Annotated in this window: 48 protein-coding genes, 3 tRNA genes, 2 pseudogenes and 1 riboswitch (1 of these 54 running past the window's edge); of the genes and pseudogenes, 18 read left to right on the top strand and 35 right to left on the bottom strand. The window is 70.3% G+C overall.

What is annotated here, in order from left to right; genetic code table 11:
* The 3 genes and pseudogenes from ACFQS1_RS34295 to fdxA form a co-directional block, all read right to left on the bottom strand.
* Nucleotides 1-642, bottom strand: a pseudogene (locus ACFQS1_RS34295) (pyruvate dehydrogenase (acetyl-transferring), homodimeric type); the annotation flags it as partial.
* A gap of 22 nt (nucleotides 643-664) precedes the next feature.
* Nucleotides 665-1189: a universal stress protein gene (locus tag ACFQS1_RS34300; protein WP_378976175.1), complete on the bottom strand. Its 525-nt coding sequence runs from the start codon at nucleotides 1187-1189 to the stop codon at nucleotides 665-667.
* Nucleotides 1190-1241: 52 nt separating this feature from the next.
* Nucleotides 1242-1586, bottom strand: a complete 345-nt coding sequence (fdxA, locus tag ACFQS1_RS34305) for a ferredoxin (RefSeq protein ID WP_378976176.1) — start codon at nucleotides 1584-1586, stop codon at nucleotides 1242-1244.
* A gap of 48 nt (nucleotides 1587-1634) precedes the next feature.
* On the opposite strand from fdxA, the gene ACFQS1_RS34310 reads away from it, so the two are divergent.
* Together ACFQS1_RS34310 and ctaD are read left to right on the top strand one after the other, a co-directional pair.
* Nucleotides 1635-2294, top strand: coding sequence for a helix-turn-helix transcriptional regulator (locus ACFQS1_RS34310; protein WP_378976177.1), 660 nt, complete (start codon nucleotides 1635-1637; stop codon nucleotides 2292-2294).
* 121 nt (nucleotides 2295-2415) lie between these two features.
* Nucleotides 2416-4149 carry an aa3-type cytochrome oxidase subunit I gene (gene ctaD / locus ACFQS1_RS34315; protein WP_378976178.1) on the top strand — a complete coding sequence of 578 codons (1734 nt, stop codon included), beginning with the start codon at nucleotides 2416-2418 and terminating at the stop codon, nucleotides 4147-4149.
* A 29-nt stretch (nucleotides 4150-4178) separates the two neighbouring features.
* Here ctaD and ACFQS1_RS34320 read toward each other — a convergent pair whose 3' ends face one another.
* On the bottom strand, nucleotides 4179-4631 hold the full coding sequence (locus ACFQS1_RS34320) for a MarR family winged helix-turn-helix transcriptional regulator (RefSeq protein WP_378976179.1): 453 nt from the start codon (nucleotides 4629-4631) through the stop codon (nucleotides 4179-4181).
* A 69-nt stretch (nucleotides 4632-4700) separates the two neighbouring features.
* On the opposite strand from ACFQS1_RS34320, the gene ACFQS1_RS34325 reads away from it, so the two are divergent.
* The 3 genes from ACFQS1_RS34325 (at nucleotide 4701) to ACFQS1_RS34335 (ending at nucleotide 7043) form a co-directional block, all read left to right on the top strand.
* Nucleotides 4701-5162, top strand: a complete 462-nt coding sequence (locus ACFQS1_RS34325; protein WP_378976180.1) for an SgcJ/EcaC family oxidoreductase — start codon at nucleotides 4701-4703, stop codon at nucleotides 5160-5162.
* A gap of 253 nt (nucleotides 5163-5415) precedes the next feature.
* Nucleotides 5416-6459 carry a baeRF3 domain-containing protein gene (locus ACFQS1_RS34330; protein WP_378976181.1) on the top strand — a complete coding sequence of 348 codons (1044 nt, stop codon included), beginning with the start codon at nucleotides 5416-5418 and terminating at the stop codon, nucleotides 6457-6459.
* Between the two features lie 254 nt (nucleotides 6460-6713).
* On the top strand, nucleotides 6714-7043 hold the full coding sequence (locus ACFQS1_RS34335; RefSeq protein WP_378976182.1) for a TraR/DksA family transcriptional regulator: 330 nt from the start codon (nucleotides 6714-6716) through the stop codon (nucleotides 7041-7043).
* Between the two features lie 62 nt (nucleotides 7044-7105).
* Here the strand turns inward: ACFQS1_RS34335 and ACFQS1_RS34340 are convergent, their stop codons facing one another.
* The 13 genes from ACFQS1_RS34340 to ACFQS1_RS34400 all read right to left on the bottom strand — a co-directional run bounded on the left by ACFQS1_RS34340 (nucleotide 7106) and on the right by ACFQS1_RS34400 (nucleotide 19454).
* Nucleotides 7106-8707 (bottom strand): ABC transporter permease, encoded by a 1602-nt coding sequence (locus ACFQS1_RS34340; protein WP_378976183.1) that lies wholly within the window; start codon nucleotides 8705-8707, stop codon nucleotides 7106-7108.
* Nucleotides 8704-9651 carry an ABC transporter ATP-binding protein gene (locus ACFQS1_RS34345; RefSeq protein WP_378976184.1) on the bottom strand — a complete coding sequence of 316 codons (948 nt, stop codon included), beginning with the start codon at nucleotides 9649-9651 and terminating at the stop codon, nucleotides 8704-8706. Before ACFQS1_RS34345 ends, ACFQS1_RS34340 begins: the two co-directional genes overlap by 4 nt.
* Nucleotides 9648-10286: a TetR/AcrR family transcriptional regulator gene (locus tag ACFQS1_RS34350; protein ID WP_378976185.1), complete on the bottom strand. Its 639-nt coding sequence runs from the start codon at nucleotides 10284-10286 to the stop codon at nucleotides 9648-9650. The genes ACFQS1_RS34345 and ACFQS1_RS34350 overlap by 4 nt, the downstream gene beginning before the upstream one ends.
* Nucleotides 10287-10318: 32 nt before the next feature.
* Nucleotides 10319-11719: a V-type ATP synthase subunit B gene (locus ACFQS1_RS34355; RefSeq protein ID WP_378976186.1), complete on the bottom strand. Its 1401-nt coding sequence runs from the start codon at nucleotides 11717-11719 to the stop codon at nucleotides 10319-10321.
* Nucleotides 11716-13500 (bottom strand): V-type ATP synthase subunit A, encoded by a 1785-nt coding sequence (locus tag ACFQS1_RS34360; RefSeq protein ID WP_378976187.1) that lies wholly within the window; start codon nucleotides 13498-13500, stop codon nucleotides 11716-11718. Before ACFQS1_RS34360 ends, ACFQS1_RS34355 begins: the two co-directional genes overlap by 4 nt.
* Nucleotides 13497-13838 (bottom strand): V-type ATP synthase subunit F, encoded by a 342-nt coding sequence (locus ACFQS1_RS34365; protein WP_378976188.1) that lies wholly within the window; start codon nucleotides 13836-13838, stop codon nucleotides 13497-13499. Before ACFQS1_RS34365 ends, ACFQS1_RS34360 begins: the two co-directional genes overlap by 4 nt.
* Nucleotides 13835-14905 (bottom strand): V-type ATPase subunit, encoded by a 1071-nt coding sequence (locus ACFQS1_RS34370; RefSeq protein ID WP_378976189.1) that lies wholly within the window; start codon nucleotides 14903-14905, stop codon nucleotides 13835-13837. Before ACFQS1_RS34370 ends, ACFQS1_RS34365 begins: the two co-directional genes overlap by 4 nt.
* Nucleotides 14902-15495: a hypothetical protein gene (locus tag ACFQS1_RS34375; protein ID WP_378976190.1), complete on the bottom strand. Its 594-nt coding sequence runs from the start codon at nucleotides 15493-15495 to the stop codon at nucleotides 14902-14904. Before ACFQS1_RS34375 ends, ACFQS1_RS34370 begins: the two co-directional genes overlap by 4 nt.
* A 7-nt stretch (nucleotides 15496-15502) precedes the next feature.
* On the bottom strand, nucleotides 15503-15718 hold the full coding sequence (locus ACFQS1_RS34380) for a hypothetical protein (protein WP_378976191.1): 216 nt from the start codon (nucleotides 15716-15718) through the stop codon (nucleotides 15503-15505).
* A 9-nt stretch (nucleotides 15719-15727) separates the two neighbouring features.
* Nucleotides 15728-17662 carry a V-type ATP synthase subunit I gene (locus ACFQS1_RS34385; protein ID WP_378976192.1) on the bottom strand — a complete coding sequence of 645 codons (1935 nt, stop codon included), beginning with the start codon at nucleotides 17660-17662 and terminating at the stop codon, nucleotides 15728-15730.
* Nucleotides 17663-17678: 16 nt separating this feature from the next.
* Nucleotides 17679-18017, bottom strand: a complete 339-nt coding sequence (locus tag ACFQS1_RS34390; protein WP_378976193.1) for a hypothetical protein — start codon at nucleotides 18015-18017, stop codon at nucleotides 17679-17681.
* Nucleotides 18014-18652 (bottom strand): V-type ATP synthase subunit D, encoded by a 639-nt coding sequence (locus ACFQS1_RS34395; RefSeq protein ID WP_378976194.1) that lies wholly within the window; start codon nucleotides 18650-18652, stop codon nucleotides 18014-18016. Before ACFQS1_RS34395 ends, ACFQS1_RS34390 begins: the two co-directional genes overlap by 4 nt.
* Nucleotides 18653-18854: 202 nt before the next feature.
* A complete protein-coding gene (locus ACFQS1_RS34400) occupies nucleotides 18855-19454 on the bottom strand; it encodes a DUF2249 domain-containing protein (protein ID WP_378976195.1) in 600 nt (199 codons plus the stop codon).
* 123 nt (nucleotides 19455-19577) lie between these two features.
* Here ACFQS1_RS34400 and ACFQS1_RS34405 point away from each other — a divergent pair, with 123 nt between their 5' ends.
* The 5 genes from ACFQS1_RS34405 (at nucleotide 19578) to ACFQS1_RS34425 (ending at nucleotide 23187) form a co-directional block, all read left to right on the top strand.
* A complete protein-coding gene (locus tag ACFQS1_RS34405; RefSeq protein WP_378976196.1) occupies nucleotides 19578-20249 on the top strand; it encodes a helix-turn-helix transcriptional regulator in 672 nt (223 codons plus the stop codon).
* Nucleotides 20250-20257: 8 nt separating this feature from the next.
* Nucleotides 20258-20710, top strand: coding sequence for a hypothetical protein (locus tag ACFQS1_RS34410; RefSeq protein WP_378976197.1), 453 nt, complete (start codon nucleotides 20258-20260; stop codon nucleotides 20708-20710).
* 179 nt (nucleotides 20711-20889) lie between these two features.
* Complete coding sequence (locus tag ACFQS1_RS34415; RefSeq protein WP_378976198.1) at nucleotides 20890-21714, top strand: universal stress protein; 825 nt, start codon at nucleotides 20890-20892, stop codon at nucleotides 21712-21714.
* A 51-nt stretch (nucleotides 21715-21765) separates the two neighbouring features.
* On the top strand, nucleotides 21766-22101 hold the full coding sequence (locus ACFQS1_RS34420; RefSeq protein ID WP_378976199.1) for a TraR/DksA family transcriptional regulator: 336 nt from the start codon (nucleotides 21766-21768) through the stop codon (nucleotides 22099-22101).
* Between the two features lie 246 nt (nucleotides 22102-22347).
* The gene (locus tag ACFQS1_RS34425) at nucleotides 22348-23187 is read left to right on the top strand and encodes a universal stress protein (RefSeq protein WP_378976200.1); all 840 of its coding nucleotides are present in this window, start codon (nucleotides 22348-22350) and stop codon (nucleotides 23185-23187) included.
* Between the two features lie 13 nt (nucleotides 23188-23200).
* Here the strand turns inward: ACFQS1_RS34425 and ACFQS1_RS34430 are convergent, their stop codons facing one another.
* Nucleotides 23201-26041: an MGH1-like glycoside hydrolase domain-containing protein gene (locus ACFQS1_RS34430; RefSeq protein ID WP_378976222.1), complete on the bottom strand. Its 2841-nt coding sequence runs from the start codon at nucleotides 26039-26041 to the stop codon at nucleotides 23201-23203.
* A gap of 120 nt (nucleotides 26042-26161) precedes the next feature.
* On the opposite strand from ACFQS1_RS34430, the pseudogene ACFQS1_RS34435 reads away from it, so the two are divergent.
* Together ACFQS1_RS34435 and ACFQS1_RS34440 are read left to right on the top strand one after the other, a co-directional pair.
* A pseudogene (locus ACFQS1_RS34435) lies at nucleotides 26162-27544 on the top strand (APC family permease).
* On the top strand, nucleotides 27541-28524 hold the full coding sequence (locus ACFQS1_RS34440) for an acetamidase/formamidase family protein (protein WP_378976201.1): 984 nt from the start codon (nucleotides 27541-27543) through the stop codon (nucleotides 28522-28524). Before ACFQS1_RS34435 ends, ACFQS1_RS34440 begins: the two are co-directional and overlap by 4 nt.
* Here the strand turns inward: ACFQS1_RS34440 and ACFQS1_RS34445 are convergent.
* Nucleotides 28514-29647, bottom strand: a complete 1134-nt coding sequence (locus ACFQS1_RS34445) for a 5-methylcytosine restriction system specificity protein McrC (protein WP_378976202.1) — start codon at nucleotides 29645-29647, stop codon at nucleotides 28514-28516. The two genes, ACFQS1_RS34440 and ACFQS1_RS34445, sit on opposite strands and share 11 nt — an antisense overlap.
* 2 nt (nucleotides 29648-29649) lie before the next feature.
* Nucleotides 29650-31134 carry an McrB family protein gene (locus ACFQS1_RS34450; RefSeq protein WP_378976203.1) on the bottom strand — a complete coding sequence of 495 codons (1485 nt, stop codon included), beginning with the start codon at nucleotides 31132-31134 and terminating at the stop codon, nucleotides 29650-29652.
* Nucleotides 31135-31248: 114 nt separating this feature from the next.
* Nucleotides 31249-31452: riboswitch (cobalamin riboswitch) on the top strand.
* Between the two features lie 107 nt (nucleotides 31453-31559).
* Between ACFQS1_RS34450 and ACFQS1_RS34455 the strand changes: the two genes are divergently transcribed.
* Entirely contained in the window at nucleotides 31560-33905 is a 2346-nt protein-coding gene (locus ACFQS1_RS34455; RefSeq protein ID WP_378976204.1) for a ribonucleoside-diphosphate reductase subunit alpha, read from the top strand.
* Nucleotides 33905-34900: a ribonucleotide-diphosphate reductase subunit beta gene (locus ACFQS1_RS34460; protein ID WP_378976205.1), complete on the top strand. Its 996-nt coding sequence runs from the start codon at nucleotides 33905-33907 to the stop codon at nucleotides 34898-34900. The genes ACFQS1_RS34455 and ACFQS1_RS34460 overlap by 1 nt, the downstream gene beginning before the upstream one ends.
* Here the strand turns inward: ACFQS1_RS34460 and ACFQS1_RS34465 are convergent.
* On the bottom strand, nucleotides 34878-35615 hold the full coding sequence (locus tag ACFQS1_RS34465) for a (2Fe-2S)-binding protein (protein ID WP_378976206.1): 738 nt from the start codon (nucleotides 35613-35615) through the stop codon (nucleotides 34878-34880). The genes ACFQS1_RS34460 and ACFQS1_RS34465 overlap by 23 nt on opposite strands.
* 73 nt (nucleotides 35616-35688) lie before the next feature.
* Nucleotides 35689-36021, bottom strand: coding sequence for a cupin domain-containing protein (locus tag ACFQS1_RS34470; protein WP_378976207.1), 333 nt, complete (start codon nucleotides 36019-36021; stop codon nucleotides 35689-35691).
* Nucleotides 36022-36136: 115 nt separating this feature from the next.
* Between ACFQS1_RS34470 and ACFQS1_RS34475 the strand changes: the two genes are divergently transcribed.
* Nucleotides 36137-36547 carry a TIGR03618 family F420-dependent PPOX class oxidoreductase gene (locus ACFQS1_RS34475; protein WP_378976208.1) on the top strand — a complete coding sequence of 137 codons (411 nt, stop codon included), beginning with the start codon at nucleotides 36137-36139 and terminating at the stop codon, nucleotides 36545-36547.
* Between the two features lie 44 nt (nucleotides 36548-36591).
* Here ACFQS1_RS34475 and ACFQS1_RS34480 read toward each other — a convergent pair.
* From ACFQS1_RS34480 to ACFQS1_RS34510, 7 genes are all read right to left on the bottom strand, one after another.
* Nucleotides 36592-36664, bottom strand: a tRNA-Lys gene (locus ACFQS1_RS34480).
* A gap of 105 nt (nucleotides 36665-36769) precedes the next feature.
* Nucleotides 36770-36843 (bottom strand) — tRNA-Ile (locus ACFQS1_RS34485).
* 399 nt (nucleotides 36844-37242) lie between these two features.
* Complete coding sequence (locus ACFQS1_RS34490) at nucleotides 37243-39606, bottom strand: transglutaminase TgpA family protein (RefSeq protein ID WP_378976209.1); 2364 nt, start codon at nucleotides 39604-39606, stop codon at nucleotides 37243-37245.
* Nucleotides 39600-40745 (bottom strand): DUF58 domain-containing protein, encoded by a 1146-nt coding sequence (locus ACFQS1_RS34495; protein ID WP_378976210.1) that lies wholly within the window; start codon nucleotides 40743-40745, stop codon nucleotides 39600-39602. The genes ACFQS1_RS34490 and ACFQS1_RS34495 overlap by 7 nt, the downstream gene beginning before the upstream one ends.
* Before the next feature lie 215 nt (nucleotides 40746-40960).
* On the bottom strand, nucleotides 40961-41953 hold the full coding sequence (locus tag ACFQS1_RS34500) for an AAA family ATPase (protein WP_378976211.1): 993 nt from the start codon (nucleotides 41951-41953) through the stop codon (nucleotides 40961-40963).
* A gap of 12 nt (nucleotides 41954-41965) precedes the next feature.
* Nucleotides 41966-44512 (bottom strand): fibronectin type III domain-containing protein, encoded by a 2547-nt coding sequence (locus ACFQS1_RS34505; RefSeq protein WP_378976223.1) that lies wholly within the window; start codon nucleotides 44510-44512, stop codon nucleotides 41966-41968.
* 213 nt (nucleotides 44513-44725) lie between these two features.
* Nucleotides 44726-46198 carry a fibronectin type III domain-containing protein gene (locus tag ACFQS1_RS34510; RefSeq protein WP_378976212.1) on the bottom strand — a complete coding sequence of 491 codons (1473 nt, stop codon included), beginning with the start codon at nucleotides 46196-46198 and terminating at the stop codon, nucleotides 44726-44728.
* Nucleotides 46199-46399: 201 nt separating this feature from the next.
* On the opposite strand from ACFQS1_RS34510, the gene ACFQS1_RS34515 reads away from it, so the two are divergent.
* Nucleotides 46400-46484, top strand: a tRNA-Leu gene (locus ACFQS1_RS34515).
* Here the strand turns inward: ACFQS1_RS34515 and ACFQS1_RS34520 are convergent.
* The 3 genes from ACFQS1_RS34520 to ACFQS1_RS34530 form a co-directional block, all read right to left on the bottom strand.
* On the bottom strand, nucleotides 46466-48205 hold the full coding sequence (locus ACFQS1_RS34520; RefSeq protein ID WP_378976213.1) for a recombinase family protein: 1740 nt from the start codon (nucleotides 48203-48205) through the stop codon (nucleotides 46466-46468). The two genes, ACFQS1_RS34515 and ACFQS1_RS34520, sit on opposite strands and share 19 nt — an antisense overlap.
* A gap of 1198 nt (nucleotides 48206-49403) precedes the next feature.
* Nucleotides 49404-49631 (bottom strand): hypothetical protein, encoded by a 228-nt coding sequence (locus ACFQS1_RS34525; RefSeq protein WP_378976214.1) that lies wholly within the window; start codon nucleotides 49629-49631, stop codon nucleotides 49404-49406.
* Between the two features lie 211 nt (nucleotides 49632-49842).
* Nucleotides 49843-51726, bottom strand: coding sequence for an Hsp70 family protein (locus ACFQS1_RS34530; RefSeq protein ID WP_378976215.1), 1884 nt, complete (start codon nucleotides 51724-51726; stop codon nucleotides 49843-49845).
* 1115 nt (nucleotides 51727-52841) lie between these two features.
* Here ACFQS1_RS34530 and ACFQS1_RS34535 point away from each other — a divergent pair.
* Nucleotides 52842-54599 (top strand): hypothetical protein, encoded by a 1758-nt coding sequence (locus ACFQS1_RS34535; RefSeq protein WP_378976216.1) that lies wholly within the window; start codon nucleotides 52842-52844, stop codon nucleotides 54597-54599.
* A 100-nt stretch (nucleotides 54600-54699) separates the two neighbouring features.
* On the opposite strand, the gene ACFQS1_RS34540 is transcribed toward ACFQS1_RS34535, so the two are convergent.
* Complete coding sequence (locus ACFQS1_RS34540; protein ID WP_378976217.1) at nucleotides 54700-55035, bottom strand: hypothetical protein; 336 nt, start codon at nucleotides 55033-55035, stop codon at nucleotides 54700-54702.
* A gap of 268 nt (nucleotides 55036-55303) precedes the next feature.
* Here ACFQS1_RS34540 and ACFQS1_RS34545 point away from each other — a divergent pair, with 268 nt between their 5' ends.
* Nucleotides 55304-55486 (top strand): hypothetical protein, encoded by a 183-nt coding sequence (locus ACFQS1_RS34545; protein WP_378976218.1) that lies wholly within the window; start codon nucleotides 55304-55306, stop codon nucleotides 55484-55486.
* A 130-nt stretch (nucleotides 55487-55616) separates the two neighbouring features.
* Here ACFQS1_RS34545 and ACFQS1_RS34550 read toward each other — a convergent pair whose 3' ends face one another.
* Nucleotides 55617-56093, bottom strand: coding sequence for a hypothetical protein (locus ACFQS1_RS34550; protein WP_378976219.1), 477 nt, complete (start codon nucleotides 56091-56093; stop codon nucleotides 55617-55619).
* Nucleotides 56094-56457: 364 nt separating this feature from the next.
* Nucleotides 56458-56858 carry the end of a coiled-coil domain-containing protein gene (locus ACFQS1_RS34555; protein ID WP_378976220.1) on the bottom strand. The gene runs 1963 nt beyond the window's last position, so the window shows 401 of its 2364 coding nt (coding positions 1964-2364); its start codon lies off the right edge, out of view — the gene reads right to left on this strand; the stop codon is at nucleotides 56458-56460.

The following is a 56858-nucleotide window of genomic DNA, read 5'->3' on the forward strand; positions in this document are numbered from 1 at the left end:
GTTCAACGGGCCCAGACCCATACTGACCGTCGGGAACTCCCAGAAATTCGGCATCAACCGCGGATGCGGATACGACGGCAACCCGCCACCCGGATGCGACAACTCCTGCCGGAACCCGTCCAGGTCATGCTCACCGAGCCGGCCCTCCAGAAACGCCCGCGCATACATCCCCGGCGACGCGTGCCCCTGGAAGAAAATATGATCCCCGCCGCCCGGATGATCCTTACCGCGGAAGAAATGATTCATGCCGACCTCGTACAGGCTGGCACTCGACGCGTACGTCGAGATGTGCCCGCCGACGCCGATCTCCGGCCGCTGCGCGCGGTGCACCAGCATCGCCGCGTTCCACCGGATGTACGCCCGGATGCGGCGCTCGACGAACTCGTCGCCGGGGAACCAGGGCTCCTGCTCCGGCGGGATCGTGTTGATGTAATCGGTGGAGGTCAGTGGCGGCACGCCGACCTGTCGCTCCCGGGCCCGCTCGAGCAGGCGCAACATGATGTAACGGGCTCTCTTCGCGCCGCGTTCGTCGATGACTCCGTCGAGCGACTCGACCCACTCGTTGGTTTCCTCGGGGTCGATGTCGGGAAGCTGGCTCGGCAGTCCATCGCTGATCACCGGGCGCCGCGTACTGGGCTTCATCGAGACTCCTTTCCGGGCCCGCTCAGCTCCGGGGCGGGATGACCTGCCGGTCCACGTCGACCCAGCGCGGCAACCGCGGTTCCGGCCGGTACGGCACGGCCGGAGCGATCACGACCGGGCAGGAGGAACGCTGGACGCATTGATGACTCACCGAACCCGACAGCAGCCCGGCCAGGGCGCCGTGCCGGGGTGCGCCGAGGACCAGCAACTGGGCCGCGCGGGCCGCGCGAAGCAGTTCCTCGGCGGGAAAGCCGCGCACCACGCGCGGCCGGATCGGCACCGACCGGCCGTAGTCGCGGGTCACCTCGACCATCGTGTCCAGCAGCACCGTCTCGGCGACGGCGGCGAGGTCGTCCACCGCGAACCCGACCGGCATGCAGGCGTAATAGGCCGGTTGTGCCGACCACACGTTGACCGCCTCGACGTCGGCCCCGGTTCGCTCCGCCTGCTCCAGCGCCCACCGCAGGGCGACCTTCGATCCGGATGAGCCGTTGACGCCGGCGACGATCGTCCGCCGCGGCGTCCAGCCGCCCGCACCTCGCATCATCGTGCCGCCTCCTCACCTCGAACCCGTTGTGTCCCGGCCCGGCGCCGGATGTTCACGGCGGTGGCTGGCCGTGCCCGGTGACCAGCGCGGTGTCCCGGCCCAGCGCGCCGAGACGCGAGGCGCCACCGGGCGATCCGATCGGCGTGTCCGTGCCCGGCAGCGGCTCGGCGAAGAACCGCGCGTTGTCGGCGGCGAAGATCGACCACTGCGCCGGCAGGTCGTCCTCGTAATAGATCGCCTCGACCGGGCAGACGGGCTCACAGGCGCCGCAGTCGACGCACTCGTCGGGCTGGATGTACAGGGAGCGAAGGCCCTCGTAGATGCAGTCGACCGGGCATTCCTCCACACAGGCCCGATCGACGACGTCGATGCACGGCTCCGCGATCACGTAGGTCATGACTCCTCCCCTCTCTTTTTTACCATACACATCGTGTATATTCGTGGGGTGTCTGACGACGTGACCTTCGGCGCACTCGCCGTTCCGAGCAGACGACAGTTGCTGCAGGCGCTGCGCGCGGCCGCCGAGCCGGTCGACGCGCCGACCCTGGCGACGGCGACCGGCCTGCATCCCAACACCGTCCGATTCCATCTCGACCTGCTGATCAAGGCCGGCTTCGTGCGCGAGAGCTCGGCCCGGCAGGGCCGGCGCGGCCGCCCGCGGACCGTGTACGAGCCGGTCACGGCCGGCCCGCAGGACACGGGATACGCGCTTCTCGCGGCCGTTCTGGTCGACCACATGGACACCACCGGCGGCGGCAGCGAGGTGGCCCGGAACGCCGGCCGGGCCTGGGCGCGGCGGCTTCGCCCGCACGCCGGCGACCGGCCCGGCGACGCGCGGGCCACGGCGAACACGGTCGCGGCGCTCTTCACCGAGCTGGGCTTCCAGCCCACCGTCGCCGAGGACGGTGGTGACACGCGGATAACGCTGCACGCCTGCCCTTTCTGGTCGTTGGCGGAAGACCATCCGGGCATCGTGTGCGCGGTGCACCTCGGGCTCTTGCAGGGCCTCGTCGAGCAGGGCGGCCCGGCCGCGATCGAAGCGCGCCTGACCCCGTTCGTGCGGCCACGCCAGTGTCAGGCCGACCTCATCGCGGCCGGGGCGTAGGCGGGACGGCGACCCGGGCGCCTGCCGACCGCCAGCAGGCTGTGCCGTCCGTTGTGTCCATCGGCGGGCATACTGCCCGCTCGCCCGGCGGACGACGATCTCAGCAGAGGAGGGCGCAGCGATGACGGTGTCACGCCCCAAGCCGATCGTGGCCTACCCGGGACCGGTACGCCAAGCGCCTCGAGGCTCGGCGCTCGCCCGGCTGCTGCGAACCACCGACGCGAAGCAGATCGGGCTGATGTACCTGGTCACCTCGTTCGGGTTCTTCTTCGCCGGCGGGCTGATGGCCCTGCTGATGCGGGCCGAGCTGGCCCGGCCGGGGATGCAGTTCCTGTCGCCGGAGCAGTACAACCAGCTGTTCACCATGCACGGCACGATCATGCTGCTGCTGTTCGCGACGCCGATCGTGTTCGCCTTCGCCAACTACGTCGTGCCGCTGCAGATCGGCGCGCCCGACGTGGCGTTCCCCCGGCTGAACGCGTTCGCCTACTGGCTCTACCTGTTCGGCGGCCTGATGGTCGTCGGCGGTTTCGCCACGCCCGGCGGCGCGGCCGACTTCGGCTGGTTCGCCTATCAACCGCTGGCCGGCACGCAACACAGCCCCGGCGTCGGCGGCGACCTGTGGTACGTCGGCCTGGTCCTGTCCGGCCTCGGCACCATCCTCGGCGCGGTCAACATGATCACCACCGTCCTCACCCTGCGGGCGCCGGGGATGACCATGTTCCGGATGCCGATCTTCACCTGGAACATCCTGGTCACCGCGCTCATGGTGATCATCGTGTTCCCGCTGCTGGCCGCCACGCTGCTCGCCGCGATGGCCGATCGGATGCTCGGCGCGCACGTCTTCGACCCGGCCACCGGCGGACCCATGCTCTGGCAGCACCTGTTCTGGTTCTTCGGCCATCCCGAGGTCTACATCGTGGCGATCCCGTTCTTCGGCATCGTCACCGAGATCATCCCGGTGTTCTCCCGCAAGCCGATCTTCGGCTACCGGGCGCTGGTCGTCGCGACGGTGGCCATCGCCAGCCTGTCCATGTCGGTCTGGGCGCACCACATGTTCGCCACCGGGCAGGTCCTGCTGCCGTTCTTCTCGTTCCTGTCGTACCTGATCGCCGTGCCCACCGGCATGAAGTTCTTCAACTGGATCGGCACCATGTGGCGCGGCCAGCTCAGCTTCGAGACGCCGATGCTGTTCGCCATCGGCTTTCTCGTCACGTTCTTGTTCGGCGGGCTGTCCGGCGTCCTGATCGCTTCGCCGCCCATCGACTGGCACGTCACCGACAGCTACTTCATCGTCGCGCACTTCCATTACGTGCTGTTCGGCACCATCGTGTTCGCCGTCTTCGGCGGCGTCTACTTCTGGTTCCCCAAGATGACCGGCCGGATGATGGACGAACGCCTCGGCAAGGTCCACTTCTGGCTGACCTTCATCGGCTTCCACACCACCTTCCTGGTCCAGCACTGGCTGGGCACCGAGGGCATGCCCCGCCGCTACGCCGACTACCTGCCCTCCGACGGATTCACCACGCTCAACACCGTGTCGACCATCGGCTCCTTCATCCTCGGCGCGTCGATGCTGCCGTTCGTGTGGAACGTGTGGAAGTCCTACCGCTTCGGCCGGGCGGTCGCCGTCGACGACCCCTGGGGCCACGGCATGTCCCTGGAATGGGCGACATCCTGCCCACCGCCGCTGCGCAACTTCGATCGGATGCCGCGCATCCGCTCCGAACGGCCCGCGTTCGACCTGCACTATCCCGAGCATGCCCCCGGCCGCTCGCTGCCGCAGCCGGCGGGCGGCGACGCCCGGCCGCTCTCCGGCGAGTCGCAGGACAGCACCACCCGTCGCGACGATTGAGGTCGCACAGCGCCGCACGCGGCGCGACGTCAACCGGATCCGAGCCGGATCGTCTGCTCGCGAAGGATGTCGATCAGGCGGCGCAGGTAGCTCACGATGGCCGCCCGCTCGGCCTCGTCATACTCCGCGATGACGCCGCCCAGCGCCTGGCCGAGACCGGCGAAGGCGTCCGCCAGCTCCGGGTGATCCCGGTCCGCCGCGCGGACGATCGCGCGCCGCCGGTCACCCGGATCGGTCTCCCGGACGACGTAGCCGCCGGCGGCGAGCCGGGCGATGACGCTGGTGACCCCGGCCGGGGTCAGCCCGGTGCGCCGGGCCAGTTCGCTCGCGCTGAACGGGCCGTCCACCGCGATCAGCTCGAGCGTCTTCAAATCACCCGCCGACAGCCCCAGGCGCGCCGCGATGGCCTGATGGAACAGCACCACCGCGCCGCTGAGATCGCGACCCAGGTGACGTTCGTCGTCGTCGCCGCTGGTTGACACCGCCCCTGCCAATACTTAGATTCGGCGTAGTAATTACTACGATTCGGCTAAGTAAACCAGGAGATCGACATGACCACCAGCACCGCCATGGCCGGCGTCCTCGACACGCTGACCGCGCTCGAGACCACCTGGCGTGCCGGCGACGCCGACGCCTACGCCGCCCTGCACGCCCCCGACGCGACCTACGTGGCGTTCGACGGCACCCTGATGACCGGCCGCGAGGAGATCGCCGCGGGGCACCGGCCGCTGTTCGACGGCATCATGAAGGGCTCCCGGCTGGCCATGGTCGAACGCCACGTGCACTTCCCCGCCCCCGGCACCGCCGTGGTCGTCCAGCGCGCCGGCATCATCATGCGCTGGCAGAAGGGCCGGAGCACGCCGTCGCGGAAACGCCTCTCGACCAGCACCACGATCCTGTGCCCCGACGGCGCGACGTGGGCGGTGACCGCGTTCCAGAACACCCGTTACCGCCCCTGGACCGAGACCGTGATGGGCCGCCTCATGACGCGCTCGGCCAAGCGGCCGTCCTGACCCACGCGCCGTCACGCGTACGCGTGAGCCTGCCGCCGGTCGGCAGGTTGCGCGGCCTCGATCGTCTCGCGGTGGCCATGTCCAGCCGTGGCCGCGGCGACCAGGCTTGTGGTAACGCGATGTCACCGGCGGATGTTCGCGCCGATGACCACCGACTGCTCTTCGTGGAGAGGCGAGGATGGAACTGGCGAATGCGCTCCGAGCGCAAGACTTGATCGGGCTTTCCGAGCAACGTGGCGGTCACCGGGTCTCGGTGTTTCTGCCCACCCCGCGGGCGGAGGCGCCCGATCGCCACGACACCCGGGTGAACAGCCTCCTGCGGCAGGCCGAGCAGGCGCTCCGAGCCGACGGCCTGCCCGCCGCCGAGGCGCAACAGGTCCTGGCGCCGGCTCGCCGGCTGCTGGAGCGGCCGCGACGCCCGGCGCAACCCGGCGACGGCCTGGCCCTGTTCGGCGATCAGGGTGGGGTCCGGGAGTTCCGGGTGCCGCTGCGCCTGCCCGAGACGGTGGCCGTCGGCGACCGCTTCCTGGTACGGCCGCTGCTGCCCCTGCTGGGCGCGGCCGGTCCCTACTACGTCCTGGCGCTCAACCAGGACGAGATCCGGCTGCTGGAGGGCTCGCGCCACAGCCTGCGCGAGATGCCCCTGGACGGACTGCCGCTCGCCGTGTGGCTCACCATGCCCCGCCGGCGAGCGCAGGTGCACGCCTTCGTCGCCGACCGTGGCGGCGCCGGTGGCCATGCCGTCTACCACGGCATCGAGGACGACCACACGCCGCTCGTCCGCCAGCACTTCCAGCGGGTCGACCGCGCGTTGCGGGACGTGCTGCCCGCCGACGACGTGCCGCTGGTGCTCGCCGGCGTCCGCTCGACGCAGGCCCTGTACCGGCAGGTCAACACCCATCCCGGGCTGATCGGCGAGGGTGTCGACGGCAATCCCCGCGATCTGAGCCTCGATCAGCTGCACCGGGCCGCCTGGCCGCTGGCCGAGCCCGTGCTGCGCGCCGGCGAGACCACCGCGGCGGCGATCTACCGGGAACTGCACGGCACCGGGCGCACCTCGGCCGACGACACGGCGGTCCGCGCCGCGGCGGAGCAGGGCCGGATCGAGACCCTGTTCGTCCGCACCGACCCGCCCGCCAGCACGCCCACGGTCATCCGGCTCAACGACCACGCCGGCATGGTGGACCACCGGGATGCGGCCGCGGTGGCCACCCTGCGTCATGGCGGTGTCGTGTACGCGGTCTCGCGCGACCGGATGCCGGACACCGCACCGATGGCGGCCATCCTGCGCTACTGACCCGGCACGGGTCAGTGCTCCGGCGGCTCCGGCGGCGGTCAGTGCTACGCCCGGCCGACAGGCGTCGGGCCGCCGCCGGTTCGCGGGCCGTGGTTTCCGGCCGTCGGCAAGGTATGACGCCGCACGTGACCGGCCACCGCCCTGGTCGCGCCGGCGGCGACCGGGCGATCATTGCCGCGATCGCAGAGGGCGAAGCCGTTCGAGCTTCGGCCCTTTTTTGTTACCCGAGCAACTTCCCATGGGAGGAACGAGACATGAGCGTCGACATCAAAGTGTCCGATCAGGGCTGGCTCGCCGGTCTGCGCGCGTCGCTGAGCGAGGACTTCGCCGTCCAGACGGCCCGGCTCAAGGAGCTGACGGAGATCTCGGACGACACCGGCGACCCCGGCGAGGCGCACAACCGGGCCGCGATGCTGGCGGCCACCCGGCACAACCTCGAGCAGATCGGCGCCGCGCTGCGCCGGATCGCCGACGGCGGCTACGGCCGGTGCGAGAAATGCGCCAAGCCGATCCCGGTCGAACGGCTGGAAGTGCTGCCGCACGCCCGGTTCTGCGTCCCCTGCCAGCAGAGGCACAACCGCTGACGAGACGCCGCGACCAGCGGTCACTCCGGTACGCACATCGTCCGGGTGACCGCTGGCGCCGCTCAGGCGCTCGGTATGTCGCGGCGCCGGAAGGCGATGAACCCCGCGAGCGTGAGCGCGATGGCGCCGCCGGCCAGCGCGGCCAGGCTGCCGAGCTGGGCTGTTCCGAGTGGCGGGTTGCCCACGTGCGTGGTGGGAGCGAGGTCGAGCACCCACTGGGCCAGCTCCAGCCCGGGCCCGAGGAAGGCGATGAAGGTGGCCGCGGCGTACCCGGCCCAGGCGAACCCGAATCCGCGCGGCCACAGCCCGAACAATGCCAGCGCGAGACCGGCGAACAACAATTCCGCCGGCAGGTACGCCAGCCCGGCTCGGATGGTCGCGCCGAACTCGGCGGTGTCGCCGACCGACCACGCGGTGGACGAAGCCAGGATCAACGACGAGACGACGACGATCAGCGCCAGCCCGGCCACCACGACGCCGCCGTGGACGGCCAGCCACCGGAGCCGGGAGAGCGTGCCGGCGAGCCGGGACTCCAGGCGGCCCTCGGCCTCCTCGGCGCGGAGCGTGCCGATCGCCTGGATGACGTAGCCGGCGCCGATGACGGCCAGGTACAGCTGGGTCACGGCCACGAAGCCGTCCAGCGGCCGGCCACCGTCGAGGCCCATGGCGCTGGTGAGGGCGGGATTGCCGGCCATCGCGTCGAGGAACTGCTGAGCCAGCGCGCCCATCATCGCGGTGAGCAGCACCCCGCCGGCCAGCCAGCCGAGGATCGCCGGACGATGGATCCAGACCGCGAAGCCGAACGGCCGGCGCCGGAGCCCGGAGGCACGCTGCGGGCCCGCGCCGCCGCGCAGCAGGGCGCTGCCCAGGTCGCGGCGAGCGGCCAGCCGTACGGCGGCGGCGCCGGACGCCACCCCGGCCACGGCCGGAATCGCGAGCACCCACCACCGCTGGTCCCCGAACGGGGCGGTCTTCTCCATCCAGCCCAACGGCGACAGCCAGGTCAGCCAGCCGACGGCGGTGTCGCCGACCCCGCGCAGCACGTACGCGATGGCGAGCACGATCAGGCTCCACGTGTAGACGCCGCGGGCGTGCTGTACGAGCTGCGCCACGAGAGCCGCGAACCCGGCGAACACGAAGGCCAGCGCGCCGAGCGCCGCGCTGTAGAGGATCGCGCCGGTGGCCGGCACACCCGAGACGACCAGCCCGGCGGTGAACAGGACGGACGTGGCGACGATCGCCCCGCCGGCCACGGCGAGCGCGGCCAGGGTCGGCTGATGCCGGGCGATCCGGCCGCCGAGGAGTGTCTCCAGCCGGCCGGACTCCTCTTCGCGTCGCGTCGAGCCGGCGACCAGCGCGATGCCGAGCAGCGGCAGCAGGAACGAGGCGAGGAACCCGAACTCGTCCTGGATCACCCCGCCCAGGCTGTCGATGCCCTCGACGCGGCCGTTGATCGCGGCGAGCGCGTTGCCGGAGGTGACCGCCTCGGCGTACGTGTGGATCTCGGCCGGTGTGTCGTAGAGGCCGGCGACCCCGGCGGCTGTTCCGATCATGGTGGCGGCGAGGGCGACCACCCAGACGAGGATGCTGCGGCGACGCGTACGCCAGACGATCCCCGCCATGGTCCGCAGCCCGCCCCCGCCCGTACCCGTGATGGCGCTCATCGGGCGGCCTCGGCAACGGCCTCGCCGGTCTCCCGGGCGTCGAGACCGTCGCCATAAGTGCGCAGGAACAACGCGTCGAGGCTCGGCGGGGCGACGGTCAGGGTGTGGATCCGAGCGGCATGGAGCCGGCCGATCGTCGCATCCAGGTGATCGGCGTCGATGGTGAACCTCGTGTCGACCTGCCCGTCCAGCCGGGTGGAGACGCAGTCGGCCACCCCGTCGGCGTGGGCGAGGCCCGCGGGCTCGTCGACGGTGACGGCGTGCACCGACGTACGGGTGTGCCGGCGCAGCTCGGCCAGGCTGCCGGTGGTGACGGTGCGGCCGTGCCGGATGATGCTGACCCGATCGGCCAGCGCCTCGACCTCGTCGAGGAGGTGACTGGAGAGCAGCACGGTGACGCCGTCCGCCCGGCGCTCGCGCACGCACTCCCGGAACGCTTGTTCCATCAATGGATCCAGGCCCGAGGTGGGCTCGTCGAGGATGAGCAGCTCCGCCCGCGCGGCCAGCGCGGCCACCAGGGCGACCTTCTGGCGATTGCCCTTGGAGTACTCCCGGATCCGCTTGCCGGGGTCGAGGTCGAAGCGCTCGATCAGCTGGTCGCGGCGCCGATGGTCGACGCCGCCGTGGGTCGCGCCGATCACGTCGAGGCACTGGCCGCCGGTCAGGCCGGGCCACAGCGCGACGTCGCCGGCGACGTAGGCCAGGCGGTGATGAAGCCGGACGGCGTCGTGCCAGGGATCGCCGCCGAACAGCTCGGCACGCCCGCCGGTGGCCCGGACCAGGCCGAGCAGGATGCGTATGGTGGTGGACTTGCCCGCGCCGTTGGGGCCGAGGAAACCGTGCACCTCGCCCGGACGCACCGCGAGGTCCAGGCCGTCGAGGGCGCGGACCCGCCCGAACGTCTTGGTCAGTTGCTGGACATGGATCACATCGGATCGGCTCATGAAGGCTCTTCCCCGGGCGCTGCGGCGAACGCGCCCTGCGTATAGATGGCGGCGACTTCCTGACCCCAGCGGGTGACGCCTTCCGGAGTGAGCGGGTCGACGCCGATCGCCGCGGCGACCTGGTTTCGCAGCAGGATCAGCGCGAGGTCGTTGACCAGGAAGAAGGCCGCCCGGACCGCGGGGTCGCCGGCCGGACGGACGAGGCCCATCTCGGTCATCGAATCGAGCAGGCGGCCGGTGAGGGCGTACCACCGGCCGAAGAGGGCGGCCCCGGCCGGGTCGTTGACGAGCAAAAGCCGGCGAAGGTACGCGGGCAGCGGCGACCCGTGCGGGAAGGCGCGCGCGAACAGCTCGGCGATGGACACCCAGTTGTCCCCGGTCAGCGCCTCCGCCAAGTCGTGCTCGTCCATGGCGAACAGCGAGTCGAAGGCCTGCGCGGCATAGGCGTCGACGGCGGCCCGCAACCCGTCCTTGCTGCCGAAGTGATGCACCACCAGCGCCGGCGACACGCCCGCGGCGGCGGCGATCTCGCGCATCGTGACGGCGTCGTGCCCCCGCTCGGCGAACAGGCGCAGCGCCGCGTTGCGGATGTTCGCCTTGCCGGTGAGGTCACCCTCGTCCACGACTGAACTCATGTTCAGAACACTAAACACGTGTTCAGCTCAAGTCAAGCGCTCCCCTGCGGCGCCGGCCGGTGGTGGCGCTCGACCAGTTCGGGCTTGATCCGGCGCAGCTCGGTGGCGGGGAACGGCGCGAGCAGCTCCCAGGCGAGGTCGAGCGTCTCCTCGATCGAGCGCCGCTGCTCGCGCTGTCCGACGAAGCGGCGCTCGAAGTCCTCGACGAAGGCCAGGATGCGACGGTCGTCGTCGGAGAGCGCCTGCTCCCCGACGATCGCGATGAGGCGGCGAAGCTCCTGGCCGCGGCCGAGGAAGGTGGAGAGCTGGTCGGCGACGCCGCGGTGGTCCTCGCGGGTGCGGCCGGCGCCGATCCCGACGTTCATGAGGCGGCTGAGCGAGGGCAGCACGTCGATGGGCGGCGCGATGCCGCGCCGGTCGAGCTCTCGGGACAGGACGATCTGGCCCTCGGTGATGTAGCCGGTGATGTCGGGGATCGGGTGGGTCACGTCGTCGTCGGGCATCGAGAGGACCGGCAGCTGGGTCACCGTGCCGCCGCGGCCGTGGATCCGGCCCGCGCGCTCGAAGAGCGACGCCAGGTCGGAGTACATGTAGCCCGGATACCCGCGCCGGCCGGGAACCTCCTCGCGGGCGGCGGCGGCCTCCCGCAGCGCCTCGCAGTAGTTCGTCATGTCCACCAGGACGACGAGCACGTGCAGATCGAGCTCGAAGGCGAGGTACTCGGCGGCGGTCAGCGCCGCGCGGGGGCAGACGAGCCGTTCGGCCGCCGGTTCGTCCGCCCGGTTCACGAAGACCACCGACCGCTCGAGCGCGGCTCCCTCGGCGAAGCGGGTCCGCACGAAGGCCGCCTCCCGATCGGTCACCCCGATGGCGGCGAAGACCACGACGAACCCGTCCTCCGCGCCGGGCACGCGGGCGGTCTGCGCGATCCGGGTCGCGAGCTCCAGGCCGGGCAGGCCGTAGCCGGAGAAGACCGGCAGCTTCTGCCCGCGGACCAGGGTGTGCAGTCCGTCGATCGCGGAGATGCCGGTCTCGATGAACTCGGCCGGGTAGGCACGCGCGACCGGGTTGACCGGGTGGCCGTTGAGGTCGCGCAGGGCCGCGGGCAGGACCGGCGGGCCACCGTCGGCGGGCCGGCCCATGCCGTCGAGGACCCGGCCGATCAGATCGCGCCCGACCGGCAGCTGCGCGGTCCGGGCGCGGGCGAGCACGGCCGTCGAGGTGACGTCCAGCCCGCGGGTGCCGCCGAGGACCTGGACCACCATCCGGTCGCCCTCGATCTCGAGCACCTGGCCGCGGCGCAGGTCGCCGCCCGGCGTCACGATGTCGACGAGCTCGTCGTAGGCGACCCGCTCGGCGTGTTCGGCCACCAGGAGCGGGCCGGAGACGTAGTCCACGGTGCGGTGCTCGACGGTGTACAGCGGGCGGGTCATCCCATGCCTCCCAGTTCGGTACGGATGAGGTCGGCCAGGGCGGCGGCGCGCTGCTCCGCCTCGTCCACCGGCCAGAACCGCATCTGGGCGAGCGCGGTCACCGACGGGGCGGCGCCGGCCGCTTCGGCGGGCACGCCGCGATCCGCGGCGGCCAGCATCGCCGAGTCCGCGGCTCGGATCGCGCGCAGCATCGCGAGCTGCTTGCGTGGGTCGCAGTAGGCGTCCTGGTCGTCGAAGGCCGACTGCTGCAGGAAGTCCTCGCGGAGCAGCCGTCCGGTCCGCAGCAGGACCCGCTCCGGCGCCGCGAGGGTGTCCGCGCCCACGAGCTGCACCACCTCGAGGAGCTGCGCCTCGCGTTGCAGCAGCTGGCCGGCCCACGCGCGGTGCTCGGTCCAGTCGGCGCCGATCTCGCGGTCGAACCAGCCGGCCAGGTCGTACAGGGTGTAGCTGCGATTCCAGTCGATCGCCGGGAAGTGCCGCGCCCGGGCCAGCGGCGTGTCGAGCGCCCAGAACGTGCCGGCCAGGCGAAGCGAGTGCTGGGTGATCGGTTCGGAGAAGTCGCCGCCGGCCGGAGACACCGCGCCGATGATCGTCACCGAGCCCTCGCGCCGCTGGGATCCGGCGCATCGGACCGCGGCGCCTCGCTCGTAGAACTCCGCCAGCCGCGACGAGAGGTACGCCGGATATCCCTCCTCCGCGGGCATCTCCTCCAACCGGCTGGAGACCTCGCGCAGCGCCTCGCCCCACCGGCTGGTCGAGTCGGCCATCAGGGCGACGTGGTAGCCCTGATCGCGGAAGTATTCCGCCACCGTGACCCCGGTGTAGATCGACGCCTCCCGCGCCGCGACCGGCATGTTGGACGTGTTCGCGATCAGGATGGTCCGTTCCATCAGCGAGGCGCCCGTGCGCGGGTCGATCAGCTCCGGGAACTCCTGCAGGACCTCGGCGAGCTCGTTGCCACGCTCGCCGCAGCCGACGTACACGACGACATCGGCGTGCGACCACTTCGCCAGGGACTGCTGCAGCACGGTCTTGCCGGTGCCGAAACCGCCCGGAATCGTCGCGGCGCCGCCGCGGGCGATCGGGAACAGCACATCGATCGCCCGCTGCCCCGTGATCAGCGGCATCGAGGCGGCCAGCCGGGACGCGACCGGCCGGGGGTCGCGAACCGGCCACCGGCTCAGCATCGGCACCGGCACATCGTCGATCCACGCGACCGGCTCCTTGATCCGCCGCGGGCCGGAGCCGACCTTCGTCACCACCCCGCCCGTGCCCGGCGGGACGAGGATCCGATGCTCCAGCGCCCTGGTCTCCGCGACGACGCCGAGGATGTCCCCGGCGGCCACCCGGTCGCCCGGGGCGACCCGCGGCTCGAACGTCCAGACCCGCTCCCGGTCGAGCGACGGCACCGAGCTTCCGCGCGGCAACAACGGACGCCCGGCGGGGTCGTCGCCCGCGCGGGCAAGGACGTCCAGCGGGCGCTGGGTGCCGTCGAAGATCCGGCCGAGCAGGCCCGGCCCGAGCTCGACCTCCAGCGGCCGGCCGGTGTCGAGCACGGGCTCGCCGACGCGCAACCCGCCGGTGTTCTCGTAGACCTGGATCGTGGCCAGGTCGCCGCGGAGCCGGATGACCTCGCCGGGAAGGGCCGCCTCGCCGACCCGCACCACGTTGTAGAGCCGGACCCGGTCCAGACCGCGCGCGACCACGACCGGGCCGGCGATGCGCCGTATCTCGCCGGTCCGCGCGGCCCGGCCGGCGTCGAGCGCCGATGTGGCGGTCATGGTGTTGTCCTTTCCTCGCCGAACGTGATCTCGTAGCCGATCGCCTGCCGCAGCAGTTCCAGCAGCCGCTGCCTGCGGTCGCCGGCGGCCTCGGTCGCGGTGCCCGCCGGCAGCGGCACGACCAGCGGGACGCGAAGCGCGTCGAGCCGCCGCCGCAGCGGGCGGGGCAGCGCGTCGAAGTACGGGGCGTGCACGGCGATGACGCCGTCCTCGCCGGCCAGCAGCTCCTCGAGGGTGGCCGCCGTCTGCGCCGCCGATCCGACCTCGACGGTGGCCGCACCGGCGAGCCGGTAGCCGATGGCGAGGTCGCGGGTCGTCAGCACGAGCAGGCGGCTCATTTCGGCCCCTCCGGCCAGATCAGCTCCGCCCGCACGACCTCGGGGGCGATGCCACGGACGGCCGCCTCGCCGATCAGCCGCAGGTTCCGCGCTTCGACCTGGACCGCGGTGGTGAAGGCGAGCGGGATGTCGATTCCCAGCGGGTCTCCGGTTCCGAACAGCGCGATCGCGTCGGCGATGGCGGCGCGCTCGAGCCCGCGTTGCAGGGCGTTCAGGTCGCCGGTCGCCGTCCATCGGTCGAGCGCGGCTCGCCACTTCCCGCCCGCGAGGCGGCCCACGGTCGCGACGATCGATGCCGGCGCGGCGGCGGACACGATCATGGCCAGCACCGGCGGCGGGAGGGTGCCGCCGGCGAGCACGGTCTCGGCCGGGCGCACGGTGCCCTGCGCGCCGGACGCGATCGCGTCGCGCAGCCGGAGGGCGACCATCAGGTTGCGCTCGTCGATCTCCCGCTGTCCGAACCGGAGCAGGGTCGCGCCGTCCTTGCCCGCCGACGCGAGCCGACCGGCCAGCCGTTCGGCATGGAAGGCCAGGATCTGCCGCTCCAGCGCGGCCAGGTCACCGGTGCGTTCGTATTCGGCGAACGCCGTACGCAGCACACCGGCCAGCTCGTGGTCGGGCGCTCGCCGGGCGAGCAGGTCGACGACCCCGGCGAGCTCCCGCGGCCGGAGAATCTCGGTGACGAGCGGTTCGACGAGCCATCCGACCGGGACGAGGGCCGCCAGCGCGTCGTCATCCGGAGTCTGCCGGTGCGCCCGCGCGCGCACCACCGCGATGACATTCTGGACGTCGAATCGGGAGAGCAGGGCATCGATCAGCTCCCGGGCCGGCCCGGAGTAGAAGGAGCGCATCTCCTCCAGCGAAACTGCCAGCCGGAGCCGGATCGCCCGGTGGAGGCCGTGGAGCCCGCCGGACGGGGCATACGGCGTGTCCGCGAGCCCGCCGAGCACCCCGTCGATGTCCTTACCGACGAGCCTTTCGTAGGCGGCGTTGTCCAACAGCTCACTTTTGCGAGCGCGCAGCCGGGTGTTCCCGTACGCGAAATCGGCGTGCCGGACCCCGATCATGAGATCTCCACCGCCTCCGCCCCGGAGCCCTGGTCCAGCCGGCGCGCGAACCGTTCCCGCAGCGCGAGGTCCGCGTTGGCGAGACGCTCCTCCAGGGTGTTCCGGATGGTCCGCCCGTCGTCGCCGGCGAGCTCCAGCCCTCCCCAGGTGTCGAGGACGGCCACCACCCGCAGGTCACCGGCCATGGAGGCGGCAAGCTCGGCGTCGCGCCGGTCGACGCGCAGCTCGTCGGCCTCCGGCAGCGCCGCGCGGCTCTCGTCGAGAAGCGCCCGGAACACCTCGGGATAGCGCTCCGATTGGCGCAACGCCGAAAGCTGGTCGCGGACCTGGCCGAGCAATGACGCGTACGCCTGTTCGCGAGCACCCCGGACGGCGTCGGCGGCCTGGAGCCGGGCCAGGGCCCGTACCCGCTCCGCCGCCGCCAGCGACTCGGCCTCCGGCGCCATGGCGAGTTGCTCCACCAGGGCGGCCGCCTCGCGCCGGGCCGCCTCGACGATGGCTTTCGCGGACGCGGCCCTTTCCCGGTCGGCGCGAAGGCGTTCCTCGCGGGCTTCGGATTCGATGGCGCGCAGCAGGTCGTCGAGTGCCATGGCGTGCCTAGAGCAACACGATGATCATGGCAGCGACGGCGAATCCCAGGATGACCAGCGTCTCCGGGATCGCCACGAGAAGGATCGCGCGGCCGGCCAGCTCCGGCTTCTCGGCGATCAGTCCCATCGAGGCCGCGCCGATACGCGCCTGCGCATAGCCGGTGGCAAGCGCGGACAGTCCAATCGCTAGTCCTGCCCCGATCGCGATCAGGCCGGTTTCCATAGCTACTCCTTAGCTCGTCGATTGAAGGTGCCGTGTCGGGTTCTGTCCGAACGGGGTGAACGGCCGGCCGCCGCCGACGAAGAACGCGCCGAAGAACTCCACGTACTGCAGACGCAGCGACTGGATCATCGGGCTGAACGCGGCCAGGGCCAGGTTGAGGGCGTGGAAGAACGTCGCGACGAGGATGCCGATCCAGATCGGGCCGACCGAGCCCAGTTCGTTCGCGACGTTCGCGAGGTGGGCCGATGCCAGGCCGACCGCCGCGATCCGCAGGTAGGAGAGAATGTTGCCGATCCGCCCCAGCACGTCCAGCGCCCCGGTGGTGACCCCGAGCGCGCCGTGCAGCGACATGACGAGAAGCAGGCCGGCCGCGGTCAGGACGACCGCCGGGGTGACCGCGCCCGCCGGCAGGCCGCCCAGCATCCGCCCGGCCAGCGCGGACAATCCGGCCAGGGCGGCGATGGCGCCCAGCTTCTCCAGCATCACGCGGTACTCGCGGAAACGCATCGCCTGCCACGCGCCGAGCCCGAGCCCGAGAAGGACGTGCGCCGCCCCGATCGCCACGGCGAACAACAGCAGCGGCTGCAGCGCCGCGGCGGACGGTCGCTCCTTCCACAGCGCCCAATCCCCGAGGAACCGGGTGCCCAGGTCGCCGAACACCTCGCCGTAGAGCAGGCCGAACACGATCGACCAGGCCGCGCCGAGAAGCAGGACCCGGACCAGACCGGCGATCTCCGGCGTGCCGGCCGCCCGGGCGGCCAGCTTCCGGCCGGCGAGAATCGCGAGTACGAGCAGCAGCGTGCCGTACCCGACGTCGCCGACCATGGCGCCGAACATCAGCGGTAGCAGGATCGCCATGAGCAGCGTCGGATCGACCGAACCCGCGCGTGGCAGTTCCAGGAACCGGACCAGCGACTCGAACGGACGCGCCAGGCGCCGGTTGCGCATCAGCACCGGAGCCTGCGGGTCGTACGGCGAGGTCCGGCTGTCTGCCACGAGCACCTCGGAGCCGAACCGCCGGCCGAGCTCGGCCCGCAGCTCGTCCACCCGGGTGCGGGGCACCCAGCCCTCGGCGAGGAAGGTCCGCTCCGTCGCGCCCAGTTCCTCGGTCGCGGCCAGCAGTTCGAGCTCGGCAAGGATGGTCGTGTGCGCGGCCGCCAGCCAGGCGGCCTCGGGCCGCAACAGCGACCGTCGCTCGGCCTCCGCTTCACCCATCTCGGCGGGGATCTGGTCGAGCCGGTTCCGCATCGCCTCGACGGTCGCGTTCAGCGACAGGCCTTCGAATCGCTCCGGCAGCGAAACGCTGCGGATGGCCGAGCCGCCGAGGACCGAATGCACCATGTCCGACGACTCCGCCGGGAACACGACCAGACATCCCATGGCGCCTTCCTCGACCCGGGTCGAGGCGAGCTCGAAACGGGTGCCGAGCTCCGCCACCAGCTCGGCCCGGAGGGCGTCGACGAGCCGCTCCTCGTCGGTGTTGAGGACGACGACGGCGGTGGCCAAGCCGATCTGGCGCAGCTTCTCGACGTCGAGCGTGGCCAGCACGGGCACGAGGGAGAGCAACAGCCGGAGGGGTTCGAGAATTCGCGGAAGGACGAGGCGCTCGTCGCGCAGCGCGTCCAGCCGCCGGCGGATCCGATCGGCGCCGGCGGTGAGCCGGTCGAGCCTCAGCCGCAGCTCCGGGACGTCCAGCGGCCGGGGCAACGGTTCCACCACCGCGGCGGAGCGCGACCCGTCCGCCAACTCGCCCAGCAGCTTCTCGGTCTGGGCCCGGGCGGCGGCGAGCTCGTCGCGGCGGGCCGAGCGGACCTCCGCACCGTCCAGTCCGTCCAGCGCATGCGCGCCGCGCGCGTCCGCGAGCTGGACCAGCCCGAGCCGCTGCAGTTCGCCGAGTACGGCGTCGGCCGCGAACCGGCGACCGAGAATTCGCACCTTCGCCATGGGGACCAGCATGTGATCACGGCTCCTCGTTGAGCACGAGCGCCATGAAGGCGGCAGCCAGGGCGTCGCGTTCGGCCGACATCCGCCCGCCGATTTTCTCCGCTTCGGCGTCACCGGCGGACCGGATCAGCTCCGCGTCCGACTCGGCCCGCGCCAGCAGCGCACGACGTCGTTCCGCACCGGCTCGCGTGCCGGCCGCGCGGGCCTCGGAAAGCAGGCGTCCGGCCTCGGCGCGGGCGGCGTCCAGCTCGGATTCCGACGCCTCCCGAGCGGCATCGCGTTCCGCGAGGGCGTTCTCGATCTTCTTGACGGCGTCCAGCGCGCCGGGGTATGGCAGCTCGTGCGGGCCGGTCATGATTGTCCCTCGCCGCTATGGCCACGGGCGCGCATGCGCCGCAGCCGGACCCGATCCTCCAGTTCCCGCTCCTCCAGCACGAGCGAGATATGTGCCTGCTCCGCCTCGAGCCTCGGGACCACGACATGCTCCAAGGCGTTCATCCGCCGCGTCGTGCGGGCGATCTCGTCGGCCAGCCGCCGGACCGACAACTCGAGCGCGGCGACCTCCAGCAGCCGGGCGAGCACCGACTCGAATCTCTCGGCGACCGCATCGATCCGGGCGCTCGTCGCGACCAGGCTGTATCCCCGGCCGGTGCGCGCCCGCTCGACCTCGTCCTTCTCGATCTCGACGATCGGCACCCCGGCGACGGTTCGGGTGTGCAGGGTCACCCCGATGCCCTCCTCGGCGGCGAACGCGGCCGAGTTCAACGGTTCGCGGCCCTCCTCGGCGATGGCGATGCCCAGAAGCTTCCCGGCGCCCGCGATCTGGCGGTCCAGCAGCTCGATCGACGCCAGGACCGAGGCCCCGAGCCGATCGAACTCCTTGATCAGCGCGCCGCGGCGTTCCTTCAGCAGCTCGCCGCCCTGCGTCGCGAGCCTGATCCGAGCACGGCGGGCGAGCAGCTCACTGCGCGTCGCATAGACCTGTTCCATCACCGATCAACGCCCGGGACCGGAACCGTCGGCACATTCACGTGAATCGGCTCCCCTCACCGCACACCGGCTGATCGAAGTTGGTATCGCTGTCGTACCAACGATGCTGCCCGCCGGCCCTCGCGCCGGACAGGTCGGCGGCCGGGCAGATAGGCGCCGGTCAGCTTGCCGGCGCCCGGCAAGGTGGGGGTCGCGCCGGCCGTCAGCCCGATGTGCCGGCTCGGCTGGTGTCGATGAGCAGGGCCTGCCGGCGCTGGTGCACAGTCAGATAGCGCAGGCCGGCCGCGCCCGCGGTGAGCTGCCGGCGCGAGCGGCGCGGCATCCACAGCAGCAGCCCGGGGGTGAGGTCGATGGTGCCGAGCTCGGTGGTCAGCCGGCCGCCGCCGGCCAGCACGTGGATGAGAACGTCGAGGTCGGGACCGGTGTGGGCGTCGATCGACCGGCCCGGCGGCAGCGCGATGACGTTGGAGTCGAGGTCGCGCTCACGGACCTGGAGCTTCCACACCGCCCCGGTGACATCGGCGGCCGCGTCCGCGGTGATCGCGGTGGTGTCGACCAGCACGCGCGGGAGCGGGGTGGCGGCGAGCTTGGTGATCCGGATCCGCCAGTCGCGCATTTCCCGGTTGAGGTACTCCCAGCGGAAGCTGCCGACGTGATCCGTCTCGAACTCCTCGCGCAGATGCTGCGGATCGTGGTCGTTGACCAGCACGAACGCCGCACCGACCGGCAACGCGGCATAGGTCGCGAAGATCGCTGGGTGCTTGTCCGGCTTGCGCATCCCGCGCACATCCAGTTCCTGCACGTCCGGGCTGCTTGTGGTCGGCGACGACATCGCGGATTCTCCTGCCGATAGTTTCTACAACTCTATATTGTGTAAACTCTAGGCCATGGCGTACGCGATTGCCCAGCGGAAAGCGGGGGTGCGATGACGACCGCGCGGCCGAGCCGGCCGGACTCCGGGCGTCGTGGCGAGGTGTTGCGGCTCCTGCGGGAGGCGGGCGGCCCGATGGCCATCACCGAGATCGCCGAACGGCTCGGGATCCACGTCAACACCGCCCGGTTTCACCTGGAGAGCCTGGTCGGCAACGGTCAGGCCGAGCGCACGACGGGCGGCTCCGGCGGCCCGGGACGCCCGCCGCAACTGTTCCGGGCGGTCCGGCGGATGGATCCCCAGGGCGCGCGGCACTTCCAGGTGCTGGCCGAGGTGTTCGCCGAGGCGATCGCCACCGAGCCCGATCCGGGCGCCCGGGTCCTGGAGGCTGGGCGCTTCTGGGGACGGCGCCAGGCGTCCGCGGCCACCGGAACGGACGACGCTTCGGAGCCGGCCGAAGACGTCGGGCGGCTGATGCGGCTGCTCGACGATCTGGGTTTCGCGCCCGAGCGCGACACCGCCGGCGACGCGTCGCGGATCGGCCTGCGGCAGTGCCCGTTCCTCGAGCTCGCGGTCGGCCGTTCCGATGTGGTCTGCCCGGTCCACCTGGGCCTGATGCAGGGAGCGATGCAGTCCTGGGCCTCGCCGCTCACGGTCGACCGGCTCGAGCCCTTCGCCGAGCCGGATCTGTGCGTGGCGCATCTGGCCCCGGCCGAAACGTCGTGATGGGCGCGATGACGGCGACCGGCATATGTTCGGTCGTGCTCGGTGGTCTGGTCGCCGCGGTCACCGAGCCACTCGGTCTGGCGCACGGCAGCTGGCTCGCGGCCTATCTGGTGCTGGTCGGTGGCGTGGCGCAGGCCGCCATGGGCCAGGCCCGGTTCCGGCGGTCCGAGGCGATGCCGCGCCGCGGCTGGGCCCAGTTCGGTTGCTGGAACCTGGGTAACCTCCTGGTGATCGTCGCAACCCTGGCCGGTGCGCCCCTGGTGGTCGATCTCGGCTCGGCGCTGCTGGTCATCGCGTTGGTGATCGCCTGGCGCGCCGCGCGACCCGGTGTGGGATCCGCCGCTCGGCCGGCCACCGGATGGGGGTCTCCGCTCGTCGACCATGCGTACCGGACACTGCTGCTGGTGCTCGCGGTCAGCATCCCGGTCGGCATGGCCCTGTCGCAATTGCGGCACTCCTGAGCGCTGCCGGCCGTCGACGCCGGCCTTTTCCGGCATTGCCGACGCCCGGCAAGCAACGGGCCGAACCATAACCGTTGCGACACCTGTCCGGTCTCCGGCCGATGGGGCGACAGTGGAGGCAGCCGGTTCGCGGGACTGCCCGCGCCCCTAATCGAGCAGCCTTCCGGAGGAGGGACACGATGAGCACACCTGTAGTTGTCGGCTACGACGGATCGCCCGCCGCGGACGCCGCCGTCCGGTACGGCGCCCGGCAGGCCGCGCGGCGTGGCAGCGAGCTGCGCATCGTGCACGCGTTCGGTTGGTACGTGCTGCTGGCTCCGATGTATCCGCCGACCTTGAACGTCGACCTGGGCCCGCGGGAAGCGCTGCTGGACATGCTCGCCCGGACCGCGTCCCGGGTGCACAACGAGTTCCCGGATCTGACGGTGACCACCCGGCTGGTCGACGGTTCGCCGGCCGCGGTGCTGATCGACGCCTCCCGGGAAGCGCAGCTGCTGGTGGTCGGCCATCGCGGCATCGGCGGATTCGCCGGGCTGCTCGCCGGATCCACCGCCACCCAGCTCGCCGGTCACGCGCACTGCCCGGTCACCGTGGTCCGCGACGCGAAGACCACCGACGGCGCGGCGATAGTTCTCGGCATGGACGGCTCGCCGCACGCGCTGGCCGCCGCCGAGATCGCGTTCGCCGAGGCCGGTCGGCAGGACGCCGAGCTGGTGGTCATCTCGCACGGCCGGAAGCCGTCGGAGACCGAGCCGGATCCGGTCACGGCGCAGCTCGACGAGCTCGCCGGGCGGTACGCCGACGTCAAGTACCGGCGCGAGGCCGTCGACGCCCCCACGGCCGCGGCCGCCTTGATCGACACCGCGAACCGGCTGGGCGCCGCCATCGTCGTCGGCACCCGCGGCCACGGCGAGCTGCGCGGCCTGATCACCGGCTCGACCTCGCGGGCGCTCGTCGACCACGCCGGCTGCCCGGTCACCATCGTGCCCTCCCCCGCCGCATAACCCGGTACACCGCGCCACCCCATCGTCCCCGAAGCCGAGGGAGGACCACCGATGTCGACAGATACCGCATTGCCCCCGGTCGGCATGCGCGACAAGCAGCGCGACCTCAACGCGCTGACCTGGGACCTGACGGTGCACCAGCTGCACCAGGCGTTCGCCCGGTGGGCGTTCCCGGCGCCGGCCGCGGCCGGCGGGGACGAGCGTGCCGCGGAGCTCGCCCGGGTGCGGGTGGCCGCGGCGCGGCACGCGGTCGAGAACATGCGGGCCGCCCTGCGGCGCATCGAGGCCGGCACGTATGGCATCTGCCAGCAATGTGGCGGCACGATAGCGACAGACCGTATGCAGGACCGGCCCACGACCCGCTGGTGCACCGCCTGCCAGGGATAGCCCCAGCCCCCAGCTGCTCCCCTCTGCAGAGAACGGAGACAACCACGGTGACACTTCACAAACGACCTACGCACCCCGAAGCGACCGCCGCGGCGGCCGGACCGGCGCCGCGCAAGACGCCGGCCCGGGACCCGCGCGGCGACCACGGCGACATCGTCGATGTCTGGGGACGGGATTCCTTCCCCGCCAGCGATCCGCCGGCCAATTGGTAGATCCGGCCGTCCGCTGCCCCGAGGAGGAGTTGTCATGAACGGACGACACATCGTCGTCGGCGTCAACGGAAAGGCGAGCAGCACCGCGGCCGTCCGCTGGGCGGCCGCCGAGGCCCAGCTGCGCCGCGTGGACCTGCACGTCGTCCTCGCCTACCAGTGGCGGATCCCCGGCCGGACCTTCACCTCCCGCGGCGAACTGGTGCGTACGGCCGGCGAGCACGCCACCGCGATCCTGCACGCCGCCGTGAGCGAGGCGCGCTCGCGCGCCCCGGACATCGAGGTACGGGCCTCGGCGGTCGTCGGCGAGCCGGTGCCCGCGTTGCTGGAAGCCGCCGCCGGCGCCGGCCTGCTGGTCGTCGGGGGCCGCGACCGCGGCGATCCCGGCCCGATGCTCGGCGTGGTGACCAGCCAGGTCGCCGCGTACGCGCCGTGCTCGGTCGCCGTCGTGCGCCCGGGCGGCCACCCGGACACCAACCTGGTCGTGGTCGGGCTCGACGATTCCCCGGCCGCGTCGACAACCGCCGGCGCCGCGTTCGAGGAGGCGGCGCGGCGTACGTCGCCGGCGCTGCACGCCGTCACTGCCTTCACCGCGCCGCGCGGCAGCGATCCCCGGACCATCGCGGGCGAACGGCGCCGCAGCCTGATGGCGCAGCTGGCGCCCTGGCGCGACAAGTTCCCCGAGATCCCGGTGACCGTCGGTGTCGTCCACGCCGACGCCGCCACCGTGCTGGTGGAGAAATCGCGCCGGGCCGGCCTCGTCGTGCTCGGCGCCGGCGACGGGGCAGACTTCGAGGCCCTGCAGCTCGGCCCGATTCGGCTGCACATGCTGCATCACGCCGAAAGCCCCGTGCTGATCGCCCGAACCCGCGACTGACCGGGCAAGCGGGTCACCGACCGCGGACGGTGACCCGGTCGAGGGCGATCGACCCGCCGTCCAGCCGCAATCCGAACGCCGGCTGTCCCGGCGCGGCGACCGGCGCGGTGTGGATCAGCGCCCACTTCCCGTCGTGTTCGGCCCAGGTCGTCAGCTTGCCCCACCGGGACAGCACGGCGAATCGATCATCCGGCGACCAGCGGACCGCGGCGCAGCAGCCGCCGGTGGATGCCGGCTGCGAGACCCCGTTCACCTGGACGTCCGCGCCCGATGTGCCGAAGTGGTTGTTGTACCAGGCCAGCGCGTTGTCCCGGTCGCCGCCCGAGAAACCGAGGAACAGGCTGTCCTCGGGCGACGCGCCGGAGAAGTGGGCCGGCTCGACGATCACCGCCGCGCCGGAGGCGGGGGCCGCGAGCAGGGCGAAGGCGCGGGCGTCGGCGGACGCGGTCAGGACACCGTTGCCGACCGCGAGGCGCGGGGACGGCTCGGCCACCGGGTGGTCGATCCGGTACGCCGCCAGCCGGTCGGTGGAGAAGTCGTCGTCCCAGGTCACCGCCGGGTAGTCGGCCGGGTCGAACTGGTAGCCGGTGGGCAGCAGCGCGCTCGTCACCCCGTCGCGCGACCAGGCCAGCAGCCGGATCGGCAGGCCGGCGGTGGGATCCGCGCCGGCCGGGAGCGACACCTGCCACGTGCACGGGCCGGTCTGCCGGGCGGCCCACCCGCGCGGCACCTGCAGGCTTGTCCGGGTGACCGGCCCGGTCGTGCGGGCCCGCACCGTGGCCGTCTCGCCGGCGTCGACGGCGAGGCTCGGCACCGTGAAGCCGGCCGACACCCGCGGATCCGGCTGCCGCCAGGACTGCAAGGCGGTGATTCCCACCGCTCCCCCGTCGGCCCGCGACATCACCACCCGCAGCCGGTCGGTCGTGAGCGGGGGCGAGATCCGGATCCGATTGATGGCGCGGGCCACCGGCGTGGCCGGGTCGCGCGTCTGGCCCGGCACCTCGAGCCAGGCCCCGGACGCGTCCTGGTACTGCAACGCGTACGAGTCCGGCACCCGCACCCCGCCGCCGTCGTCGTAGAAATCGATCCGCACGTCGGACACCGCCGTCGCCGCCCCGAAATCGACCGCGAGCCAGTCGCTGCGATTCGGCGATCCGTAGCTCGTCCACCGCGTCGACGGCACGTCCAGGTGGAAGTCCTGCCCGTCGATCGCGTTGGCCGCGCTGTCGCCGGGCCAGGTGTAGGAGGCGGTCGCGAGCGGATACCCGGTCTCGGTCACGTTCGCCGCGTCGTCGACGAGCACCGGCTGCGTACCGCGGTCGACGAACGACACCGGCACCGTGACATCGCCGAGCGTCGCGCGATGGACCTTCACGACGCCGTCGATCAAAACCTGAAAACCACTGCCCTTCCCGTACGCGCTGCCGTCGCGATCCCAGCGAATCGAGAGGTCGTGGCCGTGATACGCGAGGTTCTCCACGGCGAAATGCGACCAGTCCGCGGGCACCAGCGGCGCGATCCGGATCGAGTCCCCGGCCTGGGGACGAATTCCCAGCAGCCCGGAGAGAACCAAGTCGGTGAACGTCGAGTGGTTGTAGTCCTCGCTGTGCCCGGCGGCGTCGTAGATCCAGCGATCCTCGTCGGGGTGGTGCGCCTCGGCGACGTACGGCCGGCCGTTCTTGCGTTGGGTCAGGGCGTACCCGTGCAACAGATTCACGTAATCGCCGACGCCGACATAACTCTGCGCCGGGTAATCGAGGAGCTGATTGGCCAGCGCCGTCAGCGTCTGGCTCGTCGCGAACGGCCAGGACGGCCCGTCCCAGCGGCAGCAGCCGTTCAGCGCGTCGTGCATGAACCACGGGCTGCGCCGCTCGGTGGTGGTCGGCCCGTACGGCGCCGCGAAACCCTGCGGGTCGGTCAGTTGCGCCCAGGCGACCGCATCCGAGGCCGGTGGCATGTGGAAATACCACGGCACGAAGCCGATCTCCTCCCGGTCGGCGATGACGCGACCGTCGCGCATCACGTGCTGGTAGAAATCGCCCTTCCAGAGCGCCTTCTCCGTGGCGGAACGCAGCCGGGCGGCTTCGGCGTCATACTGCGCCGCCACGGAAGTTGATCCGGCCTTACTGGCGACCACCGCCAGCGCTCGGGCGTCGCCGTACTGATAAGCGTTGATCGTCGGCCGGTAGCCGTCGCCGCCGTGATAGGGGTCCGGGCTCTGATAGGAGCTCGCGGTGAACTCCATCGCGTCCCACACCGGCGTCTGCCAGTACAGCCCCTTCGCGCCGTCGAAGTAGCTGGCCTTCCATCCCTCGTACTGCTTGCGCAGCGCGGACAGGCGATCGGTGAGAAACTTCCAGTCCCCGCTGACCGAGGCCCGCGCCACCGCCGCGTCCACCGCCCAGAACGAATACTGATGCGCCCAGTCGGTGGTGTTCTTGTTCAGCTCCTCGGTGGCCGGCTTCGCGCCCGACCCCGATCCGGTCAGCCAGTAGTCCAGGTAGTCGTCGAGATAGCGCTGGTCGCGCAGCCACCGGCCCTCGTAGATGTGATGCCCGGCGGCCGCGTCGATCCCGCCGAACGGCGCCGAGTAGCCGACCGGCCCGAGGAACTCCGACACGATCCAGCCGTCGGCCGGCCCGGTGTATTTCAGCGCCTCCTTGAAGGTGCGCCACCGGTAGTAGTAGGTGTCGCGGATGGCCGTGTCCGGCACGTCCACGAACGGGATGTTCGCCTCGTACCATGCCTTGTCCGGCGTGTCCCCGAGCAGTGCGTCGTGGTTCAGGATCGACGCGCTCGGCGCGGCCGACGCACCCGGTACTCCCAGGAACCCCGCCACCAGGGCAGCAACCATTCCCACTCGTGCAAACATCATCGCACACCTCCTGAACGGATCCAAACATCGAAATCCCTCAAGAGTCAACGGCCTTCGTGACGCGTGACCCATCGACACATTTGCAATAATCTTCACACCGTGACGGAGCTTGAGCAGTTCGGTTACAGGCAGGAGCTCAGCCGATCGCTGAGCTTCACCGACCTGCTGATCTACGGTCTGATCTTCATGGTGCCGATCGCGCCGTTCGGGATCTTCGGGAGCGTCTACAGCGGCTCCGGCGGGATGGTCGCCCTCGCGTACGTGATCGGCATGGTCGCCATGATGTTCACGGCGCTCTCCTACGCCCAGATGGTCCGTGCCTTTCCGATGGCCGGGTCGGTCTACAGCTACGCGGGGCGCGGCATCGCGCCGCCCGTCGGTTTCCTGGCGGGCTGGGTGATCCTGCTCGACTACGTGCTGGTCCCCGGCCTGCTCTACCTGGTCGCCAGCGTGGCCATGCACTCGCTGGTGCCCGGGATCCCGGTCTGGCTGTAGCTGGTCGCGTTCGTCCTGCTCAACACGGTGGTCAACTATCTGGGCATCCAGATGACCGCCCGGGTCAACAAGATCATGCTGGTGGCCGAGCTGATCGTCCTCGCGATCTTCCTGGTGGTGGGTCTCGGGGCGCTGTTCTCCGGCAAGGTCAGCGTCGGCAACGCCTGGAGTCCGCTGTTCAACGCCGACACTTTCGAGTGGTCGGTCGTGTTCGGGGCGGTCTCCATCGCGGTTCTGAGCTTCCTCGGCTTCGACGGCATCTCGATGCTGGCCGAGGAGAGCCGGGCGGAGGCGCACCAGATCGGCCGCGCGATGGTGGGCGCCCTTCTGCTGGCGGGCACCCTGTTCATCGTGCAGACCTGGGTGGCCGCTCTGCTCGTGCCCGATGCTCCCGGCCTGCTGGAGAACGGCGACCCGGAGGGTACGGCCTTCTATGACGCGGCGCGGGTGGCCGGCGGCGGCTGGCTGGCCAACCTGACCGCCTTGGCCACCGCGATCGCCTGGGGTTTCGCCAACTCGCTGGTCGCGCAGGCGGCCACCAGCCGGCTGCTCTACGCGATGGCCCGCGACCGGCAGATGCCCCGCTTCCTCGCGAAAGTCAACGAGCGCCACAAGGTTCCCGCCAACGCCACGTTGCTCGTTGCCGCGGTTTCGCTGGCGCTGGGACTTTACATGGCCAGCCGCGACGACGGCATCTCGCTGCTTTCCACGCTCGTCAACTTCGGCGCGATGACCGCTTTCCTGGCGCTGCACGTCGCCGTGGTGGTGCACTATGTGGTGCGGCAACACAGCCGCGATTGGCTCCGGCACCTGGCCGTACCCGTGATCGGTTTTCTGATCCTGCTCTATGTCGTCATCAACGCGAACATCGCCGCGCAGACGCTCGGTTTCATCTGGCTGGCCATCGGCGTGCTGGTGCTGATCTCGTTCTACGTCAGCGGCCGGCGCCCTTCGCTCGCCGGCCTCTCGCAAGGGGGCGAGTCGTGAAGTACACACCTGACAGTTCTGAGCTGTCACATACATTCGGTGGCCGTTCGCCGGTGCTGAGCGTCAAGCCCGGCACCGTGCTGGAGCTCTACACCGAGGACTGTTTCGGCGGCCTTGTCCGGGACGTCGACGACCTTCCCTCGGTGGTCTGCGAGTTTCCCTATCTCAACCCGGTGACCGGGCCGTTCCACGTCGAGGGCGCGGAGCCCGGCGACACCCTCGCGGTGCATTTCGTCTCCATCACGCCCGCCCGGGACTGGGCTGTTTCGTCGACATTTCCGCATTTCGGCGCGCTCACCGGCACGCACACCACGGCAACTTTGCATCCGCCGCTCGACGAGGTTGTCTGGCGCTACGACGTGGACGTCGACGCCGGCTTGGTGCGCTATCACGCCCGGCGAGGCGACTTCAGCATGGAGCTTCCGCTGGACCCCATGCACGGTACGGCGGGAGTGGCGCCGGCCGCGTTCGAGTCGCGGATGACGATCGTCCCCGACGTGCACGGCGGAAACATGGACACGCCGGAACTGCGCGCCGGCACCACCGCCTATTTCGGCGTCAACGTGCCCGGCGCCCTTTTCGCGCTGGGCGACGGCCATTGCCGCCAGGGCGACGGCGAGGTCTGCGGCACCGCCGTCGAGGCCGCCATGAACACGGTCGTCGTCTTCGACGTCATCAAGGGCGCCGCCACCCCGACCCCGCGCTTCGAGACCGACGACTGCCTGATGTCGGCAGGCTCGGCCCGCCCGCTCGAGGACGCCTTTCGGATGAGCCAGCACGACCTGATCACCTGGACCGCGGAGATGACCGGCCTCGACACCCTCGACGCCTACCAGCTGATCAGCCAGGCCGGCACCGCCCCGGTCGGCAACGTCTGCGACCCCAACTACACGATGCTGGCGAAAGTCCAGAAGAAATTTCTCGGCGGGGTGCGCGCGTACGAGGGCGTGCACGCCCGGCTCCGCGAAATCAGCCGCTGACGACGTCCTTGTCCAGGCTCGGCATCAGCCCGAGCACGTGAACCGTCCGCGACCCGACGGTAACGGCCGGCCGCGCCGCCTCCACCGGATAGACCAGCGTGCACTCGGGCAGTCCGAGTCGCTCGCAGTAGGTGACCATCTGGTAGACGTCGGCGCGGTCCGGCGCGTGGTCGGGCCACTTGTACTTGGCGTCGTAGAGCGCGACGAGCCGGTTCCCGGCCCAGACCGTCGCGTCGGCTTCCGCCGTCTGCCCGTCCTTCGTCAGCGCGAAGGAGTAGGGTGCGCGCACGTCGTGCTGCGGCCACGTCCGCCGCAGCCATTGGGCCACATAGGTTTCCCAGACCTTCGGCATGTGGAAGAGCAGCGAGCCACCGGCGAGTCCCGCCGATGTGGGTGCCAGCGACTGCGACCGCAGGATGGTCTCGGCGAGCGCGAGCGCCTGCCGGTAAGGCACCGTCAGGTTCGTCAGACGGATCCGCCCGACGTCGTCGGCCCGCCACGATGTGCGCGAAACCCGGTGGAAAGCCGGCCCGAGCGCTGCGACTCGCACCGCGGCGTTGCGGCCGAGCGGGACGCGGGCAAGCACGTCCAGGGCCGCGGCGAGCGCCCGGTTCTCCCGGATGTCGACCGTCAGCCGCCGGGCGACGGTGGCGAGCCGGTCCGGGCGAGCGGCCAGCTTGCTGACATGGTGCGCGACATCGAGCCGGCCGGGATAGGGCGGCCAGGCGTAGCGCCTGGGCTCGTACCCCTTGACCAGGCCTCGGCCGATCAGGTGCTCGACCTCACGGGTGTACGCGAGAGCAATGGCGTCGATGAGAAAGTTGCGCGCGACGGCGTCGGCGGGCAGTGTGCCGGCGAGTACCGGCCGGCGGCCCGACTGCCGGATCAGCTGGACGACGTCGCTCAGCGGAAACCGGCTGAGGAAGTCGATCCAGCGGCCCGAGGGCAGGCCCAGCCGACCGACGAAGGACCCCGGCGTGACCTCGAAGACGCCCGGCTCCCGCGTCGGCGTGATGCTCCGCAGGACCCGCGATCCGGAGGCTGCCCGCACGAACCCGAGCAGGTAGTCGAGCTCAGCGGCCGCCAGCCGCAATTGGGCCGGCCGATACTCCACCACCTCCACGATCAGGCTTCCTCGGCCAGCATCTTGGTGACGCTCGTGGTGAGGTCGTCCAGGCGGGAACGATGCTCGAACCAGTACTCCGTCAGGTACGGCAGCAGTTCGTAACGCCAGATCCGGAACAGTCCCGCCGCGGTGGCGTCGTCGCCCATCCAGTATGAATGTCCCGGCGCGAAGTCCGGGTTGTCCACCGCCAGCTGGACGAGATCGAAGAATCGCAGCACCAGGTCGGCCGACTCGCCCTGCCCCAGATGCGCGCTCAGCACCTCCCGGCTCGGAAGCAACTGGAACGCGTGGAACCGGCGGCGCAGCGCGAAGTCGACGAGCGCGAGACTCCGATCGGCCGTGTTCATGGTGGCCAGCACTACGACGTTATGAGGAACCGAGAACCGCTCCTGCGAGTACGGCAGCAGCACCGACTTGGTGACCCGGTATTCGAGCAGAAGCATCAGCTCGCCGAGGACCGCACCGAGCTCGGCGCGATTGATCTCATCGATGATGAAGACGTGCGTCGCCTCCGATTTCCTGGCGTCCTCGCAAAATTGCTTGAACACTCCCGGCCGCACCCGGTATCCGATGGTGCCAGCGGCGTTCGTCGTCGGCCGCAGCCCTTCGACGAAGTCCTCGTAGGAGAAGGACGGGTGGAATTGCACCGTCTCAACCTTGCCGTCGGCCCCCGCGAGGTGCCGGCCGAGTTCCTCGGCGACGAAGGTCTTGCCGGTTCCGGGCGGCCCGTAGAGCAGCGCCTGGCGCTTGCCGCCCTTGAGCAGGGCAACCCATTCCTCCAGCTGGTCGAGCGGCAGATGCGTGTTCTCCGCGACCTCGGTGAGCGGGTGCGCTCTCGTTTTCGGGATGAGCACGGGCGCCGCCGGAGCGACCTGCGCACGGGCGACCGCGGTGAGCACCGCGTCGATCTCCTGCGGCGCCAGCCCGAATTCGGCCGCGAATTGGTGCGCCGCATCGCAATAGCGCTGGTATCGCCCGACGCCACCCCCGCGGCCCCGCGATTCCGTGAGCCGGCCCAGCCCCACCAGGGCCTGATGGGTTACCTGGAGCCAGATGACGTACCGATCGGGATCGCGCAGGTACATCAGCATGGTCGGATAGGACCGGCCGGCGCCCGGGAACGCCTGCGCGTTCTTCAGGATCTGGTCCACGAACGTCAGCGACTCGTCGATCGGACGCCGCCACAGCCGCTCGGTCCATTGGTTGAATTCGTCGAGCGGGTCGACGACCCGGCTCATGGTCGCACCCACGAATGCGGGGCTGAACCGGTTGTAGTGCGTGACGCCGTCCCACTCGCCCGTGTTGAACAGTCGCCCCAACTCCAGCGCCTGATCCAGGGTCATCGTGCCGGCAGACTGGTTCAGCAACTCACGCGCCCGCTGTTCGGCGGATCGCCGGGAGTCGACCAGCGTTGATCCGTAGCCGGCGCGTACCCACTCCACGAAGCGGGGCAAATCCCTGAGCGGAGGCCTGTCGTCGGTCACCGTGCATCCTCCCCTGATCACCGGATGCACGAGCATGGCACACGTGTGGCGATCTCGGTCACGCGACACGCCGACACATCATGTGGGGTTGCACTGGCACCCCCGTACCCATATATGGTGTCTTCCGCAGCTGGTTCGGCGCTCCGATGAGGAGCGTCGAGGCAAGAGGGAACCCGGTGGAAATCCGGGACTGCCCCGCAGCGGTGAGTGGGAACGAAAGCCGTCACGAGCACTGGGCCCGGGCCTGGGAAGCGACGGCCGGTAGGCGCGTGCAGCACGCCCACGAGTCCGAAGACCTGCCAGCGCGCCGCATGCCGCCCGGCGTGCGGCGGTCGAAGGCCGCGCGGGACGGCCGACGCCATCAGCCGGCTTTGACGTACGTCGGTGGCGTCCCCCTGCGCGTCCTCACCACGAGGGGGACGGACATGCGGGTACGGAAACGCAACGGCGACCTGGAACCGGTCGACGTCAACAAAATCGTGCGGGCGGTCGAGCGGTGGGCGGCCGACCTGGACGAGGTCGATCCGATGCGGGTCGCCACCAAGACGATCAGCGGGCTCTACGACGGCGCCACCACTGCCGAGCTCGACAAGCTCTCCATCCAGACGGCCGCCGAGCTGATCGGCGAGGAGCCGCAATACTCGCGGCTCGCGGCTCGCTTGCTTTCCGCGTACGTCGACAAGGAAGTTCGCCTGCAAGGCGTCGCCAGCTTCAGCCAATCCATCCGCTACGGCCACGACCTGGGCCTGATCGGCGACGCGACCGCCGAATTCGTATCCCGCAACGCCCGGAAACTCGACGACGCGATCGACGTCGCCGCCGACAAAAGTTTCGAGTATTTCGGGCTGCGCACCGTCGCCGACCGCTACCTGCTGCGCCACCCGCAGTTGCGAACCGTGGTGGAAACCCCGCAGTACTGGCTGCTCCGGGTGGCCTGCGGGCTCTCCGAGACCCCGGCCGAGGCAATCGGCTTCTATCGGCTCATGTCGTCGCTGGCCTATCTGCCGAGCTCGCCGACGCTGTTCAACTCCGGCACCCGGCACACCCAGATGTCGTCGTGTTTCCTGGTCGATTCGCCGAAAGACGAGCTCGACTCCATCTACGAGCGGTACCACCAGGTCGCGAAACTTTCCAAGTTCTCCGGCGGCATCGGCATCTCGTGGACCCGCGTCCGGGGCCGCGGCGCGCTGATCCGCGGGACCAACGGCAAGTCCAACGGCATCGTCCCGTTCCTCAAAACGCTCGACGCCGGGGTCGCGGCGGTCAACCAGGGCGGCCGCCGGAAAGGCGCGGCGTGCGTCTATCTCGAGCCGTGGCACCCGGACATCGAGGAGTTTCTCGAGCTGCGCGACAACACCGGCGAGGAGTCGCGCCGCACGCACAACCTGAACCTGGCCAACTGGATCCCCGACGAGTTCATGCGCCGGGTCGAGGCCGACGAGGACTGGTCGCTGATCGACCCCTCCGACGCCCCCGAGCTTCCCGACCTGTTCGGCGAGGAGTTCGACCTCGCCTACCGCAACGCCGAGAAGAAGGCCGTCAAAACCATCAAGGCCCGTGACCTGTACGGGCGGATGATGCGCACCCTGGCGCAGACCGGCAACGGGTGGATGACGTTCAAGGACCGCTCCAACGCGCTGTCCAACCAGACCGGCGCGCCCGGCGCCACCATTCACCTTTCCAACCTGTGCACGGAAATTCTCGAGGTGAACAGCGACGACGAGACGGCGGTCTGCAACCTCGGCTCGATCAACCTCGGCGCCCACGTCTCGCCGTCCGGGGTCGACTGGGAAAAGTTGCGGGCCACGGTCCGGACCGCGGTGGTCTTCCTCGACCGGGTCATCGACATCAACTACTACCCGTCGCGGCAGGCGGCCGCCTCCAACCCGCGCTGGCGTCCCGTCGGCCTGGGTCTGATGGGCCTGCAGGACGCGTTTTTCACGCTGCGCCTGCCGTTCGACTCCGCCGAGGCCCGCCAGCTGTCGACGCGAGTCCAGGAGGAAATTTTCCTCACCGCCCTGGAAACGTCGGCCGAACTTTCCGCGACATTCGGGCCCCACCCGGCGTACGAGAAAACCCGCGCCGCCCAGGGTGACCTGCACCCGGACCTCTGGGGAGCCGAGCCGGCGCAGCCGGAAAGGTGGGCCGAGCTCAAAGCGAAAGTCGCGGCCACCGGGCTGCGCAACTCGCTGCTGATCGCGATCGCGCCCACCGCGACCATCGCCTCGATCGCCGGCTGCTACGAATGCATCGAGCCGCAGGTGTCCAACCTGTTCAAACGCGAAACCATGTCCGGTGAGTTTCTCCAGATCAACACCTATCTGGTACGCGAATTGAAGGCGCGAGACCTGTGGACCGCGCCGATCCGGGAGCAGATCAAGCGCGCCGAAGGTTCCGTGCAAGGCATCGCGGAGCTGCCCGCGGACGTACGCGAAATTTTCCGCACCGCGTGGGAACTCCCGCAGCGTGCCCTGATCGACCTGGCGGCCGCCCGCGCCCCCTACATCGACCAGTCGCAGTCGCTGAACCTGTTCCTGAGCGCGCCGACCATCGGCCGCCTTTCGTCGATGTACCTGCACGCCTGGAAGTCCGGCCTGAAGACCACCTACTACCTGCGCTCGCGGCCGGCGACGCGCATCCAGCAAGCGACAGTCGCGGTCGCCCCGGCTGCGGTCGTCCCGGCTGCGGTCATCCCGGTGCAGACCGCCGCGGACGCCGAAGCGCTCGCCTGCTCCCTGGAAAACCCCGAGTCCTGCGAGGCCTGCCAATAATGCTGCTCGATCCCGGAATGGACCTGACCCTGCGGCCGATGAAGTATCCGCACTTCTTCGACCGCTTCAAGGACGCCATCAAGAACACCTGGACCGTGGAGGAGGTCGACCTGCACTCCGATCTGGCCGACCTGTCCCGCCTCTCGCCCGCCGAGCGGCATCTGGTCTCGCGGCTGGTGGCCTTCTTCGCGACCGGCGACACCATCGTCGCCAACAACCTGGTGCTCAACCTCTATCAGCACGTCAACTCGCCGGAGGGCCGGCTCTATCTTTCCCGGCAACTTTTCGAGGAGGCCGTGCACGTCCAGTTCTACCTCAACCTGCTGGACACCTACGTCCCCTCGGAAACCGCGCGCAACGAGGCGTTCGCCGCGGTCGAGAACATTCCGTCGATCGCCCGCAAGGCCGAGTTCTGCTTCAAGTGGATCGACTCCGTCTTCGAGCTCCGCGAGCTGCGGACGAAAGAAGACCGGCGGGCTTTCCTGCTCAACCTCATTTGTTTCGCGGCGTGTATCGAGGGCCTGTTCTTCTACGGCGCCTTCGCGTACGTGTACTTCCTGCGGTCCCGGGGGCTGCTGAACGGGCTGGCCAGCGGCACCAACTGGGTCTTCCGCGACGAGTCGATGCACATGGCCTTCGCGTTCGACGTCGTCGAGCAGGTCCGCGCCGAGGAGCCCGGCCTCTTCGACGCCGCCATGGAGGCCCAGGTGCGCGACATGCTCGCCGAGGCGGTGGATTGCGAGGTCCAGTTCGCCGACGACCTGCTCGGGCAGGGCGTCTCCGGCATGTCCCTGGCCGACATGCGCTCGTACCTCGAGCATGTGGCCGACCGCCGCCTGGCCGTGCTGGGCATCGAGCCGCTGTACGGCTCGGCCAACCCGTTCGCCTTCATGGAACTGCAGGACGTGCAGGAGCTTTCCAACTTCTTCGAGCGCCGCGTCTCCGCCTACCAGGTCGGCGTGACCGGCACGGTCAGCTTCGACGACGACTTCTGAGGACGCCGTCCCAGTGCTGACGCCGGAGCGCCTCCGGCGTCAGCACGCAGTCCCCGCACTTGCCGGCGCCGGGGATCCGGTAGTAGAGGCAGCAGTTCCGCCGTACCAGAAACCACCGCGCCCTCGTGCGGTCCGGTTGCGCCAGCACCGCGGTGTCCTTCAGCGGCGCCCGGCGCAACAGCCGCTCCACAATTGCCGCAGCTTCGGCGGCATGCTCGGGCGCCGAGTCGGCGATCATCCCAGCGGCGCCGCCCAGCGCCGACGCCACATTTCCCCAGAGCAGGTGCTCCGGCAGCGCGAACCGCTCGCTCACCACCTCGAGCAGCGCCCCCACGACGTCGAGGTCGAAGTCGCCCTCGGTCGCTTCGGAACACGCGATCGGCAGCGGACTTTCCGGCCCCGGCCGCCACCACAGGTGCCCGATCTCGGCCCGCGGCAGCACACCGCTGATCGCCACCGCCCCGAGCAACGGCGACACCAGCCGCGACGCCCACCCGAGGAAGGTGATCGACGCGACCTCCCGCGCGCCGATCTGCTCGGCGCTCAGCCCCGACCTGCGCACCAGCGCCTGCCGCGCCACCTCGACCCGCTCCGCCACCACGCCGGCATCAAGCAGCTCGCTCAGCGGCCGCCACCCGCGGTCCTCCTGCCACTGCTCCCACATGAAGTAGGGCCCGAGCGCCTCCGCCCCTCGAAGGGCCTCCGAAGGGGTCACGCCATCACCCTAATCAGGGCAGCTCGATCCAGGGCCGCTCGATCCGGGGCAGCTCGGCTCCGGGCAGTTCGATTCAGGCCAGCTTGGCCACCGTCAGCAGCACGACGCTGTCCTCGAGGGCCTCGAGCGCGTGCCGCGCGTCCGGGATCACCACCAGGTCGCCGGCGCCCGCCTCCTGACCGTCCTCGCCCGAGGTCAGCCGCACCCGCCCCGCGAGCACGTAGAGCGTCGCCTCGCCCGGGCTTTCGTGCTCGTCCAGCCGCCGCCCGCCCACCAGCGCGACCACCGTCTGGCGCAACGTGCTGGCATGCCCGCCGTGCACCGTGTGCGCGCTGCGCCCGCTGTTCGTGTCACGCGCCTCGGCGAGACTCTTTTCCGCCAGCTCGGTAAGTGATGTTTTGTCCACGAACCCAGCGTCGCCCGCCCCGGTCCCCGCCGACAGGGACTTTGGTCCCGATCTACGGTCCGTGTCGAAGTCGGCGTTCCGGCCCCGACTTCGACCGAGGCCCTAGGCTGGCGGCGTGGCAATCACCCTCTCCGCGGCGTGGGAGCTGAGCCGGGCCGACCACGGCCTGGCCATCGTCTCCACCCTGCGCGCCGACCAGACCATCCAGTCCTCGCTGGTCAACACCGGCATCATCGGCGACCGCCTGGCCTTCGTCACGTACGGCAAGGTCAAGCTGGCCAACCTCCGGGCCCGCCCGCAGCTGGCGGTGGCGTTCCGCAACGGCTGGCAGTACGCGACCGTCGAGGGCCGGGCCGAGATCGCCGGCCCCGACGAGCTCGACGCCGAGGAGCTGCGCCTGCTGCTGCGCGAGATCTTCACCGCTGCCGGCGGCACCCACGACAACTGGGACGAGTACGACCGCGTCATGCGCGAACAAGGCCGCGCAGCCGTCCTCATCACCCCGACCCGCATCTACGGCAGCTGACCGTTGGCTCCCGCAATCGCGCGTCGGCCCACCCGGCGTGGAAGTGCGCCGCCGGGGAGTCGAACCCCGAACCTACTGATTAAGAGTCAGCAGCTCTGCCAATTGAGCTAGCGGCGCGCAGCGGAGACGGGGCGAGTCGAACGCCCACGGGTGTTACCCCCAACGGTTTTCGGGACCGCGGCCGGCGCCCATCGGCTGGCGTCTCCATGCAGTTGTGTCTCGTGTCGCCGGGTGGGTTCGAACCACCGGCCTCCGCCTTATCAGGGCGGCGCTCCAACCGGCTGAGCTACGGCGACTCGTGCGGCGGCCAAGGGATTCGGCCGGACCACATGAAAGCCGGACCACATAGAAGAAAGCCGCCGGCCCCGGATCGGGAGCGGCGGCGGGAAGAGCGTGCCGGCGCTACCGTTTCCGGATCTGCTTGCGGGACGAGGAGAGCTGCTGGCTCTGCGTCATCATCGGAGGTCTCCTGAACCGTGGTGGCCGGTGGTGTTCTCCACGGTAGGGGTGGCCGCCGCGCCGGACAAGGCAATTAGTCGCGGAGGAACGGGCCGCTGAAGCGGTGCCATCGGCGGCGGCTCAGCAACGGTGCGGCGAGGGCCCAGCAAAGGTGCGGCGAAGGCGCGGCGAGGGCCCGAGCAGAGGCGCGGCAAAGGCCCGAGCAGAGGCGCGGCAAAGGCGCAGCGGAAGCGCGATCAATCACGATGCCAGCGCAGCGGTCCCGGGTGCAGGCTCCACCAGATCCGCCGCCACCAGGACCGCCGGGCTCGCAGCGCGGTGGCGTACTCGACCGCCTGCCGCCCGGCCCGCGCGGCCTGCCCGTCGTCGGCCGCCCCGGGTGCGAACCCCACCGTGTTGATCCCCGCGACCAATTCGTCGAGCGGCGGCAACGGTGGATCCGCGACGGACGGCGCCCGCTCGGCCGTGGGCGCCCGGCCGGACGCGAGAGCCGGGTCCGGCGTGGAAACAGGGCCGGACATGGGCGCCGGGCCAGAAATAGGCGCCGGGCCGGAAGTAGGCGCCGGGCCAGACGCAGGCGCCGGGCCAGAAATAGGCGCCGGCTCCGGCGTGGCGCGGCGCAGGCGGCCCGGTTTCGGGGGTGCGGGCGTGGCCGCGTACGCCGCAGCCTCGGTCGCCGCGAGGTGGGACGGCATGGGCCGGCCCGCCAAGCGCAAGGCATCCCTCAGCTCCGCCCACGCCCCGGCGATCCGGGCGTCGGGCGTGCCCTCGAACAGCCGCCGGTTGCGCAGCGAGCGCCGCATCGCCAGCAGGACCAGGGCGGCCGCGACCAGCACCAGCAGCACCGAGCCGGACGCTCCCCCGGCCACCACGACGGCGCCCGGACCGTTGCCGGGATCGGCGGCGAGCGCGGCCGGGGGCGCCGAGGACGAGGACGGCGCAACGGAGGGCGGCGGCTCCGAGGGCGGGGACGGAGGCTTGGTGGGCTTCGGGGTGAAGTCCTCCTCGACCGGGCGGGGATTCTTGTTCTTCGGCATCGGGTCGAACGGCACCCAGCCGAGCCCGTCGAACAGCACCTCGGGCCAGGCGATCGCGTCGCCGCCGGTCACGGCGCCACCCGCGGCCGGCGCGTCGAAGCCCACGACCACGCGGCTGGGCAGGCCGGTGAGCCGCGCGAGCACGGCGAAGGACGCCGCGAACTGCTCGGAGGTGCCCACCTGGCCGCCCTGATCGCGAGGGCCGAAGAGGAAGAAGGACAGATTCGGGTACGCGTGACCGCTCGGCGCGTCGGCGACCTTGCGGTAGTGCTCGGACAGGAACTCCTCGATGGCGGCGGCCCGGTCGTAGGCGGCGCCGTTGCCCTCGGCGAGCTGCTCGGCGAGGCGCTGGATCGGCTCGGGCACGTTGTCGCCGACCGTGAGGTAGCGCGCCACCGCGCCGCCGGAGGGCACGTCCGCCGCCGGCAGCAGGTCGAGGTCGGGGGTCTGCTCCGCGGAGACGACGTCGTAGCGCAGGCCCGCCGCCAACTGCGCGGGGGCGATCACGGTGCCGGTCGCGGCGTCGAAGGCCACGCGCGCGCCGGTGATCTCGGCCGGTGTGGGCACGGCGGGGAGCAGCCGGCCGGTCAGGCCGTCGATCGTGATCTGCTGACGTACGGTGTCGACGGTCGCGTCCGCGAGGCGCGGCTGCTGCGGAAGCACCCGCCCGGCGTTGCGATAGGTCGCTCCCACCCGCCAGGTGATGCCGTCGTAGTCGGGCATCACCGCCAGTCGCAGGCGGATCCGCTTGCGGCCCGGCACCGGCGACACCTCCAGGAGCCGCTGCTCCGGCGCCAGCATCCACCCCGAGATCCGGTTGAGCGGGCTCTCGTCCAGGCTGTCCACCTGCGGCGGTTGCACATAGCGGCGCGGGTCGACCGGCGTCGCTGAGACCTGGCCGCCGATCCAGGGCCCGATCGCCGCCGCGAACGCCAGCACCGCCACCAGCCCCGCCGCTGCCGCGCTCCCCCGCACCTTGGTCGGCCCTTCGGCCCGGGCCGGCCGATTGCTCGTCGCCAGCGCGAGTATCGCCAGCCCGGCGAACCCGAGCGTGGTCCCGCCGGCCGTCGAAGCGTTCGGCCCGACCACATACAGCGCGCCGGCATAGAGCGCCGTCACCGGCACGAGCCCGAGCAGCACCCGTCCCGCGCGCACCGCCACCTCGGTCGCCGCGAGCCCCGCCAGCCACGCCGCGATCACCGGCACGACCACGGTGTCCGGCGTGGGCTCGACCGGGATCATGGCGGTGAGCAGCCGCGGAATCCCGTTCCCGAGCGAGTCGCGGGCGATCTGCACGAGCGGACCGGTCATCTCGGCGCGGCCTGCGGCCCATTTCAAGACCCCGATGGTGTACGCGGTCAGCAGCACCGCCGAAATCGGGGCCACCGCCCAGTTGGGCAGCCGCCGGACGGCGACGCTCAGCCCGACCGACCCCAGCCCCGCGCCGCCGACGAGCACCACGAGCAGCGAATCCGCGTAGATCCGCCCCAGCACCAGCCCGGCCAGCGCGATCATCCCGGCCAGCGCGGCGGCCACCACGAGCGAGCGCGCCCACCTCACCATCCGCGCACTCCGTCCCAGGCGGCCGCGAACTCGACTCCGTTCTCGGCCTCGATGACGATCAGGCCGTCGCCGCTCGAGACCGGCGCGGCGTCCCGATCGCCGAACAACCCGGCGAGCACGACCGGATAGGGCCCGCGCAGCCCGCTGACCGCCCCGAGGTCCCGCCGCCCGCCCGGCCCGGTCAGGAAGACCAGCGTGTCCCCCAGCCGTTGCGCGCGCAGCCGCCGCAACGTGGCCGCCAGCTCCGCCTCGCCCAGGGTGGCCTCGGTCAGCACGTCCAGGAACGGCCCGGTCGCCGTCGACGTGACCAGGTGCAGCGAGACCGGCAAATCCTCGCGCACGGCGGCCGCCACGATCGAGGCCGCCGCCTCGCAGGCCGCCTCGAACGAGTCGGCGACGCCGTCGCGCAGCTCGGGGTGGGCCGCGGCCCGGTCGTCGAGCAGCACCACGATCGTCGGCTCGGAGGTATCGAGCTGTTCGCGGACCATGAGCTCGCCGACCTTGGCCGAGCTGCGCCAGTGCACCCGCCGCAGCTCGTCGCCGACCACGTATTCGCGCAGCGAGTCGAACGTGATGGTGCCGTGCGGAACCTTGTCGATCCGGCCGTCGAGGCTGCGCGAGATCCCGGCCGGGACGGCCCGCAGCAGGTGAATCCGCGGATGCACCCAGACCGACGCGGTGCCGCCGTAGGTTCGGGCCAGCGTGATCAACCCGAGCGGATCGCCCCGGGTCACCTTGAGCGGCCCGATCGGCACCACGCCGCGCCGGCTCGTCGGGACCGGGTAGTCCACCGTGGTGTCGTGCCCCGGCCGCAGGCGCAGCAGCGGGACCGGCACGGTCGCCGGCCCGCAGCGATCGGTCGCGACGAGGTTGGCCGCCCGCACCCGGCTGGTGTTACGCACGGTCAGCGTCATCCGGGCCGGTTCGCCGCGCGCCACCCGGTCGGGGTCGGCGACCCGCTCGACGCCGAGCCGGGGCCGCCACAGCGCGAACCCCACCCCGCAGACGAGCGCCACGAGCGCGACCGCGCCCAGCAGCGCCAGGTCGGGATAGCCATAACGGAACCCGACGAAGAGCAGCACCACGGCCCCGACCAGAAGACCGATCCCCCGCGCGCTGATGCCGCCAAGGCCGGCCACGCGCCCCGCACGCCCCCGTCGCATCGTGGCCGGTCCGCTGCCCGCTGCTCGGCCGCTGCCGGACGCCGGGCCGCTGCCGGTCGGCGGAGCGCTGCCGACCGGCAGCGGCGGCTCGGCGGAGGGCGCGCCCGGTCGCGACGCGGGAGGCGCGCCCGTTGGTGCGGCGCTGGGCGAGCCGGGCCGGGGCGGCTCGGCGGGTGCGCCGTGTGAGGCGGTCACGCCCCGGCCGTGACGCGGTTGCCGTCGGGCAGCGGGACCGGCACCGACCGGACCGCGTCGTCGAGCACCTCGGCCGCCGTCACCCCGCGCAGCTGCGCGTCGGCCGACAGCAGCACGCGGTGCGCGAAGACCGGGCCGAGCAGGTCCTTCATGTCCTCGGGCAGCACGTATCCGCGTCCCTGGATCAGCGCGTAGGCGCACGCCGCCCGGGTCAGCGCGATCACCCCGCGCGGGCTGACCCCGACCCGTACCTGTGGGTGGTTGCGGGTTGCGGCGGCCAGGCGCACCGCGTACCCGTACAGCGGGTCGGCGATGTGCACATGCATCGCCATCCGCACCATCTCGCCGATCATCGCCGTGTCGGTGATCGGCTCGAGCGCGTCGGGCGACCGCATCGCGGCGCCCCGCAGGACCTCGATCTCGACCTCCTCGCTCGGGTAGCCGACCGACAGCTTCACCAGGAAGCGGTCGAGCTGCGCCTCGGGCAGGCGGTACGTGCCGTCCATCTCGACCGGGTTCTGCGTGGCCACGACCAGGAACGGCTGGGGCACCGGGTGCGGCACGCCGTCCACGGTGACCCGCCGCTCCTCCATCACCTCGAGCAGCGCCGACTGGGTCTTCGGCGAGGCCCGGTTGATCTCGTCGGCGATCACGATGTTGGCGAAGACGGGGCCCGGATGGAACTCGAAGCCGCGGCTCGCCTGGTTGAAGATGGTCACGCCGGCCACGTCGGACGGCAGCAGGTCGGGCGTGAACTGGATGCGCCGCCACTGGCCCTGGATGGACGCGGCGAGCGCCCGGGCGAGGGTCGTCTTGCCCACGCCGGGCACGTCCTCGAGCAGGACGTGCCCCTGCGCGAACAGCGCGGTGATGGCCAGCCGCACGACCTCGGGCTTGCCGAGCACCACCGCGCCGATCCGGTCGGCCAGTGCCGCGGCGACCCGGGCGAAGCCCTCGATGTGCTGCGGCGGCAGGGGTTCGGTGCGCACGTGGGCCGATCCTCAGCAGGTCTTCAGGTCGTTGATGTCGTCCCCGCCCTCGAGGTTGAGCCACGCCCACGGGATGTAGTTCTTGCCGGAGTAGTTGACCTGGACCCACCAGGTGCTGCGCTTCTCGTTGTTGTAGATGTAGGCGTACACCTCTTCGCCGGACTTCTTGCAGTACGCCGTCAGCTTGGTGCCCGGCTTGGCCCAGCCGACCTGCTTGTCGTTGTCTTGCCGGGTGGTGCTGAAGATCTCGTTGCCGTTGCGGCCGGCGACGTCCTTGTCACAGTAGGTCGCGGTTTCGCCGTCCTGGCCGTTCCTGCAGGTGGCCGTGCCGACAAGGTTGTCGGTGGTGGCCTTGGCGGTGGTCGTGACGCTGCCGGCTTTGTTCTTGGCGGTCACGGTGAACGTGTACGCCGTGCCGGCGGTCAGCTTGGTGACGGTCAGCGAGCTGCAGCTGCCGGAGGCCGAGCCGGCGCCGGACGCGCTCACCGAACAGGTCGCCGTGCCGCCGCCCGCGTCCACCGTGAACGAGACGGTCGCCGACACCGCGGTCGGCTTGACGCCGGTGATCGTGGCCTTCGGCGTGGAGAGCGTCTTCGCCGTGGCGGTGCCGGCCTCGCCCGGCCCGGCCTCGTTGACCGCGCGGACCTCCACGGCGACGGTCTGCCCGTTGTCGAAGCCGGTCAGCGTCGCCGCGGTGCTGCCGTCGGTGAGCTCGACGGTCTTGCCGCCGGCCGCCACCACGTACTTGGTGATCGGGCGCCCGTTGTCGGCCGGGGCCTGCCAGGTGACCCCGACCGCGCCGGCCTGGTCGCCCAGGGTGGCGGCCTGGACGTCGTCGGGGCGGCCGGGCGTGGTGAACGGCACGACGCTGCCGCTGACCGGCGACGCCTTGGAACCGGCGCCGCGCTCGTTGACCGCCACCACCGTGAATGCGTACTGCTTGCCGTACGCCAGCTGGCCCGCCGGAATCGTCAGCGACGTCTCGGTCGCCTCGCCGATCGGGGCGCTGCCGCCCTCGGAGATCGCCGTCACCGTGTAGCGCTTGATCGCCAGCCCCTGCCCGTTGGCCGCGGGCCAGCTCACCGCCACCGTGCCGTCCGGCTTCGCCTCGGCGGTGACCGCGGTCGGCGCGTCGGGCACCTCGGCCGTCGGCTTCACGCTGTTGCTCGTGCGGGTCGGCCCGTCGCCCTTCTTGTTCACCGCGTGCACGGCGAACTCGTACGTCTCGCCGTTGGTCAGCCCGGTCACGGTCAGCGACCGCTGGTCGGCGCCGACCTGGAACGTACGGCCCGCGCCCGCCACCACGTACCGGGTGATGGCCGCGCCGTTGTCCGCGGCGGCCTGCCAGGTCACCCGGGCCTCGGCGTTGCCGGCGGCGGCGCGCACGTTGCGCGGCGCGCCCGGCTTGGCGGCGACCGGCTTGCGCGGCTTCGGCGGGGGCGGTGTGTCGGGCGGCGGCGTCTTGGGCGGGTCGCCGCCGAGCACGTCGTCGGCGTACTTGTCGACCACCCGCACCTTGTGCGCGTCGTCGACCACCTGCGCCACCGAGGAGCTCGGCGCGTTGATGAACAGGTAGCCCTCGCGGACCTCGAGCTCGAGCGGGCCGCCCGGCCGGTCGAACGAGATGTCCTTCTGCGGCCGGCCCGCCGCGTCGAAGACGTGCACGGTGCCGGCGTCGTCGGCCACGTAGAAGTAACCCTGCCAGGCCACCGCCGGCTGCAGCTCGGCGCCGGTGCCCGGCACCGCGAAGTCGGCCCGCATGCCCTGGTCGCCGACCACGTAGACGTGCCGCGAGTCGGTCACCGTCACCGGCACCGACCGGCCGTCGGTGTGCGGGGCGAGCGAGCCCGGCCCGGCCAGCGGCAGCGTCACTGTTGACGGATCGGCGTCACCGTGGACGGTCGCCAGCGTGTTGGTGGTGCGGTCGAGCACCGCGACGCCGTCGTCCAGCGTGGAGAGCGCGAGATCGTGGCTGGCCGCGGCGACGCCTTCCGTCCGTACGATATGCGGCCCTTGATCTGGCGATTTCGACCCCGAGGCCGGGGCGATCGCGGTGATCGTGCCCTCGCTCGGCGCCGCGATCCACAGCCGGCCCTTGCCGTCGAAGACGCCGCCGGTGATGCCCGGCGGGAAGCGCATCTCGTCGCCGATCGGCCCCAGCGTGCGCGGGTCGATCTGCTGCACCTTGCCCTGCACGGTGTCGACCACGAAGGCCGCGTCGTCGTGCAGGGCGACGCGCACGCCGAATCCCGGATTGCCGGAATCCAGCCAGAACTGGTGCAGCGTGGTGAGATCCATCGACCCGATGCGCCCGGTCTGCACGTCGCGCAGGATCACGAACCGGTCGGTCTGCGAGATCTCGAGCTGATGCCCGCGCGCGTCCGGCACGTTCACCCGGGTGTCCACCTTGGCGGTCACGCCGTTGATCCGCGCGACCTCCGACTTGGACCGGCTGAACACCCACGACGCCGCGTCGAAGCTGGCCACCGCCTGATCGGCCGAGCCCAGCCCGAGCACGGTCAGCCCGAGCCCACCCGCGAGCGCGACGACGGTCCCCATCGTGACGAGATAGCCGCGACTGCGCCACCGACGTCGCTGCGGGTTCACCCGCACACCCTCCGTGCTGGCGCCATCTGCGCTGGTCACTACGGCAATCCTCCTCCTTCGACGGACCCCCTCCGCAAGGACGCAGGCCATCATAGGGGGCGGTGGATGAACGCCGATACCCGGAACTCACGGTTGTGGACAACCGCGGTCGCCGAGCGTGATCAACTACTTGGTGGCGTTGGGCCGATCCGTGCACGACTGCTGCGAGGTCGCGAACTTGTTGTCGCGATACACCGCCACCACCGCGAAGCAGTAGTTCAACGTCGGACTCAAGGCATTGATCTCGTACGACGTCTGCCCCGGCCCGATCGTGCCCACCGGCTTGAGCTGCTGCCCCGGCTGCGCCATCGCGACCAGGAACGACACGCTGCCGTTGGCCGGATCCTGCCAGCTCACCTTGATGCTGGTGCCCTCGTCCTTGATCGCGACATCGGTCGGCGGCTTGCCGCCCAGAGTTGGCACATCCGAGTCGTTCTTGTCACCCGACCGATTGGCCAGCACGAAAACCAGCGCCGAGACGGCGATCACGGCGGCCAGGACCGCGGCTATGGCCGCGAAGATGCCGAGGCCACGCTTCGCTTTCTGATCGTACGACTGGGGAGGCGCCTGGTGAGCGAACGGTTGCTGGGGCGGGGCCCAGGCCGGGGGCTGTTCGTGCCAGGTTTGCCGGGCCTGTGGATAAGCCGGCGCTGGTTGTTGTGGTTGTGGCATTTGGTGCGGGGGTTGTGGCATTTGTTGCGGCTGCGCCGTTGGTTGGAGCGTTTCCGGCTCCTGTTGGTGCACTTGCGGGATTTGCCGCTGGGGCTGTGGCCGCGGTTGGGGTTGGGCTTGCCACGTCTGCTGGATGGCCGGGGTTGGCGGCTGCACCTGAGCCGGCCGGGCCGGGGTGATCGGCGGGAGGGCGGTGGTGGGCTCCTCGAGCGCCGAGAAGGCGGTGGTCGGCTCCTCGCCGGCCGGCTGGTCGGAGGGTTGGTGGGCCGGTGGAGCGCTCGGCTGATACGTCGGCCGGCTCGGCGGCTGATATGCCGGCGGGGCGCTCGTCTGGGGTGCCGGCGGGGCGCTTGTCTGGGGTGTCGGCGGGATGCTCGTCTGGGGCGCCGGCGGGATGTTCCTCTGCTGGACCGGAGGCGGGACGGCCGGGGTCGGCCGCACACTCGCCGGCGGGGCCGACTGCGGTTGGGCCGCGGGCTCATGCCGTACGGAAGCCTCTTGATCTTGCCCAAGATAAGCCCGCGCCCGCGTGACCGCCGGATGCCCCCCACCCAGCTTGGCGGGCCCCCACTCGGCGACCCTGCTGAAGGCTTTGCGTGCCTCGTGCTTGTTGCCCAGTTCCTCGGCCACCACGCCGATCTCGTGTGAGATCTCCAGCATCAACGCGTCGGAGTCACCCAGCCGAAACAGCCCGGCCCCGTAGGCATCCTCCAGCACCCGCCGCGCCCCGGCCGGATCGTCGTCCTTCTGCAGCACACGCCCGAGCTGCAGAGCAGTGCGCAGAACGTCCGGGTCGCCCTCGGCCAGGTTGACCTTCCCCAGCGCCACCGCCCGCTCCAGCAACGCGATGGCGCCCACAAGATCGCCGGCTTCGGCCAGCGCGTGGGCTTGCTGCCGAGCCGGCGCAAGGGGGGATGGCTGCGACACGCGAGCCATGCTGCCCGGTACGCGCGCGAGACGCCAGCCGGACCCCCTCTTCGGCGGACATTTGTACCGAGATGTCCAACCGCCCACCCCTCGTGGAGCATCGCCTCAGGGCCGTGTAAAGTTCTCTCCTGTGCGGCCCGCCGGGACGCCGATCCCCGGTGCAAAATCGGGGTGCGGTGGTCGGTAGGGTTGGCAGTGCAGGTCCGGGTGGCGGAATGGCAGACGCGCTAGCTTGAGGTGCTAGTGCCCTTTATCGGGCGTGGGGGTTCAAGTCCCCCTCCGGACACAAACCAAATCCCAACGGTGCGCGGCAAGATCAACACTTGCCCGCACCGTTCGTGTTTCCGGGTGGTAGATGAGGCTCAAGCCTACGTTGCGGTAGACGTCGAGTTTGCGCTCCGGCTCCGCGTCACCCAGAGCGGTGACCAGGTCTCCGAGGTCGTCGAGGATCGCGATGATGTCGTCTTCACTCAAGTGGCTGATGCTGTCGGTCTTATCCGGCGGCGCGGCATTGGCCTGCCCCTGCTCCGCCAGCTTGCGGGCGGCCTGCGTTTCGGCGATCCAGCCAGCGACGACGGCGGGGTCAGCGCCGGCCTCGAGCGCCGCGCGGTAGCGAGCCAGCTTGGCGTCGCATTCGGCGACCGTGGGCCCGAGCGGCACTGCGGCGGCCGGGACAGGCGCCTCTAGCTGCGCCTGACTGATCAGCTTTGCGACGGTGTGGCGGCGCTGTAGCGGACTGAACTCCTGCACCAGCCACGTATCGAGCGGCCGGATGAGCAGATCTTCACGCAGTATGACGGTGCGAGGATGCTCGATCTTGGTCGACAAGGCGTATTCCTGCGGGTACCGACAGCGGTAGTACGCCACCCCGTGAGAATGCGTGCCCTGCATCTTCCGGCCGCAAACGCCACAGAAGACCAGGCTTTTGAAGACGTACGGGTGCCGCGAGCGATGCGCACGATGCGCTCCCCCGGTCCTCGCCCGCTGCTGGAACATCTCCTGGACTCGGTCGAACGCCGCCTGTTCTATCAAGGCCTCGTGGGCCAGTTCTTTGGACTCGACCCATTTGTCGGGCTGGTTCCACCGCGTGATCGCTGTGTGGCCTAATGCGACGTCGTTGACGTCGAGCAGCACCTCGTCCGCGCGCTGTTTGTTCCAGACCTGCCTACCCGTGTAGCGGGGGTTGCGGAGGATGACTCGCACGGCGCTCTTCGACCAAGCGTGCCCGTCTCGGTGCCGGTTGCGGGCGGGATCCTGCGCCGACGGGCACGGGAGGCCGTCGCGGGTCAGCGCCTCGGCGATCGCGAAGATGCCGTAACCGGACAGGTACATGCCGAAGATCCGCTTGACGATCGGGGCGGTCTGCGGGTCGGGGGTAAGGCCGCGCAGGCGCTTGCCGTCGGCCGCCTTGGCAGGGTTCGGGTGTGGGCCGAGATCTTTGAGCGTGTAGCCATACGGTGGGCGGCCGCCGAGATACCTTCCCTCCAACTGGGTCTGGGACGCCATTGCAGTACGCACCCGAACTTTGATGCGGTTGCGTTCGCCTTTGCTCATGCCGCCGAACACCGACATGACCATGTCGTGGCCTTCGTTGTCCGGGTCGATCCGCCCGCCGACTTCGGGCACCCACAACTGGACGCCGAAGTGGGCGAACAGCGGCATGGTGAGACCGAATTGGTTGCCGTAGAAGGCGCGGTGCGGCTCACCGATCACCACTGCGGCAAAGCCTCGCCGCGCGTCACGCAGTGCGGCAAGCAGGCGGCTGGCTTCGGGTCGCCGCTGCCACGGCAAAGACCGGCTCTGCCCGACGTCGAAGAAACGCTCGACGATCACGCCGCCACGCGGAAAGATCAACGTGTTTGCCAGCGATAGCTGCCAGTGCATCGACGACGCAGGGTCTTGGTTGTCTTCCGTCGAGACACGGCCGTAGAACGCGAAGGTCAGGCTCGGTGCAGCGAAGCTCTGCGCCGCTAGGTCTCGTTCCAGCCGGTCGTGATTGAGTGTCATTCATTTTCTCCCGAGGGGTTGTCTGGGCCCGAGTTCTTGCGGTGCATGACAACGATTAGGTGGAGGAGGGCGCGGGCAGCGGTGGGACCGAATTCCGGCGGGTCTGGTGGAACGATTACGAGCTGCAAGCGGCCGGATATTTCTGGGGATCGGGAGGGGTTTACGATCTCTTCGGATCCATTCGGGAATGATGATTCGCGTCCTGTCATTAAGTCTCCGATCGAAAAGTTGTAGATTCCACTTCGAGCTCGCGATGTTCACGGATTTCTCCCTTCGGTTCGGGTCGACGCTGAGTTCAGGCCTTTATCGGAATCTTTTGTGCGAGGCGCCCATGCACCGCTTGCCTTTGTTTCGTAAGAGGTAGATCGCGATACGGCGGCTGGCGTCTTCGATGATCTGTCGGACGCGGTGGGACGTGCGGGTTCGTTTTGCCATGATCATCACCTCAAGATCATTTATTGGGCGGGGTGTCGACCGTCGGTCCATCCGTGGCCGGGGTCAAGCCACGTACATGGGGCCAGAAACACGAGAAGCCCGACGCCGCACGCTCTGCCAAGGAGAGCGTTCAGCGCCGGGCTTGGAGGGTCGGATGGCCAGGGGTCGAGCTCGGATCGATTGTCGTGCTCACACCGTCGCCCAACGATCGATCACGGCGAACACCGATCACTCTTCACGGGACAAGAACCCTGAGCTCGCGACCGAAGCCAGCCGCGCATAGCCTGCTGCAGGAGCACAGTCCTCTGCGCCCGGCCTAACTGCTGGCCTGCGGACCGTCGGCGAGGCAGATTGGTTGGGACGTTCATCCCGGCACGGGCGGCCGTGCGGTGGCGATACGCCGGCTGATCGCGTTCGTGATCAGGGCGCGCGTGGGCTCGTCGACTTCGGCGCTGATGAGGTTCAAATCCAGGGTGGTGGCGCCAGCGATCGCGGTGCAGGCCCGTAGGACCGCCGTCGCGGAGCGACCACATTCCGCATTCCGCCGGGCGAATCAGCGGTGCCTGATCGGGCAGGCCGGTCCAGGTCTCGAGATGCTGCTGCAGCCACGGCGGGGCGCCGAGCACCTTGACGTCGAAGAGCAATTCGTCGATCACGCCGAGAGCGTGGACAACGCGTCGCCAGTCGACCAAAAGGTCAGGTCTCCTGTGGAAGACCAGCCGCCGCGCAGGAATGTGCGGAATCTGGCGTCGGACAACCAGCTCTAATGAGTGATCAGCAGGTCGACGGCCACACGCTGCGCCGGTGCTCGGTCCGCGACGCGTCGGCGTAAGGCCGTCACGAGCTGGCGCTGGTTCAGCCGCGGCAGCAGCGGGACAGCAGTCACGACAAAATGTGACTCGATCTGAGCATCGATCGTGCTTTCGGGCTTTTCGTCGCCGCCGTCGCCGCAGCTGCAGCTCCATCGGGGGGCGCCGATGCTGCCGTCCACGGACACCAGGTGCCGGGGTAGCTCGGCGCCGGGATCAGCGGTGGCGGTGCTGCCGACCGCCGTGCGGGACCGCGGTCGCCATCGTGGTACACGCCACGTCCGAAACTCCTTCATGGGCTCCCACCCAGCCAGCCGAAGTGTCCGCATTGGCATCAGGATCGGATTCGTCCGACACCTTAACTCGCCCGACTGGTGGCGCGTGAGGCGTATTTCAGGCTCGGGCGAGCCAGCGCGTGACCGGGTTGTCCGGTGCGGCCTCGCGGACGGTGTGGGCGGCTGCGGCGAGGTGCCACCAAACGAGCGCTACGACGTACGTCGCGGTGAGGTAGCCGATGGTGTTGACCGTGACGACCAGGGCGTAGCCGGGGACGAGGATGAGCATGACGGCGATACGGATGCCAAGGTGGCGGGTGACCGTGGCGGCGGTGGCGACGCCGAGCAGGGCGGCGCCAAGCGCGGCGGTGAGGCCGGGAAAGCCGATGAGATCCGTGGGGAAGGTCAGGGTGTAGGCGGCCCGAACGAGGTAAACGCCGGCGCCGGCTGCGGCGATAGGCCAGATGGGTGGGCGCATGCGGGGCAGCCAGTCGCCGAGTCGGGTAGCAGGGATGCGCGGCGAGGCGGCGGCGATGACGATCGCGCAGGCGGCGATGGGAGCGGCGGCTATCAGGGACCAGCGCAGATATTGCGGGTCGGTCCAGGTGACGCCGACGCCCGTGCCGAGGCCCCAGAGCCCGGCGAGCGCGAGGCCGGCTCCTGCCGCTGCGAGGTAGGAACGCCGCAGCAAGTAGCCGGTGGAGGCGGGATCGTCGAGGCCTTGCGGGGAAAGCCAGGTCGTCGGCGCGAGCTGTGCCGCTGCTGTCGCGGCGGTGGCGGCGATGGCCGCTGCGAGAGCGAGGTTGGCGACCGGAAGGCGAACGCCGACGACGGTGACGGCGATGGCGGAGACGTCGGCAGTGGTGATCGTCTGCAAGAGCAATACGACCGAGGCGACGGCGAGTACGGCGACCGCGGTCAGGCTGCCGATGGTGAGCCGGGTACGAGGTAGCCGCGTCGTGGCGGCCGTTGGACCTTCGGCCGTGTGGGTGGCACCGGCCAGGCGTGCGGCACCCGCAGCGACCTGCTCGGGCTGAGTGAGGAGTGCGGGCTGCGGCAGGCCGGCGTCGGCAAGCGCGCTTTGAGCCGCCGGGGCCGTGGCGTCGTAAGCCACCAAGGCCGTCGCCACGATGTCGCCCTGATCGACGTCAGCCTCGGCCAGCACCTGGGTCAGCGCCGGTACGAGTTGATCGAGATGCGGTCGCGCGGCCTTGTCCAGGTCGCCTCGCTCGACAACGACCGGTTCCGGGCGGCCCGGCAACAGCACAGCCGTACGCGGGGTGCCGATCAACGCAGTGCGAGCTCGGTCGATCTCGAGACCGGTCAGCCAGTCCAGTTCGATCGGAAGTTCGACGCCAGAGGTTGATCGAAGCCGGATCGAGTCCGCTACGGCTTGGTCCATCCTGGGCGCGTTGGGATCGCAGACAGTGACGGCGGCGAGCTGCGTGTACCGGTCCGCGGCGTCCAGCACAGCGATGTGCGGGTAGTCATCGCCGATGACGCAGACGAGTACAAACCCGCCTCGTGCTTCGTCGGTTCCTGACAACGCAGCCGCGGCGGCCACCGCAGTGACAATGGCCGGTTCCGGCAGGCCGGCGGCGGACGCAACCTGAAGAAGGCGTTGCCTCGACTTCGGTCCCCACGGCTCCGGTGTGGTGACGGTCAGCGTGGCGACGCCGACGCCGGCCTGCACCGAGGCTGTGTTGGCTACGTAGGCGAGCAAGGCCGAGACCGGCGCTCCCGCCGCTGCATCAGCCTCGGTCGGTGCCGTCCGCAGAGCGGCCGTCGGGTCCGGAAGATACGCATCGGGATGGGCCGACCCTGCCACGAGCCCCGCCACCGCAACCGAGATGCTGCCGGATTGAGGGTCGATCCATACCCCACTCGGCAAGCGGGTCTGACCGTCGAAGGCGACCGGCCACGTGCGGCCGCCAACCGTGGCGACAGCCGCTGTCCAGCGCGCTCCGAGGTGGACGCTCAGATGAAGATCCGCCGATGCCATGACGGGCAGTGTCCTCCGCCCACTACCGAGGACGCCGACCCCGACAGTGTCTGGCGATGACATCTTCGCATCGTGAAAGTTCGATGCTGCTACGTAGCGGACGGCGTTCGTCGGCCGGTACTGAGAATGATTTCGGCCGAGGCTCGGGGGATCAACCGATGGAAGACGAGCACGTATCGGAGCAGGCACGCCGGCGGGCAGCGCAGTATGCCCGGCAGCCCTCGCTCTGGGCCGCACCAAACCCGCCCACAGCGACGCCGCCGAGCCCGACGCGGCGGCCGATGCAGCTGCTCCGGACCGCAGTCGCCGCCGCAGTTTTACTTGGCGGCCCGCCTTTGGTCTTGTGGATTGCCTTCGGTAACCCCGTCACGGTGTGGTCCTCCTGGTGGAGCACCAGCCCGTTCACTGCCGCCACGACCGCGTCGCCGACAGCGGGCCTGCGAGTCGTACTGATCTGGGCGGGCTGGCTGGCGTGGGCCGTCCTTGCGACCCTGCTCGTCGGTAGCGTCGCTGGGGTGCTCCGGGGTCGCCGACTTCCGCGATGGCACCTGCCGATGCCGCTGCACCGCCTCGTCGTCGGGCTGACGGGAACCGCCACCGTCGCGCTTGTCACAACGCCTGCCGCCGCAGCCGTGGCTGCCCCGCCCGCTCATGCCGCTGCGGCTCCGCAACTCCAGACGAGTGCTCCCGCAACGGCGGCCCGGCCAGCAGCCGCAACGCCAAGGCCGGAGCAAGCGGATCCCGGCGGTTCACAAGCTGCTCGTGTCTCCACTGATCTGGTCACGGTCACGGTTGAACACGCCCGCTATGCCTATCGCGTCCGCCGAGGCGACACCCTCTCGAACATCGCCAAGACATGGCTGGGCAACCCGGACCGATGGCCGGAGATCTGCTCCCTCAACAAGCACCGCCACTTCACCGGCGGCCGGAGGCTGACCGACTGCGACTTGATCTTCCCCGGCTGGGACATTCGGCTGCCCGCGGGCGCAGTCCCGCCGCCCGAAGCCACGCCTCGCCGACCTCCTCGGACGCCGCCCGAACCGGCTGCACCAAACCAGCCCCGACCCCGCGGATCCTCCGCCGCCAGCCCGACACCGGTATCCCAGAGTCCCGAAGTGGCGAGCCCAACCGACCTCGCAATTCCGAATGACGGCTCCACCGATGACGACGGCAGACAGGAGACGACCAGCGGAGATCTCATCCTGCCGGGCGGGAGCATCATCCCGTGGACATTGGCCTCCGCGATCGCGGGGACCGCCGCGTTGGTTTGGCTTCAGCGCCGCCGCCGCTACCAGCCCGGCGCCGGTGACGACCTGCACGAGCTACCCGCTCCGGTTCTCGCCGCCCAACGCCACACCCGCCACGCGATCACCCCGGCACCGGCCGAGCCAGCGCAGACTCAGCGGCTACCGTCCGGCGGTGTCGGCCTCATCGGTTCCGGCGCCGACGCCGCCGCCCGCGGCCTGATCATCACCGCGCTCACCGCAGGTACACCCGCAGAACCCTCGCAACGCGCCGAAGTCATCATCGACCGGCCAACCGTCACCACACTGATCGGCGACACCCCGCTCAGCGCGTGGCCCCGGCTGCACATCACCGACGCCCTCGACCAAGCGCTCGTGCTTCTCGACACCCACCTGCTCCGGCGCGCCCGCATCCTCGACGAACACGGTCTCAACGACATCGAGGCTCTGCGCGACACAGCACCGAGCGAAGAAGCCCTTCCGCCACTGCTGCTAATCACCGACGCTGAGCAAGCCGCCGCAAGCAACCGAGCCCGCATCACCTTCGGCCTCACCAAGGGCCTGGACGTCGTCACTGTCGTCCTAGGCCATTGGCCCCACGGCCCAACCATCTCGGTCTCCGACGACGGAGCCGCAGAGCTCGAACCGGATGAGCCCGAACTCGGCATGCAGTTCGCCGTACTCGACGTCGCCGCCACGCGGGACCTGCTCGAGACCGTACGGGAAGCTCACACCGGGGAAGCCCCAGCCACCACACGCGCGACACCGGTGCAGCCTTCGCCTGCCACGCACGAAACCGGCGGTCCCGCCGTTCCGGTGCCTCTGCAAACCAGCCGCACCGACGGCGCCGCGGCCGACACGACGCCGCCTGCGCCCAGCTCGGCGCAGCGGGCGCGTCTGCGCGTGATCGGCAACCCACGGATCGAGAACATCACCACAGACGGAAGGCCTTTGCGAGCCAAGGCCCTCGAACTGGCGGTGTTCCTCGCAGTCCACCCCGACGGCGCCGGCACCCGCGAAATCGGCGAATACCTCGAACCCGACGCCCGCGTCAGCCAAGCCGATCAACGCGTCCACACCAACGCCTCGAACCTGCGGCACGTTCTCGGCCGAGCCGGCACCGCCGAGCCAAAGAACGCTTACCTCATCAAAGTCGCCGGACGCTACCGGCTCGACCCGGAAACCGTCGACGTCGACGTATGGAACCTGCGGGACCTGATGCGCAAGGCCACCATCGCCACCGAGCCGCGCCGCCGCGAACTGCTCACCGCCGCCTGTGAGCTGTGCACCGCCCCGCTGGCCGACGGCCAGGACTACGAATGGGTCCAGCCGCACCGAGAGACGATGCGCCGCTGGAGCACCGAAGCGCACCTGATGCTGGCCGAGGACCTACTCGACAGCGACCCCCAGTCCGCATCCGACCTGCTCGACAAGGCGATCGGCTTGGACCGCTACAACGAGGCCCTCTACACCAAGGCGATGCACGCCCGCCATGCGCTCGCCGACGCCGACGGCATCCGGACCCTGCTGCGCGCTCTCACCAAGGCCCTCGCCGACCTGGACGCGGAACCCCGCGAGGACACCATCGAACTGGCCAACAAGCTGCGCACCAGCCTGGACAAGACCTGACCACTAGCCTCGTCGAACGGACGCGGCCGAGCCGCTGTCTCAGCGTTCCTGGCCCAGCCTCGCCGTGGGCGGGGTCCGGGCCAGGAAACATGTCCTCGAGCTATCGGCTCTCGGCGACCTTGGTGATGATGCCCTGCGCACCAGCCGTCATCTGAAGCCCGATCAAGAGGTGACGGCGGGCATCCTCGGCCAGCTCACTCGCCCGTTCCAGCGCTTCCCCAACGTCCGATTCGTCGTCGTTGGCAGGCGGCGGCGTGACCTCATGCAGCAGGATCGTCGTGATCTCGCTAGTCATGGCGGCAGTATCGAGCATCGCCGGGACCATTTCAGGATCAGGATTGCCGAGCAACGGGCGGCACCATCCGACGGCATCTCGGATCGCTGTGAGCGCACCCGTCAACGGATGCGGATCGTAGATTGGTTCGGTCATGATCATCCCTCACATCATGATCGATTCGGATCGGACGGGCCCGATCCCCGCTCCATTCGCACGCACGGTCAAGCCGGACCGGCCACGCCGCGTTCCATCGTCCACCGGCGGCGATTCCGTGCCGGACACACATCGCCCGGAGGGCCTGAACCGCAGGCCAACGCCCTGACAGGCGGCGGCACCCTATATGCAGGTGCCCGAGTCCGAGCGTCGGTGAGTCGCCAGCGGTGGTCGGGGTGCACGCGGGGCTCATCGCGGCCTCTACGCTCACCGCATGACTGTCACGACGCGCAGGATCACAGTCCTGGACGGCTTCGACCAGCGGCACGAGGCACTGCTCATTATGGAGCCGTTGCAGGGCAATGCGATCGACGACGGCTACACCTGGCGTGGGCGGATCACCGCGATCGAGGGCGATGACGTGCTGGCCCGGATCAAGAGCTCCAGCCTCAGCTAAAGCTGCACCATCCTGACGGAGGTGCCGGAGGGCCGCTACGTCGTGACTCTGTTACGGCCTGACGGCGATAGCTTTCTCGCGCTGGGCGCTGGGCGCTGGGCCGGTGCCGTTTGTCGATCACCCGTAGGGCTTACCACGCAGGCAGCGGCACCTGGACCGGCTCGTCACGCCCGTCCCATGCGATCAGCAGCTCGTGTAGATCGGGGAGTTGGTCGATACCGAGGACCACGACTTGGAACGAACCGCGGGCAGGCACCTCGCCGTTTCCTAGCTCTGACCGCACGAGCCCGTCGTAGGCGGGAGGCACAACCACCCGAACGCCGGCAGCCGTGCTGGTGCCGAAGTTACGCAGGACGAAGGTCGCGCCTTTGCCCTTGCGGGCGGTGCTGCGCAGTTCTGCCTTCCAGGCGACGGCCGGTGACGGCGGCGGCAGCGCGGCCTCGGCGGCAGCGGCCTGGCGTTCGGTCGCGTCCGCGCTCCGCTTTGCCTCACGCGCACTGTCCTGGGCGGCGTCAGCGCTCCGGCTGGCGTTTCGGTTGGCCAGGATGGCAACGATCAGGGCGGCCAAGGCGATCAAGGCGACCACGATGTCCACGACGACGTCCATGGACGCAGACCGTACCCCAGCTCGACCGGCGCGAGTCGCAGCCGTATGTGCACCTCGCGCTCAGGCTCGCCACCGGGCCGCGCATTCGGCGGCAGAACAGTGCGCTGTGACTGACTACGAGAAGTCGTCGTTGCGATATTGCCCAGGCACGGTTACGACCAGCGGCCGGAACTGCGTGTGGTCTTTGTACGAAATGGCTTCGCCAGGTTGTGGCGACCGAATTGGATGAACGGTTATATAGAGGTGAGAGTGGCACATCGGCGAAGATCGGTGGAAGAATTCGAATCTAAGCCCGCGTCCTAAACGATTTCTCGCCGTTCGGGTCGATCTCCCAATGCAGGAGGTTGCTGAGTAATGGCTCGAGTTAAGGCGTCTCCCGATATCCCCCGGTCTCATAAACACGATCTCGCGGGTCAGGGCGGCGACGGCGGGGCACGAAGCCGCGGAGTTCCATCCAGCGCTCCGCTGCCCCGCTAGTCCCGGCATTAACCTCTTGTTCTAGCTCATCTAATCTCCGGTGATCAGCGAGTACGTTGATAAGCCGGGAGGTGGCGAACGGAGAGCCATTTTCTATCAACGACCGCAAAACTGCGATCGCCTCATCGACTTGACCTCGCGTTAGCAGCAGCTCGGACAGCTTATCTGCAGCTTCGAGATTGCCGGCGTCTGCCATCTGACTCAACTCGTCGGCTTGTCCTGTTTCGGCTAACAGGTCAACTAGTACGTAGGCGGCTACCGTATCGCCACTATCGGCGCGCCGCCGTA

The sequence above is a fragment of the Paractinoplanes rhizophilus genome (assembly GCF_042664765.1).
Taxonomy (GTDB): Bacteria; Actinomycetota; Actinomycetes; order Mycobacteriales; family Micromonosporaceae; genus Actinoplanes; species Actinoplanes rhizophilus.

Excerpts from the sequence above, each read along its gene's own strand:
- ACFQS1_RS34415 (WP_378976198.1), top strand. The coding sequence starts at position 20,890 with ATGAGCACACCTGTAGTTGTCGGCTACGACGGATCGCCCGCCGCGGAC.
- ACFQS1_RS34460 (WP_378976205.1), top strand. The coding sequence starts at position 33,905 with ATGCTGCTCGATCCCGGAATGGACCTGACCCTGCGGCCGATGAAGTAT.
- ACFQS1_RS34300 (WP_378976175.1), bottom strand. The coding sequence starts at position 1,189 with ATGATGCGAGGTGCGGGCGGCTGGACGCCGCGGCGGACGATCGTCGCC.
- ACFQS1_RS34350 (WP_378976185.1), bottom strand. The coding sequence starts at position 10,286 with ATGAGTTCAGTCGTGGACGAGGGTGACCTCACCGGCAAGGCGAACATC.
- ACFQS1_RS34370 (WP_378976189.1), bottom strand. The coding sequence starts at position 14,905 with ATGATCGGGGTCCGGCACGCCGATTTCGCGTACGGGAACACCCGGCTG.
- ACFQS1_RS34550 (WP_378976219.1), bottom strand. The coding sequence starts at position 56,093 with ATGGACGTCGTCGTGGACATCGTGGTCGCCTTGATCGCCTTGGCCGCC.
- ctaD (WP_378976178.1), top strand. The coding sequence starts at position 2,416 with ATGACGGTGTCACGCCCCAAGCCGATCGTGGCCTACCCGGGACCGGTA.
- ACFQS1_RS34505 (WP_378976223.1), bottom strand. The coding sequence starts at position 44,512 with ATGGGGACCGTCGTCGCGCTCGCGGGTGGGCTCGGGCTGACCGTGCTC.
- ACFQS1_RS34355 (WP_378976186.1), bottom strand. The coding sequence starts at position 11,719 with ATGACCCGCCCGCTGTACACCGTCGAGCACCGCACCGTGGACTACGTC.
- ACFQS1_RS34455 (WP_378976204.1), top strand. The coding sequence starts at position 31,560 with ATGCGGGTACGGAAACGCAACGGCGACCTGGAACCGGTCGACGTCAAC.
- ACFQS1_RS34545 (WP_378976218.1), top strand. The coding sequence starts at position 55,304 with ATGACTGTCACGACGCGCAGGATCACAGTCCTGGACGGCTTCGACCAG.
- fdxA (WP_378976176.1), bottom strand. The coding sequence starts at position 1,586 with ATGACCTACGTGATCGCGGAGCCGTGCATCGACGTCGTCGATCGGGCC.
- ACFQS1_RS34520 (WP_378976213.1), bottom strand. The coding sequence starts at position 48,205 with ATGACACTCAATCACGACCGGCTGGAACGAGACCTAGCGGCGCAGAGC.
- ACFQS1_RS34325 (WP_378976180.1), top strand. The coding sequence starts at position 4,701 with ATGACCACCAGCACCGCCATGGCCGGCGTCCTCGACACGCTGACCGCG.
- ACFQS1_RS34335 (WP_378976182.1), top strand. The coding sequence starts at position 6,714 with ATGAGCGTCGACATCAAAGTGTCCGATCAGGGCTGGCTCGCCGGTCTG.
- ACFQS1_RS34365 (WP_378976188.1), bottom strand. The coding sequence starts at position 13,838 with ATGAGCCGCCTGCTCGTGCTGACGACCCGCGACCTCGCCATCGGCTAC.
- ACFQS1_RS34490 (WP_378976209.1), bottom strand. The coding sequence starts at position 39,606 with ATGGTGAGGTGGGCGCGCTCGCTCGTGGTGGCCGCCGCGCTGGCCGGG.
- ACFQS1_RS34530 (WP_378976215.1), bottom strand. The coding sequence starts at position 51,726 with ATGGCATCGGCGGATCTTCATCTGAGCGTCCACCTCGGAGCGCGCTGG.
- ACFQS1_RS34390 (WP_378976193.1), bottom strand. The coding sequence starts at position 18,017 with ATGACCGGCCCGCACGAGCTGCCATACCCCGGCGCGCTGGACGCCGTC.
- ACFQS1_RS34395 (WP_378976194.1), bottom strand. The coding sequence starts at position 18,652 with ATGGAACAGGTCTATGCGACGCGCAGTGAGCTGCTCGCCCGCCGTGCT.
- ACFQS1_RS34540 (WP_378976217.1), bottom strand. The coding sequence starts at position 55,035 with ATGATCATGACCGAACCAATCTACGATCCGCATCCGTTGACGGGTGCG.
- ACFQS1_RS34375 (WP_378976190.1), bottom strand. The coding sequence starts at position 15,495 with ATGGCACTCGACGACCTGCTGCGCGCCATCGAATCCGAAGCCCGCGAG.
- ACFQS1_RS34340 (WP_378976183.1), bottom strand. The coding sequence starts at position 8,707 with ATGAGCGCCATCACGGGTACGGGCGGGGGCGGGCTGCGGACCATGGCG.
- ACFQS1_RS34380 (WP_378976191.1), bottom strand. The coding sequence starts at position 15,718 with ATGGAAACCGGCCTGATCGCGATCGGGGCAGGACTAGCGATTGGACTG.
- ACFQS1_RS34385 (WP_378976192.1), bottom strand. The coding sequence starts at position 17,662 with ATGGCGAAGGTGCGAATTCTCGGTCGCCGGTTCGCGGCCGACGCCGTA.
- ACFQS1_RS34405 (WP_378976196.1), top strand. The coding sequence starts at position 19,578 with ATGACGACCGCGCGGCCGAGCCGGCCGGACTCCGGGCGTCGTGGCGAG.
- ACFQS1_RS34360 (WP_378976187.1), bottom strand. The coding sequence starts at position 13,500 with ATGACCGCCACATCGGCGCTCGACGCCGGCCGGGCCGCGCGGACCGGC.
- ACFQS1_RS34425 (WP_378976200.1), top strand. The coding sequence starts at position 22,348 with ATGAACGGACGACACATCGTCGTCGGCGTCAACGGAAAGGCGAGCAGC.
- ACFQS1_RS34410 (WP_378976197.1), top strand. The coding sequence starts at position 20,258 with ATGACGGCGACCGGCATATGTTCGGTCGTGCTCGGTGGTCTGGTCGCC.
- ACFQS1_RS34345 (WP_378976184.1), bottom strand. The coding sequence starts at position 9,651 with ATGAGCCGATCCGATGTGATCCATGTCCAGCAACTGACCAAGACGTTC.
- ACFQS1_RS34430 (WP_378976222.1), bottom strand. The coding sequence starts at position 26,041 with ATGGTTGCTGCCCTGGTGGCGGGGTTCCTGGGAGTACCGGGTGCGTCG.
- ACFQS1_RS34420 (WP_378976199.1), top strand. The coding sequence starts at position 21,766 with ATGTCGACAGATACCGCATTGCCCCCGGTCGGCATGCGCGACAAGCAG.